The following is a 55,280-nucleotide window of genomic DNA, read 5'->3' on the forward strand; positions in this document are numbered from 1 at the left end:
GTCGCTGTCGAAACCTGCCCGGAAGGCGCGGTGCTGGTCATGGACAGCCGCAAGGACGCGCGCGCGGCGTCCGCCGGTTCCATCCTGATCACGCGCTTGATGAAGCGCGGCGTGGCTGGCGTGGTCACGGACGGGGGCTTTCGCGATTCCCCTGAAATTGCCGAACTGGGCTTTGCCGCCTATCACCAGCGCCCCTCGGCCCCGACCAATCTGACGCTGCATCAGGCGCTGGACATCAACGCGCCCATCGGCTGCGGTGATGTCGCCGTGTGGCCGGGCGACATCGTCGTGGGCGACCGCGAAGGCGTGGTCGTCATCCCCGCGCATCTGGCCGAGGAGATCTCGATCGAAGCGGTGGAGATGACCGCATTCGAAGACTTCGTGACCAGCCAGGTGCAGCAGGGCGCGTCCATCCTGGGCCTGTACCCGCCCACCGATCCGGGCACCAAAGACAAATTCGCCGCCTGGCGCAAAGAACAAGGCCGTTGAGCCTTGCCGTAGGCGGCCGGCCGTCCCGCCGCCTGCGACCCCATACCTATAAAGCAATAAATCAAGGCAGGAGACAACCATGAATACGCAACGACGCAGCGCGTTGGCCGCGCTGCTGGCCAGTGCCGTCCTAGGCACGCTGGCCATGCCGGCCAGCGCCGCCGATTGGCCCGCGCAAAAGCCGATTTCCTATGTGGTGCCGTTCACCGTCGGCGGGTCTACCGACGTCGTTGGCCGCGTGCTCGCCCAGAAGCTGGGTGACCGCCTGCACCAGAACGTCATCGTCGAAAACAAGCCCGGCGCGGCCGGCGGCATCGGCGCCACCTACGTCGCGAAAGCGCCGCCCGATGGCTACACCTTGTTCGGCGGCACGATCAGCACGCACGCCATCAACGCCAGTTTGTACAAGAACCTGAAGTACGACCCGGTCAAAGACTTCGAACCGGTGTCGCTCATCGCCTACCTGCCGAACGTGCTGCTGGTTGACCCCAACCTGGGCGTGAACTCGGTGGCCGACCTGATCGCGCTGCTCAAGCGCGACCCCAACAAGCGCACCTTCGCGTCCTCCGGCGCGGGCACGTCCACGCACCTGGCCGGCGAACTGTTCTCAAGCATGATCGGCGTGCCGCTCACGCACGTGCCTTACAAGGGCACCCCGCCCGCCATGGTGGACGTGTCATCGGGCGCCGTAACCTTCATGTTCGACCAGATGACCGCCGCCTTGCCGCTGCTGCAAACCGGCAAACTGAAGCTGCTGGCCGTCACCACCAAAGACCGAATCTCGCTCGCGCCGGAGGTCCCCACCATGCAGGAAGCCGGCGTGCCGGGTTTCCAAATGGCATCCTGGCAAGCGGTTTACGCTCCGAAGGGCACACCCAAACCCATCCTGGACAAGCTGGCCGCCGAAATCGCGCTGATCTTGAAGGAACCGGATGTGCAGGAAAAACTCGGCAAGACCATGGGCATGGAACTCGTCGGCAGCACGCCGGACGAATTACGCGCCCTGATGGCAACCGAGATTCCGCGCTGGGCGGAAGTGGTGAAGAAGTCGGGGGCGACGGTGGAGTAGTCTTTCCGCCGGCGGAGTGTACCGACAGCAAAACGCCCACGCGCACCAAGGTGCTGCGTGGGCGTTTTTTTAGGGGGGAGTTCTTGGGATCTTGCAGTCAGACTGCATTTTTTAATCCGACCTTCGCCGCAGAAAATGCAGTCTGGTTCCAGCAAAATCCAGTCTGACACCGGGCGATCCAAGGAAGAAAGGAGTGGACCAGTCGTGTTGACTGATCCAACATCCTTTGAATAGAATCCCCAACAGGTTGGTGATGGCTTCCAATGGGCGCAAGCCTAAGACCCATCATGTAAGACCTAGTCCCACCCCGCCCTAGAGGCGGGGCTTTTGTTTTGTGGCCGACCACAATCTTGCTACGGCCCACCGCAAGGGCAGCAAGCATAGAAAAAACCGGAGCATTGCTCCGGTTTTTGTTTGTCCCGCGCGTTGTCATGCCAGGCGCGGCACGGGCATCAGTCCGTTGCCGTGTCTTCGTAGGTCGCCCGTTGCCGTGGTGGCCCAGACGGCGCGCGCCCACGATTGCGGTCCGGAGCCTTCGCTCCGGACTCCCCCTTCGTCATCTTCGTCCAGGCCTTTGGCCTTCCCTTCAGATTCCCTCGGGCGCATCGAGGTTGCGCGCCGTCTGGGCCACCACGGCAACAGGCTGCCGGTGTCTTGGATCGGCGCGCTGCTAGGGCGTGCCTAAGTGACGAGTGCTGCGGGGCCGCCGAATTGCTGCCGCCCGGGCGGCGGCAATCGGCATACGGTGGTGGGGCGTCGGGGCGGTGTGCGCTTGCGCGCCTTTTCGATTGTGCGCTCGTGCATTTACACGTTTACGCTAACTCGTCGGAGAGGTGCAGCGCGCAACGGTCTGGGCAATAGCGGATGTTGGTCGTGCGTGACCGATCACTGCGCCATCATCAATACGTTTCGCGCGATGTCGAAAAGAAGGTTCCGCCTTTTCCATCAGGCGTCAACGTCACTTTGAACGGAATCTGCTGATTGCACAGTTGCACGATCCATCGTTCATCCACGCTTCCATACTGCCGGGACGCGGCGGAATTGCCGGTGCCAATCGGGTTGACCTTGACGACTTCCGTTTGAATTGCGTCGACCTTTTGGCAATTCAGTTGAACTTGGGCCTGCATCGAAATGTTCTGGGCGACGTCGGCTTTCAACGTGGCGCCGGCGTGCGTGTTGCCGGTGATGGGCGCTTTGGTCTGCGGGGCGGCGCAAGCGGCAAGCATAGAGGCGAAAGCGGCAATAGCGATCACGCGCGGATGGCGTTTCATGTTGACTCCCTTGGTGGTCAGTTTGATAAGCAGAATTTGGCCGGATCGAGAATACCGTACATCTATCGCGCGCTGATTGGCAGGCGCGTTTCGACAAGGCGGGGGAAGCTCCTTATTATTTGACTTCATCCCGCCGGCAACCCGCAGCGTCTAAGCCCCTTCATCGCATGACACTCGCCGATACGCTCTTGCACACCATCCGCGCGGCGATGTTTGCGCTGGGGCGTGAGCTTGCCGCGTGGAAGCCATCCCGGGCGCGCGCCACGTTTGCGATCGAGGCGGTGCTGTCCGTCGCGCTATCGGTTGCGCTCGCGAATGCGCTGCATTTGTCGTACACGTGGTGGGCGGCGGTCAGCGGGTTTGCCGTCATGCAGACGAGCTTCAACAGCTCGCTTGAGCGCGCGGCGCATCGGGTGGCCGGCACCTTGCTGGGCGCGGCGCTGGGGGCGCTGGCGGGGCCGTTGATTGGCGACCGTCCTGCGTTGTTCGTGCCGATGCTGGGCGTGATTGGCGGGGTGGCGGCGTATTACGCCAATGGGTCCAAGGCGCCGTATGCCTGGATGCTGGGTGGGGTGACGGCCTTGATGGTGACGTATGAAGCGCACGTGCTGGCGTCATGGGAGGCGACAGCCGTGTTTGCGGCGTTGCGCGCGGCGGAGGTCATTGTGGGGACGCTGGCTTGCGTGTTGGTGGCCAGCGCATTTCATTTCGGGCCGCAGTGGTATCGGCGTGTGCGGCCGCCACCGGTTTCGGCGACACCGCTGGCCATTGGTGAAGGCGCGGACACGGCACAAGCCAGCGCGCCGCCGCCTGACGTGTTGCGGCGAAACCGTTTGCTGCTGGGGGGGCAGGCGGCCTTGGCCATCGTCATTCTTGCCGCGTGCACCTACTGGTTCGATATGCCCGGCTTCGCGCAAGCGATGGTGACGACGATTGCGGTGTTGATCCTGCCGGCGGGCAAGCTGGTGGACAGCACGCGCCAGCCCATCATTGAAAAAATGGTGCAACGCGTGGCGGGCTGCCTGTTGGCCGGGGTGGTGGGCATGGCGCTTTTGCCGCTGATGCACGAGCAACCCGTTTGGCACATGCTGGTGCTGTCCTTGGGCGTGTGGGTCGGATGCCATGTGCAGTCGGGCCAGGAAGGCGCCAGCTATGTCGGCCGTCAGTTCACCATCGCCTTCATCATGGTGTTCGTGCAGGACCACCATTGGGCAAACGATCCGGCGCCAGCGCTGATGCGGCTATCGGGCATTCTGGCGGGCATTTTGGTGCTGGGGGCGGTGATGCTCGTCGTTTCAGCGATCGCGCATCGCAGGGGCTAAGTCGGCGCCCATCATGAATAGTGCAGCTTCGATCTGGCGAGCCGTCCAAGCGGCGGCCGTGGACTGCGCAGCGGCTGCACAGATGATCCAATTGGCTCGCATATTCCAGATCGCATGGCGCTGATGCTCTCGCAACGGTCCCGTAGCGGCGAAGTAGGGGAATAGTGTCTGATTGGGTGAACGCATTTTGAGGTTGGCTTTACTGGTGTTCGCGCGCATGCAGGCAAATCGCAACTGGGCGGGCACCGCGATGCCTTCCTGTTGACTCCACCGCAGCGCCAGCCACGCAAGGGCGGCAGCGACGCGGCTGTCATAGATCACGAAATCAGGCAGCGCCAGGGAGTGAATTTTGGTGGTGCCGGCGTTCGACCTGAGATCAGGTAACGCCTTGTGCGCAGAGCCGCCCGGGTCGGATAGCGCTTGCAGTACGGGGCGCAGGTAGGTTGAGAAGCCCGCTCGCTTACTGTCCAGCCAAGGGCCATTGCCACGCTTGGTGAACACGCCACCCCAGCGCATGATGGCTTCGGCCCAATGCGCGAGCTCTGCATCATTGACCGGCGTCTGATCCAGGCAGCGGCGTAGACCCGCTTGGAGCCTCTGCAGCAGGGCGGCGTTGACTAAAAAGTTGCTATGGGCAGGGATGCTTAGTTGGCCCTCGGGGGTCGGAATGTCGATCCGCTTGTTGGGCCAGCTGTAGCGGTCAAGGGCGTCCTTCAGGCTGGCGTCCACGCCATTCTCATGCCGATAGTCGAGCGGCACCTGTCCCGAGACAATCGAGGCAAGCCAATGGATAAATGGCGCTGAGCGCGCGAGATATTCAGTTTTGGTCATGGGATGTTGGGGTGTCACCTGAGGGGAACTCAGGGTGTTGCAGGGCTGCGCACACGCGCAGGTTCAGCGTCACGAAGTCGTCCCAGGAGAGGTGCTTCGCGTAATGCAGCGTGTATTGCCGGTCCACCCTGCAGAGGTCGGGGCGCTGCTCGTAGATGCCGCATTGCAGGCGGACGGCGTCGAAATGCAGGCACGTGCCGTCGCCGCGGTCCAAATGCCGAGTAAGCGCAGAGCGATCCACCAGCTGGCAGCATCGCCCGCACTGCGAGCAGGGAAACGGCGAGTTCACTTGGCCAATGACGCGAGCCAGCTGCGTGTGCTGTCGGCATTGCCCATTTCATAGGGCAGCGCGATGCCGCGTTCTTTGATCTCCCGCAGGAGCACGGCGCCACGCGCCGTTTCGGTTTTTGCGCTGCTCAAATCCAGGGCGAAGTCTTCAAGTTCGTCGACATCGACATTCAATTCGATACGGGCGATATCTTCCAAATACTCGTCCAACTGCGCGTTCAGAGTTTCGAATTGCCGCAGTGTGAGCGCGTGGCTGCTGCGTTCAATCAGGAGCCAAATGCGTTCCATCATTTTGCTGTGCAGCAGGACGTAGTGCAGACCCAAGGTAACGATGCCGGTCGTCAAGGCGCCGATGAACGCCGCGAGCTCTCCGCCGAACGGAAAGCTCATGATAGGCACCAGTTGCGCGTAGACCAGGCTTCCCACGGCGGTCGCAACGCCTGCGGACAACGCAGCGACGACGGCCTTTGTCAGGTCGACTGTGGACAGGCCGTCGGGGTTGAAGACCAACAGCTTCAAGGCTGCCGTCATTTGCCCCCACATCTCGCGAATGATCTTGATCGCGCTCTTGCCAGTGGTGGCCACGATGTTGAACATCGTGGTGGTCACGCTGCCCAGGATGCCGGCGAACGCGCCGTCTTTGAATGCGGTCAGAAAATCTTTGAATCGCGCCTTCACGCGAGTCCAGATGCTCTGGAGCGTGCGTTCCGCCTCTTGCAGAAATGTTGCTAGCGAGAAATTCACGCGCATTTTCTGCATGAGCGCGGGCAATGCTTCGCGCAACTCGAACCAGATTTCAGCGGCGACCAGACCCAGCATCTGCCGGGCTCCCATGCGTACGCCTGCGTTGCCTGACGCGCTCAGGGTCGAGCCCCAGAATTTGCTGCTGGTGTAGTACTTCTTATTGATGGTGCCGTCGTATTGCTTTCTGGCTGCCAAGTCCTTTTTCCGCATGGCTGCGGGGTCGATCGATTCCAGCTCCTGGAGCTGCGACTCGGTCTTTTCTATTTTTGTTTTTTGTTGATCGGCTCGATGCCGTTGCTCAGGCGTATTTCGTGGCATCGACTCCAAGGTTTTACGATCGGCGGTCAGGGTGGCCCTTTTTTGATTAATCTTGCCAGGCAGCGCAGTCAGAAACTCTTCGACCRGCAAAGCCTGCTTCGATCGATTGATACTCCGATGCGTGGAAACCAGATTGGAACTGTGGTTTGCCAGACTCATTCCGGAAATGTCCGCCAATACGCGACCGGCATCATCATGAATGGTCTTTGCCGCAATCACATGATCCAGGTCGCGAATTCCGTTCTGCACGGACATCCGGCTGGACGTATAACCGTCCTGGAGTTTGCCGGATTGCTGGAGTGCGGCGTCAGACTTTCCCTTGTCTATGTACCTGCGATCGCTATGATAAGCGCCCTTGACGTCCGAATACGCGCCGCGCTGGTCGTACTTGTCATGCTCTGCCTGGGTCGCCCAGACTCCGCTTCGCGCATTATGAATCGTGTCGACTTCGCCGCCATGCTTGTCTTTGAATAACAAGAAATCCAAACCGAAACTCGTGGCGAGGCTTCGAACGACGGTTTTTTCCAACTCTTCTGCCCAGGGATACTGGCTGGCGATAGCGTGCATGGTATTCAGATCGGATTAATGGCGAGGGGGCCACGCAAAAGGCGGCAATAGGGAGAGGGAGTCCTGCTCCCTCCGTGCGAAGTACGAGTGGGCTAGCGGTGTTCGTAGCGCGTGGCGTCCTGCTTGGCGGCGTCGAGCACATCGTCGATCTTGTCACCATTCAGCATCATCGACCCATCTGCGTCCTTGAGCATTTCGGGCAAGCCGTTTTCATCGACGACGATGGCGCCACGAGCTTCCTTAACCTTGAAGAGCGGCGTGGTAATGACTTTGGTCAGAATCGAGGCGAGCGCATAGCCGTTTTCGATGATCTGCGTGACCGACGTGCCCAGTTTGGCGAGCTCGGCGGCGACGTCGACATTGCGGCCCTTCAGGTCATCGACAAGTGCGCTGACGTCTTTGAGATCATCGAAATAGCAATGGAATTCACGATAGATGCGCGTCAAGGCGCGCTTGATCCGGCGTGCATATTCCTCGGTGTCTGCCAGGAACTCATCTGCCTTACCCAGTTTCTTGATGGCGGCATCCGCTTCGTCGGATGCCTTATGGGCGTTTTTAAGGGCTTCTTCGCCGTGGTTGTCATAGGCCCAACCTGCGATTGCCAAGATCGGTGCAGCCACGGCGGCACCCAGAATGGCGGTGCCGCCAGCCATGCCCAAACCCCCTGCAGCGAGCGAGCCGCCGCCAATGGCGGCCAGGGTGGCGTTGGTGGCCGCAGCGCCCGCCAACGCGGAAATGGCCGTACCCGTTGATGCCGCGCCCAGGGCCATAACCCCACCATACACCGCAAAACCCGCCGCCGCGCCAGCCGCGCCCGCACCGGCAATGCTGCCCAGCACCCCAACGGCGGAATAACTGTAATTCTCAATTTTCTGAAGTTCCCGCTTGGGGAATTTGACCTCCAGCTTGTCTTGAGAATTCGCGTTCAGGTCATTAATCAGCGCATCTGCCAGGGTTTTGAATTCACCGAAGCTCTCGCCGATTTCAAGTTCCAGATTACCCAGGGCCGTCAACGCCACTTCGGTTTTCTTTTCTTGGGCATCAAAGACGGTGCGACGTTCGTCATATGCAGCTTTTGCCCGTTTGACGATGTCGTCGGCTTCGGAATGCTTTTGATAACCGTCATAACCTTTTTTGGCGCCGTAGCTGGCTGCAACTAAGGCTGCGGCACCGATGATCAAGGGAAGGGGCATTACTGTCGTCCTCTCTGTTAGAATGTGTTACACGAAAGTATAACAGTATATTAATAGAAGAAACTGAATATTGCTTAGCCCGTAGAGCCAGATTGGGATTTGGCCTATGAGCTTGATTTGAATTGGGCCCAAGAAAATTGGGGATGGAGGGACGTATGGCAGGCGAAGATTTCACGCCTTTGCATTGGGATGTGCTTGAAATGCTTCAGCGTGACGGGGGATGGGTGTCGTCGCGCATGCTTTATGAATGGTTGCGGCCCCGGTATGGATATTCGGCGTCTTCATCCAAGACCATGCAGAGGGCGTTGCAACGGCTGCTTCAAGACGGCGTTGTTGACTGTCGTGGGCAGGGAAGTGCGCGTAGTTGGCGTGGCATCCCCGAGAAGATGCCGGGCAAAGCCGAGGTCAAAAGTGTGGAACTGGCGGTTGCGCTTTTGCAATTGGAGCAATTCGCCTCAAACCAATTGCCTGCCGAGGCGCTCAGAACATTACGAGAGCACTGCGACCGCAGCCGAGAGCTTCTCGCTAGCCATCCTACGTATCCGCGGTATCTGCAAGGCCGCGCCTGGCGTGGCAAAGCGGCCATCATCGACTCTGGGTTTCCCTTGATTGCTCCCGAGCAGGACGAGGCCATCATGGGCGCATTGACGGACGCGCTGTACCGCAATACGAGCCTGGACCTGGGCTATCAGAATGTGGCGGTATCGACCAACGCTCCGGTTCATTACCGAGTGTCGCCCTTGGCCCTGATCGAGCGTGGCAGTGTGCTGTATCTGGTGTCGTGCCGACGTTCCCGGCGCAGCGGGAAGTTCGTGCGCTACTTGCACCGCATTGACAGGATCACCAGCGCCGTTGCCACCCATGAACCGGCGGATACCGACACGGGCTTTGATCTCGAGCGATTTTTGCGCCAGGAACATACATTGTTGTTCTTTCCCGAAGCCCCTCAGCGAGTCACCTTGAAAGTCCGAGAGCGCGACTTCCGAAGCCGGTTGCGATACTACCGGCTCTCGGAGGATCAGGTCATCAAAGAGACACGAGAGGGCTTTGAAATCGTGGCGACGGTGCGTCCGTCCTTGACGTTCAAGCAGTTCGTGCTTGGATTGGCGCCGGACGTCATGCTGGTCAAACCGGCGTATTTGCGCAAAGAGATTCAGGCGGTGCTTGCCCAGGGGGCGTCGGCTTACTTGACGGGTGACTTTGTTCAAACTGCTGCAGACTGATTCGTACCCTGCCATGGGAAGCCCACCAACGCATCGATACGCAGGACGCCGTCAAGCGTCATGGGGGCAACGGCTGTTTCGTGCAGGTCTTGCATGCCGGCTTCCACCAGCGTGCGTTCAAACGTTGCGGTTGGAACGCCGGCCACTGACAAGGCGGCGGGATGCATGAACGACGCTTCGGATACCTGTCTCATCAAGGCAGGAAAATCGACTTTATCGTCGTCGGATGCTGTAATGGCCAGCAGATTTCGCTGCGTCAGTGGTTGGACGGCCTGCCATCCTGGCAAATCTTGGTAGCCCCGTTGCGGTTGCCATGCCATGGCCGCGAGCGCTCGAATCACCGCCTGCGTTTTGGTTTCCCATGCAAAGCCGGCCGCCGCCACCCATACCCCCAAGCGGTCCACTGGCAACTCGCTGAATTTACCGCGGCAGACCGCTAGGGCCGGTTGGCCTGCCTCGCGCGCCCGCCGCATGGCTTCGACAGGGCCAAAGGTATTCCACACTGCATGTCCCGATTCGCCAGCCAACGCAGCAATATCAACCAGGTGCAACGTCAGCGCTTCGCGGTCAGCGCGCTCTTCTGCAAACCAATCGAGCGCGGGCACTTGACGGTTAAGCGTTGCCGCCAAGGCGATGACCTCGTCAGCCGGCATACCCCATCCTTCGAGTTGCACGGAGGCCTTGTTAGTGCGTTGAATCGATTGATGGTTGGTGGACGTGTGTGACACAAAAGACTCCATTCAGACTCGGAAAATTGAAGTCTGAATGGCGCTCTGGACATTCCTTGTCCAGAGCCAGAACTTTCCATCTGCTGCGGATTTGGCCGGCGCACCGGTTCGCGTGCCACCCTCAAAAACTCACCGCCAGCCCCACCGAAAACCCCGAGACGTTTGTTCCAAACACATACCGCCCCACCAATCGGGTGCGGGTGATGATCATGTCGTAGGCGCTGGAATCCAGCTCCAGGCCGGCGCCAACGGATGTCAGGCGGTCGAATCCCAGCACGCCGCGCTGGTCACCCAGAAACTCGGAATGGGTCAGCTCCAGCACGTAGCGCAGCGGGCGTTGCAGCATCACAAAACCGGTGGGGGCCCGGTAGCGAGCCCACAGGTTTGCGGATTGGGCAATCGCGTTGCCTTGCACCGCGGCCGAGCTGTCGAAGCTCTTTAGCCGGATGTCGGAATAGCGCAATTCCACATCCACTTCGTAGCCGGGCCGGTAGTGTTCGTAGTCCAGCATGATCGAGCCGCCCAGCCCATAGGCGTTCAGCGATCCCTTGTCCAGGAATGTGACGTCCGTGCCGGTCTTTTGGCCGACGTACCAGCTTGCAGCCCGCAGGTCGCTGGTGACGTTGCCCAGCGCAACGTTGAAGATGGGGCGCAGCTTCAGTTCGTCGGTCAGTTTGAAGTCCCAGCCGATGCCGCCGGTTGCCGACACGCTGTTCCATTTGGTGGGGATGTTGCGGGTCTCGGCGCCTTGCGTGGCGATGAAGGTCGGGTCATAGCGGCTGCCGGCCAGCACGCCTTCCAGATAGATGGGGACCGATTTCGAGATCGTGTCGCCGCCACCCAGCTGCGTCATGAAAAATTCCGAGGAGCCTGACGTTGTGCCRCCACCGCCACCGATGGATAAGGAACTCGTCGTGATGTCGGGCACGATAGAGAACGACATCAGCGCAAGCACCCCATTGGCGCGCTTCTGCAAATCGTCCTGGCTCAAGCGCAGGGTGGGTTGGGCCAGGGCGTCAGGCGCCGCCGCGCAGGCCAATGCAGCGATCAGCCATGCGTGTGTCCAACGGGCGTGCCCTCTGGCTTCAGCGTTCTGGTGCACCGTTTTTCCTTGTCCGAAACGCACACGCGCCGCGCGTGGGAGGCTCCCTTGCGCGGCGCGCTATTCACCAGGTTTCCTGGCTTACTTGGGGCCCTTGCCCTGCTTTTTCTGTTCTTCGAAATACTGTTCGATCTTCTTGTCCACGTCGCGCTGTACCTGGTCAGTACTGAAGCTGGGCGGGTTCTGGCTGGGCGGCCATTCGATGAAGGTCTCCAGGAATTCCGATGCCTTGGCCGAGCCTACGAAGGCCAGATACGCGTTCTTCGTCAGCCAGTCGTTGTACTGATCGGAAACGATGTCGGCACGTTCGTACGGGTCCATGCGCAGGTTGAACACCTTGGGCACGCGCAGGCAGACGAAGGGTTCCTTCCAGACCGCGAAGCCTCCTGGCGATTTCTGCTCGCAGAACACCACCTTCCAGTTCTCGTAACGCATGGCGACCAGCAGGCCGTCATCGTTGAAGTAGTAGAAGTCTTCGCGTGCGCTCTTGTCGCTTTTGCCGGTCAGGTAATCGATCTGGTTGTAGCCGTCCAGGTGCACCTTGAAGTCGCGGTTGGCGCCGTTGGGTTTCCAGCCCTTGAGCAGACGTTCCTTCACGCCATCGTCACCGGCGGCGGCAAGCAGCGTCGGGAACCAGTCCATACCGGACACGATGTCGTTTTTGACCGACCCCGGCTGGATGTGGCCCGGCCAACGGATCATCGCCGGCACACGGAACGCGCCTTCCCAGTTCGTGTCCTTCTCACTGCGGAACGGCGTGGATGCGGCGTCCGGCCACGAGAACTGGTTGGGGCCGTTGTCCGTCGTGTAGATCACGATGGTGTCGTTGGCGATGCCCAGGTCGTCGAGCTTTTTCAAGAGCTTGCCCACGTCCTGGTCGTGCTCCCACATGCCGTCGGCGTAATCATTGCCGGGCATGCCGCTCTTGCCCTTGTGTTCAGGCCGGATGTGCGTGAACAAGTGCATGCGCGTGGAGTTCATCCACAGGAAGAASGGCTTGTCGTCCTTGCCGTGCTTGTCCAGATAATCCAGCGCGGCCCCCACGGTTTCGTCGTCGATCGTTTCCATGCGCTTGGTGGTCAAGGCGCCAGTGTCTTCGATCTTGCCGTCAGCCGATGCCTTGATCACGCCGCGCGGCATGTAGGCCTTGATGGCGGGGTCCGTGGAGTTCTTCGGGAAGTAGGGGCGTTCGGGTTCTTCTTCGGCGTTCAAGTGATAAAGGTTGCCGAAAAACACGTCAAAGCCGTGCTTGGTGGGCAGATATTCGTCGCGATCGCCCAGGTGGTTCTTGCCGAATTGGGCGGTGTTGTAGCCCTGGCCCTTGAGCGCCTGGGCGATGGTGATGTCGCGGTCTTGCAGGCCGACGGGCGCGCCCGGAATGCCCACTTTCGACAAGCCGGTGCGGCGGGCGGATTGGCCGGTAATGAACGTTGACCGCCCGGCGGTGCAACTGTTCTCGGCGTAGTAATCCGTGAAGATGGCGCCTTCGTTGGCGATGCGATCAATGTTGGGGGTCCGGTATCCCACCACGCCACGTGTGTAGGCGCTGATGTTCGCCTGCCCGATGTCATCGCCGAAAATAACGAGAATATTTGGTTTCTTGCCAGACGCCTGTCCTGCCGTGCCGGACGCCGCGTCTTTAGTTTGCGCCAGGGCGCCACCCATCACGGAAAATCCGCCGACGGCGATTAACGCCGCTCCCAACCATCGCCTTGCTTTCATGACACCCCTCCTTGCCTTCGCAGGCTGTGTAACTCCTGGGTCTCTCAATAGCTTCAATGCGGTTCGATTCAGGACTGCTGGTCAATGGCGCGGGGGGGCGTTCGCCGCTCGCGCGATACGTGGGCATTCAGGGGTGGGGCAGGAAGCGCGGTGTGCGCGGCAGAGGCGCAGCGGGGGCAAGAAAGCCCGGCGGGGGAACAGAGACATGGTGTTGCCGGCGAGCCAGGCAATGCCTGGTCTGCGGCCAATCAACCTGCAAATGCTGCGTCACGTGCCCTCCAAACTTCCGACTTCAAAAACGGAATGCCGATCAATGATCTAGGGTTACCACGAATTGCTAGTCATGCTGGGATTGAATTAACGCTTGCGAAACGAAGAGCGGGAGTTGTCCCTGGTTAATGTTCGCGAAAATCAGGATACATAACCTTTTTCTGATTTTCTACATTTTCCCTTTCTCACAACACGTTTTTTTTGTGGCCCGCATGTACGTTGTTGGCGGGCTAGGCGTCCCTGTGCTTGCCGTTCCCTGATGGCCGCAGCGCACAGGGAACGGCTACGCAGACGACGTCACTCGGGCTGAATACCCGCTTCCTTCACAACCTTGCCCCACTTGGTCAAATCAGCCTGAATCACTGCCGCGTATTGTTGCGGTGTGCCTCCCTGGACCTCGATCCCGGCGGCTTCCAGTTTTGCGCGCACGGCGGGCTGCTTCAGCGCCGCGTTGATTTCGGTATTGAGCTTGTTGATGATCTCTTTCGGCGTGCCGGCAGGCGCCAGGAAGCCGCCATTGGTGTTGGCGTCGTAGCCAGCCAGCCCTTGCTCTTGCGCGGTCGGCACATCAGGCAGCGCCTGGGCGCGCTTGGCGGTGGAGATCGCCACGGCGCGGACGTTGCCGGCCTTGACCTGTTCCTGCATGGCGCTCAGCGTGTCGATATACAGCACGGTGCGGCCGGCCAGCAGATCGGGGTGCGCCGCTGACGAGCCCTTGTACGGAATCATCAGCATCGGCGCGCCGCTGACCATGCGGAACATTTCGGCGGCCATCTCCTGCGCGCTGCCTCGGCCCGACGTCGCCACCTTGGCCTCGTCGGGGTTCGCCTTCATCCAGCTGACGAGCTCGGGCAAGGTCTTGGCGGGCACCTTCGGGTACACCGCAAACACCAGCGGAATTTCGTGGGTGTAGACGATGGGTTCGAAACTCTTTTGCGGGTCCCAGCCCAGGTTTTTGAATAGGTACTTATTGATGTTGTGGCTGCCGCCCACAATGCCGATGGTGTAGCCGTCGGGCTTGGCGTTGGCCAGCAGCGCGGTGCCCAGGTTGTTGGATGCGCCGGGCCGGTTGTCCACAATGACCGGTTGCCCAAGCGACTGCGACAGTTTCTCGCCGACCACGCGCGCGATGATGTCGATGCCGCCGCCCGGCGGCGCGGGGACGATGATGCTGATGGGGCGCGTGGGGTAGCTCTGCGCGCTGGCCTGCGTGGGCGTGATGGCCACGGCGGCCAGCGACAGGGCCAGGGTTTTAGGTAGGGCCTTGGCAAGAACCTTGGCCAGTGTGGTGATCTGCATGCTTGTCTCCTTCGGGGGTGATGGTCAACTTCAGTCAACTCTGGGTTTGCAGTGCTCTGTGTGCTTGCGGTGCTTGTGTGCCGCGCTAACCGCGCCCGGTAAAGGGCATGGCGCTGGCCATGATGGTCATGGTCAACACGTTGGCGTCCAGCGGCAGGGCGGCCATGTGGCGCACCGCATTGGCGACGTGCGTGGCGTCCATCATGGGTTCCGGCGCTGTCGTGCCGTTGGCTTGCAAGACGCCGCGCGTCATGCGTTCTGACAGCTCGGTCAACGCGTTACCGATGTCGATCTGGCTGGCCACGATGTTGAAGGCGCGGCCGTCCAGCGATAGCGCTTTGGTCAGCCCGGTGACGGCGTGCTTGCTGGCGGTATAGGGTGCGGTGTAGGGGCGCGGCGTATGCGCCGAGATCGACCCGTTGTTGATGATGCGGCCGCCCTGCGGTGTCTGCCGGCGCATCAGCCCGAAGGCGGCGCGCGCGCACAGAAATACGCCGGTCACATTGGTGTTGATGACGCTGAACCACTTGTCCAGCGGCAGCTCATCCATCGGCACGGCGGGCGCGTTGACGCCGGCGTTGTTGAACAGCAGATCCAGCCGGCCAAAGCGTTGTTCGATGGTGTCGAACAGCGCTTGCACACTGGCCGGGTCGGTGACGTCGGCAGGCACCGCCACCGCAGTCTGGCCGCGCGCGGTGGCGTCGGCGGCCAGCGTGTGCAAGGGGTCGGCACGCCGGCCCGCCAGCACGACTGTCCAGCCGTCGTTCAGCAGACCCAGCGCGGTAACGCGGCCGACGCCGCTGCCAGCGCCGGTGACCAGGGCAATTTTTTGGGACGAGCTTGCGTTCAAGGGTGAACTCCTGATGTCAGAAAACGAAGGGAAGACTAGGGGCGTGATGGCTGTTGGGGCCGGTCTGTTGGGCGGCCTGTTGGGGCCGCTCGTGGGGGCAGCTTGTTGGGGTAGCTCGTTGGGGCCGCTTGTTGGGGTAGCTCTTGGGCATTACGCGGCGCATGGGGCGACAGTCATGGACAGCTCGCCAACGCCGGCAATACCGGCGGTGATGACATCACTTGGCACGAGCGGCCCCACGCCCGCAGGCGTGCCGGTGTAGATCAGGTCGCCCGGCATCAGCGCCACTGAACGAGACAGCATCGCCACTAGCGCCGGCACCGGCCACAACAGTTGGGACAGGTCCGTGCGCTGACGCTCAACGCCATTCACTGCCAGCCACATCGCGCCGTGTGTGAGGCGGCCGGCGCGGCTGACGGGAACGATGGGCGTACACGGTGCTGAATAATCAAACGCCTTGGCGGGTTCCCACGGGCCGCCCGCAAGCTTGGCCTGTTGCTGCAAGTCACGCCGCGTCAGGTCAAGACCCGTGGCGTAGCCCCAGATGTGATCCGCTTGCGCCTGTTCCGGCGTCAGGTTCCGGCCGCCTTGGCCGATGGCGACGACGAGTTCCACCTCGTGGCAGAACTCGGCGGTCTCGGGCGGGTAGGGCAGCGGCCCGCTTGCTGGCACGACGGCGCTTGCGGGTTTCATGAACCACGCGGGCATGGCTTGGGGCGCGGGTTCATTGGCATCCCATCGGTAGTTGCGGCCGATGCAGAACACGCGCGCCACGGGAAAACGCAAAGCGCTGCCCGCCACGGCCAACGTGACGGGGGCGGCAGGGGAAAAGACGAAGTCGGACATGGCGGGCGCTTGCGGGTCAGGTGGTCAGGCTCATCGCCGGGCGTTCGCCCGCGAGCGCCTGCGCCACGCTGTCCAGCACCATCTGGCCCATGGCGTGGCGGGTTTCCCACGTGGCGCTGGCGCGGTGTGCTTGCAGCGTTGTGMGGTCGGTGTTGCGCAACGCCTGCGGTACACGTGGTTCGTCAACAAATACATCCAGCCCCGCGCCCGCGATGCGGCCGTCGGCCAGCGCCTGCGTCAGGTCGGCCTCATTGACCAGCCGGCCGCGCGCCACATTCACCAGGAAGCCGCGCGGGCCCAAGGCGTCCAGCACGGCGGCGTTGATGATGCCCTCGGCCTTGTCGGCCGCGGCGCACAACACCAGCGCATCGGAAGCCGCCGCCAGGTCGAGCAACGCAGGCACGAATTCATGCGGCACGTCGTCCATCGCGCGCAGGTCGGTGTAGCGGATCGGGCATCCGAAGGCGGCGGCGCGCACGGCCACGGCGCGGCCGACGCGGCCCATGCCGACAATGCCTACGCGCATGCCGCTGAAGCGGCGCGCAAGCGGAATGGCGCTGGGCTGGGGGTTCAGTTCCCACAGGCCGTCGCGTACAAAACGGTCGCCGGCACACAGGTTGCGGCACGCGGCGATCAGCAAGCCGATGGCCAGATCCGCCACGTCTTCGGTCAGCGCGCCCAGTGTGGCGGTTACGGGCAGGTGGCGGCTGCGGCAATACGCCAGGTCCACCGCATCCGTGCCCACGCCGTTCACGGCCACGACTTTGACGTTGGGCATTTGTTCCAGCATGCCGCGGGATATCCCCGTGTGCCCGCCCGTGATGACGGCGCTGATGGACGCGCCGTGCTCGCGCAGCCAGGCTGGCTGATCGGCAATCTCGAAGAACTTGTGTACCTGGTAAAGCGAGGCCAGCTCGTCATTGATGGCGGGAATCAGGATGGGGTTCAGTTGCAGGACCTGGGGCTTCATAGGGTTCAGCTCAAGTGGGCGGCATGGCGAACATGCGTGCGTGAATGATTGATCCCATCGTATTTAATGATTGATTTGCAAAGCAATATTGATCTATAAAATCAACATATAAACTTGCAACAAGACATCATGGGTTCCTGGATTTCAATGGCCGAGGTGTGCAGCCAATTGGGCGTGCGGCCGCAGACCATCTACGCGTATGTCAGCCGCGGCAAACTGGAAGTGATGCCAGATCCGGCCGACACGCGGCGCAGCCTGTACCGGGCAGAAGATGTGGCGGGCTTGGCCAAGCGCAAGCAGGCTGGGCGCAAGCACGAAACGCTTGCCACCAACACGCTGTTCGGCGCTGAACCCAGCATCCCAACCGCCATTTCGGCCTTCATTCGCCAGCGCTTGGTGTATCGCGGGCAGGATGCGGTGGCCTTCGCGCAGACGGCCAGCCTGGAAGCCGCGGCGCAGTGGTTGTGGAACGCCGAGCACCCGGTTGATTTTTCATCCGCGACGCGTGTGTCGTCACCCGGGCGGGTAGCGGCGTTCACGACGTTGGCGGCGCTGGCCGCCACCGGGCATTCCACGCATGGGCGCATGACGCGCGTGCTGCATAGCGAATGCCAGGCGTTGGTCGGGCAGTTGGCCAATGCGTTTGGCGCGCAGCCGGGCAAGCAGCCGTTGCATCTGCGTTTTGCGCAAGGGTGGAAGCAGCCCGCGCACGTGGCTGAGGGGTTGCGCACCGCCATGGTCTTGCTGGTGGACCACGAACTCACCAGTTCCGCCTTTGCGGCGCGCATCGCGGCGTCGACGGGCGCGTCATTGCCGGCGTGCCTGCTGTCTGGGCTGACGACGTTGTCAGGCCCGCTGCATGGCGATGCCTCGGGGCGCGTCAAGGCGCTGTTCAATGAGGTGGAACGCTTGGGTGAAGACCAGGTGATTGCGCATTACCTGTCTACCGGCCTGCCGCTGCCGGGGTTTGGGCACCACCTGTACCCCGACGGCGATCCGCGCGCAGCGGCGTTGTTGGCGCAGTTCGAGCCGCCCGACGTCATCGCGCGCTTCATCGAAAAGGCCACGCAGCTGACGGGCCTGCCGCCGAATATTGATGTGGCGCTGGCGGCGCTGGTGGCGCATTACCGCTTGCCGGAAGATGCGGCGTTTGGGCTATTCGCCACCGCGCGCAGCATTGGCTTGCTGGCGCACAGCCTGGAGCAACTTAGCGTGGCGCAGGTGATCCGGCCACGTGGAAGATATGTTGGGGTGATGCCGGAAGCGGGCTAACGGCAGCTGCACGGTGCGGCGTGGGCAGCGGCACGGCGCGACGGGGGCAACGCGCCACGATGCCGCGCTAGGTGGGACGCGGCTTGTGAGCCATCCAGGGCCTGCCATGGAACAGCAGGGTGCAGACTGCGGCGGCGGCCAAGCCCGGTGCGGCGCCCGCGCGAAAGGCCTCGCCGGCAAAGCGCAGGCTGTCGCTGTTGACAATCGCCAAGACCAGCGCAAAGCCGTACACGGCGCCGGCGGCGCAGGCCAGTGCAAACGCGGGCCAGGTAGATTCTGCGGACCATGAAGATGAGGATCGTGCGGGCTTTAGCGCCCCGGCGGTCACGCCGCACATCACTGCCGGTAAACCGCCCACCAGATAGGCCACCTGCAACCCCTCCAGGTCGCGCATCAATTGCGGAATCGACATCGTGAGCGTCACGACGAGCAAGCCGACAGGCGGGCCGATCACGCCGTAAAGCAGCGCGCCCGTGATAAGGGTTCGGGTGATGGACCCAGGCGTGTCATCCGGCCGGCGGTGCAGGCAGCGATAGATGACGGCCGCGGCCGCAAGCAGAACGATAACGCCAACCAGGTAGAGGTTCATGGCGCGATTTTGCCATGATCTTCACGCCCGGCGGGCGCACGATTCGCGTGTAGGGTCAGGCGGCGATAGACATCGGTGACGGCCCGGGAAATTCCGGCAGCACGATGTCGCAATGGCCTGGCCGCACCCAACGCACCCGCTCGCGCGTGGCGTCAATGCAGCCGCCTTCCGCGTAGACGCCTTGCGGGTCGCGGATGCGCGCCATGCGTTCAAGAATGGCGGCGGTGGCATCCGCGTCGGCCAGTGTCTGCTGCACKCGTTCGTGAACGATTTGCTCGTCCATGAACAGCTTGCCGGATGCGTCTTTGCGCAGGCCATGACGCCAATGGAATATCTCCACGCACTTTGACGTCAACGTATAGGGGCTGCCGTGTTCCCAGAAATTATTGAACTGGCCATTGCCCAGATAAAACACCCACGACCCTTCGTAGCCTTCCACATCGGAGGACGCAGCGTCCGGGTTGCGGAACCAGAGCCGGTCACCCGGCACGTAAAAGCGTTGCGGCAAAGGCGCGTCCAGCGATCCGTATTCGTGCAGGAAGGCGTCATGGAAACGCCCGGACATGACCGCACGCGTTTCCCATTGGCGCTGCAAACGGCGCGCGAGTTCCGGGTTGGCCTGCTGCAATTCCTGAGCAAGGCCCAGCACCGTCACGTATTCCGTCGCCCGGTAGCAAGAGAACGCATACAACTGGCCCGACGCGTCAGGCTGCGTGGCGCGGCGCAAGCCCTCGATCAGCGAGCGTCCTGGCAGCACGGTAAAGCCGCTGTCTTCGTGATACGTCCAGAAGTCCTCGGGACGCTCGGCGTGTTCGGTGTCGAACGCCAGGGCCGTCTTGCGCGCGGCTTGGACGATATAGCGGCGGATGCGTACCGCCGATTTCAATTCCGCGACATCGGGAAACGTGAAGGCGATGGGGCTGGCCAACATCGCCAGCAGAATCTCGCGGTCGAGATCGCCGTCATCAACGTCGGTCCGCAACCCCAGCCGCTGCGCGATGCCAGTAGTGTCGTAGCCGGGGGCGATGACATCGGCCACGGCCGTACGCAACCAGGCATGCGCGCCCGGTGACGCGCCGGTCAGGCCTGCGCCGGTGGCCGCATCATGCAGCCCGGATTCCGATAGAAATCGGTCCAGGTCTTGCCGCGCGATGTTTGCCTGACGGGAATCTGAAGACTCGATACGAATGCCGCCCACGGGCGGAGGAGTCGTGACCTGCTGAAGAAGCCGCATGGAATTCGAACCGCGAATGCGGTAGAGATGCTATGCGGAAATTGTAGGCAGGCGGCCTTAATTGCACCTGTACGCAAGCTGTATTGCAGCTGTATTGCGGTGGCGTGTGGCGCGTTTTGGCCGCCTGCTTTTGAGCGGTTGCTTACTTGCTGACGTAGGCCTTTTTCGCCGGGTCGAAAACATAAGTCGTGATGTCGGCGGCGCCCAGATGGCGGGTCTTGTTGGGGCCAGAAATCGTCGTGCCCTTGGGCGTGATCTTCAACGCCGGCATGTCGGTCTTGCCGTCGGGCATAAACTCCAATTCGCCGGAGCTGCCCGTGCAGGGCATGACTTCCCCATCGGCGCACGCCGCGCTGTTGTCTTCTCCGGTCAACACGCCGCCCACGTACGTCCAGACATGGTCGTTACCGTCGCGCTTGAGGCGGTCCGGATTGAAGACCAGCAAGTCGTAGCCGTCGCTGGTGATGCCGTTGTCAAAGCTGGTGGTTGGCACCGCCAACAGCAGCTTGCCGCCGGGCGTGCGGTGTTCGATCGCTTTGCGTTTGGGGTCCACGTCGGTACCCCGTTCGTACGCGCCGAACGTGCCGATGGTGGGTTCCATGCCACGGAATTTCCACGGCTTGTCGGAGGCCGGGTCCGTCAGCGTGAACGTGACTTCCGTAAGGTTGACCTGCGTGCCGGGGCCGACCTGATCTTCGCCCGGTTTGCCATAGCGATCCGCCGTGTCCCACGCGAAGCCGGTGTAATAGTGCGTGCCTTCGGATTCAAAGGCATGACCGAACCAATACGTGGCGACGCTGCCGTTCGTGACCTCATACGTGGTCTCGCCCTTGCCGTCCACGTCATAAATGGCGTACATCACCGTGGGCGCATCGGGAGGAGTGACCGCCGCAGCGGCTTCCTTGGAGATGGGGGCGGGCGCAGCGGGGGCAGCAGCGGCCGGCGCCGACAGCGCCGCAAACGCGGCCACAAGCAATCCGGCCAAGGTACTGCGCAGCGTCGGGCTGGCCTTCAGGGTCTGGGTCATGGAGTAGGCGCTTTCCTGTTGATTTTTTTGGAACGCAAGGGTGCTGGTTTTTATATTGCAGGCTGATTATCTGTCACGCGCCAAGGCGGGTTAAAACGCCGCAAGATGGGGTGCCACGCCGTGCGGAGGCGAGTATAAGGGCGCATGATTGCCATTGGGCTTCATGATATTTCAGGTATTGCTGGGCGGTTACATGTTGGAAGGATGCTGCTGTGCTTGTTGGCAATTCCGCCAACATCGAGTATGTTGGCGGAATTGCCAACGCAGCTGCATTTCTTTTTATATGCCTCATGAAAGCTCAACTCATCATCAGCGACAAGAGTGTTGGCGAAGACGGCGGGACCCTGCAGATCGTCATCTGGAAGGTTCCCGAGCCGGTTCCGCCGACCACCCACGGTTTCAAATATCGCTTGGCCTACATCCGTAACGGCAGGCGAGTTGTCGGTTTCGATAACGAACGGGGCAAAGGGGACCACAAGCATGTCGGAAACGGCGAGTATCCCTATGAGTTTTCGACCGTCCGGCAACTGTTGGAAGATTTCTCAAGTGAAGTCGAGAAATGGAAGGAGTGAAAATGAATCGGACGTTAACCATCACGATTAATCAGGACTGGCGCGCGTTCCTGTCCGATGCGAGCCGCCGTGCGGAGCGTGGCGTCGCAGACGGTTCCTACCAAGGCGAACGGCTCAATTTCGAATCGCCAGCCGCATTCTTTGGCCAGCTCACGGAGTTGCGCTGGAACATTGTCCGCATAATGCTGGGGGCGGGTGAGGTCGGAATTCGTGAGCTTGCGCGTCGCTTGGATCGTGACGTGCGCCGGGTACACCAAGACACGCAAGCGTTGGTCGAATTGGGGATACTGGAAAAATCAGAGGACGGTTCGGTGAACTGCCCGTTTACTGATATTCATATCGACATGCACTTGACCAAATCGCTGCCCGAAGCGGCCTGAAATCAGTCCCCACCCGGCGCAGGCACCGGATTCGGCGCTGCCGAAAGCACCGGTTCCGCGGCTTCCGCGCCCGGCACGACGTTCGTCAGGTCTTCGGTCATTTCGTGATCCAGCGCGCCTTGCACCAGGTCTTCCGTTACGCGCATCTCGACGCCGGCTGGCGACATTTGCGCGGCGGCGGCGAAGGGGGCCACCGGTGCGGGGGCCGGGCGCTCGCCGCGCCGCCAGATGAAGAAGACCATCAAGCTCAGGTTCAGCACTGCAAAACACCAGAAAAACCCGGCGGCGCCGAACGTCGACATGACGGGTGAAATGGCTAGCGGGCTTAGCGCCGAGCCTAGCGAATTGATCAGCAGCAGCCCCTGAATCATGCGGATCAACGCATCGGCCGGCGCGCGGTCGGCCGCGTGGCTGACGGCCACCGGATAGATGGCGAACACACCGCCGCCCAATAGAAACAGCAATACGATCAGCAACGGAGAGCCCGCGGGCAGCAGCAGAATCAGCAGGCTCAACACGGTGCAGAACACGGCCAGCGCAATCAGCACCACTTGGCGGTCGCGCAGGTCAGACCAACGGCCCACGGGATACTGCAATACCATCGCGCCCAGAATCACGGCGCTCATCATCTTGCCGACGTCGGCCACGTCCAGGCCGATGCGCTGCAAGTACAGCGGCAGCAAGGTGTACACGGCGGCAATCGCCACCCCAGACCCGAAACAGCCCATCACGCCCGTGGGCGTCATGCGGATCAGGTGTTGTGGCATTAGCGGTTCAACGCGTTCAACCAGCGGTGAGATGCGCGGAATGATGACCATCGGCATCACCGACAACGAGGCCAGCAGCCCCGCCACCATGAAGGGCGCCATGTCGCCCAGTTGTGTGAGGACGCCCAGCTGAAGCTGGCCCAGCACGCCCGAGCCGTAGAGCGCAATCATGTACAGCGCCAGCAAGCGCCCGCGCATCTTCGGGTCGCCTGCGAGCAGCAGCCAGCTTTCCACCACCAGAAACACGCCCACGCAGGCCCAGCCATTGATCAGGCGAAGCACGAACCACGCGGTCGGCCCGTAGATCAGGCCTTGCAGCAAGACGGTGACGGCGATCAGCGACGCAAAGCTGCTGTAGGCGCGGATGTGGCCGATGCGCGCAATCAGCCGGTCATTGAAGATGGCGCCCAGCGTCAGGCCGATGAAGTACGACGACGAAATGATCCCGATGACGGTGGCCGATTCGCCCGCAGCGTCCAGACGCAGCGTAGTCAGAGAGGAGATGAATGCGTTGCCGATGCAGACAACGAACAAACCTAGAAGCGGCCCAAGGACTAAGGCCAACAACTGCCGAAACATGAAATTCTCGAAGGCGGGAGGGGGTGATGACGCATCCGGGCACGCCGGAATGAGGCGGGGAGGGGGGAAGCCGGCGGGATTGTAGCGCTGAATACGGAGGCGGCTTTTTTGCGGGCGGCGGGGTGTCAGGAACGAAAGTTGCTGCGTGCGTCGGCCGCGTGGCATCACGGAAGCCGCAAGCCGCAAGCCGCAAGCTGCGACCCGCAACCCGCAACCCGCAACCCGCGATACGCGATACGCGATACGCAGGCCGCGATAGGCAAGCCGCGACCCGCCAGCCGAGATACGCAAACCCCAGGAGACAACCATGACCGAATCCAAACCCGCGCCCGCGCCCAATCCGCCGCCATCACCCCACGTAGATCGCAGCGACACGGGCGGGACGGGCCAGCCCGTGGCCGATGGCCCGCCGCAGGGTGACGTCAATACCGATCCCAATACCAATTCCGGCTATCCGGCGGGCGGCTCCCAAGCGCAAGAAGGCAAGGACGCGTTTGGCCGGCCGACTCCTCCGGACGCGCGCGACAAGCCGGCGTCGTAGCACCCGTTGTTGCCTCCAAGAGCTTGGTGCCCGCCGATAAATAAAGGAATCCGATGTCTATTCCCGCGCTCACTGGTGAGCTGAAGAAAATGCTCGCAGGCGAACTCTATGACCCCTCGGCCGCTGAGATTCAGCAAGCGCAGGCGGCCACGCTGTCGTGGCTTGCCCGCTATAACGCAAGCCTGTCGCAACCCTTGCCGCAGCGCCGTGGGCTTCTGTGTGAGCGGCTGGGCGCGGTGGGCCAGGGCGCGGTGATCCGGCCGCCGTTCCATTGCGACTACGGTTTCAATATCAGTTTGGGCGCCGACGTTTTTCTGAACTTCAATTGCGTCATTCTGGACGTGGTGCCGATTGTTATTGGCGACCGCACGCAAATCGGCCCTGGCGTGCAGATTCTGGCGGCAGACCACCCCCGCGATGCCGCAACGCGCGACGCGGGCTTGGAATATGGCCGGCCCATTCAGATCGGCAAAAGTGTCTGGATCGGGGCAGGGGCGATAATCTTGCCCGGCATCACAGTGGGTGATGGCGCAATCATTGGGGCGGGCAGCGTCGTCACGCGCGACGTGCCAAGGGGCGCTACCGTGGCGGGCAATCCCGCGCGCGCACTGGGCAGTCATGCAAAATAGCGGTTTCGTGCCGATACAAATGCTTTACACCTATACGGCTTGCTTGCCCTACCATCGCGGGTTCTTCAGGCCGGCCAGAACCAGAACACTAATGCCGCCTCACGCGGACTGAATAAGTATGATGAAAATTCTTTTGGTCGATGATCAGCCGATGCTGATCGACATGTTGAGCGAGTTCCTGCGCAGTGAAGGCTACAACGTCACGACGCATACCGATGGGTTGACGGCGCTGCAGCAGATGCTGGATCTGCGCCCGGACCTCGTGATCACCGACTTTTCCATGCCCGGCATGAACGGCGCCGCGTTGTTGACCGCCATGCGCGAAAACGCTTATCTGAGCGACACGCCAGTGCTGGTATTAAGCGGCCGTCCCGAGCATGAAATTGATGCAGCCTGTGAAGGCTACGCGGCCTACCTGTCCAAGCCGGCTGATCCGGCGGAAGTGCTGCGAACCATCTGCCGCGTGACGCGCGCGTCTGCGTAGCGTTGCACCCAACCCGCCATGCGCCCCATCGCAGGGCGTTTTAATCCGCGGAAGGCTCGCCACCCTCATACGGACTCAAGTCCACACCGGCATCCTGAAACCGCCGCACCACCGCACGCAGCGCTTGCGAGCGTGAGGCGGACGCGGTGGCCGCTTCTATGTGCTGCCGGCATTGCGCCATCTCATCGGGGCAACCGTGGTCAGCGGGCAGCTGACTTGCGTAGAACGCCACATTGATGGCCATCCGCGACACGCTGGCCTCGGTCGGCTTGCCTTCATAGAAGTTGGCCACATCGGCTTTCAGCGCAGCCACCGCCTGGCGCCCGACGACGGCGGCGTCCTGGCAATCCGAGAAGGTGGGGGAGCTATCCACTACGCGCATCTTGCCGCACACGAGCGTCAGGCTTGCTGCCGGCGACATCCCCAGGGGAAGTTCGGCGCGCACCATTACTGGCTGTGGGGTCGCGAAGACGGCCATATGCTTGCCGCGTGCATCGCGCTCGATGGACGCGACGGCGCCAGAGACCAGCAGGGCGTTGTCCATTGAGGCCGGGTAGGGAAAACTGGCGCCGCGGGCGTAGGCCATCGCAACCGCTACGGCCGGCGCTCGGGCCAGCCCCAGGCGGCTTCCGATGACCGTCTCGCCACCTTCAAGAAAGGCGTTGAACTCATCGCGCAAGACGGCCTCGAACACGGCGGTTTCAGTCGGGGTAGGGGAATATGCTGCGCTGCTTAGCGCGGGAAACACTGCGCAGAACAGGGCGATGAAGCGGTTCATGGATACGGCGTGATCATTCAATGAAGGCGCAAGATTAACCCGAGCTTTCTGAGGGGCCGCGATCCGCTTTAGGTCCCGGATGGCAAGGGGTCATTCGAACGGATGAGGACAGGATTACACCCAGACTCATGCTTTTGGGTGACGCGGCGCGCACGAATCTCGTGCTGGCGGGCAGTACTATTTTCGGGCCAGCCGGATTCGCACAGTGCCTGAGAGGGATGCATGAGCGACAGCGACGCCACCCGAAAAAAGCCCCCCGGAACGCCACCCGCCGATCCGCACAAAGCCGCGCTTGAACTGCGCAAGCTTGAACTCGAGATCAAGGCGCTGACGTTCAAGCAATCACGGCTGGGAAGGCTGACCGAAATCTTGCAGGGCGTGGTGCCGATCCTGGCGATCTTGAGCCTGGTGTGGACGGTGGTGGTCGGGCTGAACCAGCAAGAGGCGCAACGTAAGGACGCGGAAAGTGCGCGATTTGAACGCGCATTCGCCAAGCTGGGCAGCAGCGTGCCCAGCGAACGGGTCACGGGTGTGGCGCAGGCGTCGGCCCTGTTGCATGCGGCGGGGGGCGAGCGCGACAGGGATATTTTGATCGCGCTGGCAAATCAGCTTGCTCTGGATGGAAACGCGGCGGTTCGAAGTGCGATAGTGAATGTGCTGTTGAATCTGGATCACACGACGGACGCGGCGACATTGAATGCCACGTTGAAGACTATCGTGGACTTGCATCGGGTAATTGTGCAATCGGCGGGCCTGACGCCGTTTGAGCTGTCAGCGGCAATAAAGAGCGACCGAGGCATCTACTTCATTCCGGGTCTTAGCGATGCGACAGAGGCTGATGAGCAAATGATTGATGAGACGTTTGCGCGGTTGGAAAGCATGCGTGGGGTGTTGATGGCGTTGCTGAAAGCGGGCGGCCGCACGCGGCAGATGGACTATATCTACTGCCCTGATTGCCCCTTCGACGAGTTGGGGGTGGATTTTTCTGAGGTCAGTTTTCAGAACGCCATCTTGCCCAGCACGCAATGGAGTCTGGTTCGCCTTGCACGCAGCAGCTTTAAGGACGCCGTCTTGACGGGAGCCAACTTCACAGGTGCCATGCTAGAAGGTGCGGATTTCAGCGCTGACGAATACAACACCCAACATGCGGAATATGTCGCAGCGGACGCGATTCGCCGCAGGTCCCGGGCTGAATTGCCGCGCGTGCTGGATGAGTTCAGTACGCATGCGCCCACCTTTATCTGCGCCAATCTGAAGCATGCAAATTTTTCGGGCCGCTTACTGTTCTGGCGGATTGACGATAGCCCTGCCGATCAACCAAACGACAGCTTCTTGCGCGCCTTCCTCAGGGCGAACATTGCCGGCGCGGATTTCAGAGAGGCGCAAGAGATGGTCATACGCCGCGTGGAAGCGGGTCGGGAGAAAGACCCGTATGTGAGGTCGCATCGGGTGGTGGCATCTGAGAGCAACCCGAATACCTACTACTACACCACGATCATGCTGACCTACCTGGATATTTCCCATCGGGCGCGCAGCGCAGTGCTGGCTCGGGAACAAGATCTTACTTTGCAGTCCATGGCGGAATCATTCCTCATGGCTGATGACGTCGAAGAAGCGCGGTTCCCGGAAGGCGTGCAAGCCGCGATCAAGGCTCTACGTGCAAAGCCGAATTCTTTCAAATTCCCGACCTGCGACGTCTACCTGAAGGATCTTCGTGACGCCCAGCGTTAATGCGTGCGTTTATGCATGCCCGCATTCGCTGGCGGCTGCGTAAGCGTATCCCTACTTCACCACGTAGTTATTCGCCTCGTTTTCCCCGGCCCACTTACGCAGCGCTGCAATGAATTCTGGGCACACGTTGCCGTCGACGCTGGCGTTGGTGATGACGCTGTTTTGCATGCGCATCAGCACCGTGCATTCGTACACGCGCGAACGGTTCTGGTAGTGGCCGGTGGTGTTCGTCTGGAACACCGGTGTCGCGGCGGTGGTGTTGGTGGCGGGGATCATGCCCACGACCTGCTGGCTGGAGCCCGTCGTTACCCACTCCGTGTAGGGGGCCGTCTGATAGTCAGACCACTCCAATTCCATCGTGTTGCCGACGGCGCGCTTTTTCGACGGCTCGCCCAACGCGGCAATCGCGTCGTTGATGGACCGGCCTTCCATGTTCTTGGCCACGTTCACGCTTGGCGAGAATGACAGGCCTGACTTGAAGACATTGCCCAGCGACGGCAGGGTCGAGCTTCCGCCGGTGGGCATCGGGGCGCAGCCGGCAAGCGTTGCCGCAGCGGCAATCAAGCTGGCCGACAGCAACAGGGGCCGGCGATTCAAGGTGTGCGATGGCGACTTCATGGCTTGCGGTCGATGCTCCGTGGCGGGTCTGGCCTTCGCGTTGGCCTTGCCGCAGGGCAAGACATGGGCGTGGCGTAACGCGTTTTGTTTCTCTTCGTGACAGGTGCCGTGCGATGCAAGATGGCTCGGCTGAAGGGGCATACCCCGCAGGCTGACGGCGCGCTTAAGAAAAGTTCGACATTTTTACCGGAAAACGGGGGCAGCATCCCTTTCGCGAGATGTGAAATTTGTTACGTAATATGCCCGCGCGGGCTTTCGCAGGGGGACGGAACCGGCTGGGCTTCTTGCTAAGATCGGTCCCGCTCTCCACTCCACCTTCTACCGACGACGATGATGCCTGCCCGCTTTCTACCCCTGATCCGCGCCGCATTCGCCGCTCTTGCTTTGATGGCTGGCCTGGCGTCTCCCGCCGCGCAAGCCGACGTGATGTACGGCGGCATTGCCACCGATGGCAAGCACGACAAGACTTACTGGGCTTTGCCCGAGACGTCGCAAAAGGACGCGGAAGCCGCCGCCTTGGCCGAGTGCCGGCGCCAGGGCGGCAAGGACTGCAAGAAGCTGTCCTGGTTCTCGGACAGTTGCATGGCCTATGCGCGCAACACCAACCACGATCTGTTCCCGGGCAACAGCGTGTCGCCCGAACTGGCCGCCAAGAAGGCCATGCGCCGCTGCACGGCGGGCAGCCCGGACGGCAAGTGCCGCTTGATGACGATGCCGCAGTGCGCGGGCCCTGGTTATAGCGCCGAAGACATGCAGGCCGCCAAGCGCGCCCGTCCGGCCGACGTGGAAGCGCTGTCCGCCAAGATGAATGACCGCGCCTATTGGGGCGCGGTGATGGAGAACGCTGACGGCGGCCTGATCTACGCTGACGGCTACCCGAAGGAAGACGACGCAGTCGGCGCGCTGAGCAAATGGGAAGACTGCAAGGACTGCCGCAAGGTCCTGACCTATCAGGAAACCTGCGCCGGGATGGCGTGGGTGAAGGGCAGCGAAGGCCGGGGCACGCGCTTCACAGCGCTGAACCCCGACCCGGTGTCAGCCCGCGAGGAATCGCGCGCGACGTGCACCGCCAAGACCGGCGCGCCGTCGTGCGTGGCCATGGTGCGCTGCTCGGGCCGCGCCTACATCGACGGTTACGCGGGCGAAGACGTCAAACCGAAGTAATTCGGGCAGGCCTTCCCAGGCGGGCGGGCCTATCCAATACCCACCCCGGCGCACGCCCGGAAGCAATACCCACCCCGGCGCACGCCCGGAAGCGCGTGTCACTTATCCAGCCAGGGCGCGTCTTTCCACAACTGCTGGAATTCCGCTTCGCCTGCCTCCAGCTCCTTTGCGTAAGCGGCGGGCGGCAGATAGCGCAGCGGGGCGTACATGTCGCGGGCCTTGGCCTGGAATTCCGGGTCGTCTACCGTGCGCTTCACGGCATCCACCAGTTTCTCGCGCACCGCGTCCGGCAAGCCTTTGGGCGCGGCCAGCCCGCGCAGCGACGCCAATTCAAAGTCGTAACCCTGTTCCTTGAACGTGGGCACATCAGGCAAGGCCGCCGAACGCGTCTTGCCCATCTGCCCCAAAAAGCGCAGCGGCGTTCCGCCTTTCTGGTACTGCAATGCTTCACCCACATTGATCGCGCCGATGGCGATTTCACCGCCCGCCAGCGCGCCGCGCACTTCGCCCGCGCCCTTGTACGGGATGTGGCTGAGCTTGGTGTTTGACGTGCGCTCAAAGCGCAACATGGCCAGATGGTCGTCGGACCCCGTGCCAGTGGTGCCCACCGTGACCTTGCCCGGATTCTTCTTGGCATAGGCCGACAGGTCGGCCAGCGTCTTCAATTCATTGTCGTTACGCACCGTGAACGCGCCCGGATCATCGATCAGGTTGCCCAGCAGGTCGTAGCTTTTCCATGTGAAGTTGGATTTGCGTTCGATGGGAATGGTCAGCAGGTTGGGCGTGTTGATGAAGCCGATCGTGTAGCCGTCGGGCTGCGCGCGCGCCAGCTCCGTGAAGCCGATGGCGCCGCCCGCGCCAGGGCGGTTCAGCACCACGATGCGGGCGTCGTTGCCCAAGTACTTTTGCAGGAACGGCGCCATCATGCGCGCCACCAGATCGGTGCCGCCGCCCGGGCCGTAGGACACGATCAGGTTGATCGGGTGTTCGGGGTAACCGGCAGCCTGGGCGCCGCTTGCGAACGCGGCAGCGCCAGACAGCAGGGCCACGGACGCGGCCAGCGCGCGCAGCGTGCGGCGCTTGTTGGGATGTTGCATGTTGTCTCCTCGTGGGGATGTCGGCGGCTTCATGCCGCACTGTGTGTGCCGGTGCGGGCACCGGGGTATTGCTTCAGGTTCAGGGCTTCAATTCCGTTGCTTCACGTCCCGGCTTCCAGCCCCTTACTTCAATTTGGCGATGCGCGCGGCGGCGACAGGCCAGACTTCAGGGTTGACCAACTGCGGCGGCCGTTCGCCGCGCAGCATCATCACCAATTGATTGGCGGACGACTGCGCCACGTTGCGGCGGGCTTCGTGCGTGACACCCGCCGTGTGAAAGGTGGCGACCACATTGGGCAGCGCCAGCAGCGGCGCGTCGCGCGGGGGCGGTTCTTGTTGCCAGACGTCCAACCCGGCGCCACGCAGATGGCCGCCACGCAGCGCGTCATGCAACGCCGCTTCGTCATGAATGCCGCCACGCGCCGTCGATACGAACACCGCGTCCGGCTTCATCGCCGCAAAGGCCCGCGCGTCAATCAGGCCACGGGTGGATGCATCCAGCGGGCAGTGCAGCGACACCACATCAGCCTGGGCCAGCAAGTCGGGTAACGGGACCGGTTCGGCGCCACGGCGGCGGATGGTGTCGGCGTCCAGCAGCGGGTCATGCGCAATGACGCGCATGCCAAAGCCCTGCGCAATGCGGGCCACGCGCGAACCGATCTGCCCAATGCCAACCAGGCCGATTGTCGTGCCGTGGATTTCATGGCCCATCAGGTCTTCACGCGTGAAACCCGTGTCGTGGCGCAAACGGTTGTGCGATTCGACCACGCGGCGCTGCACGGCCAGCAGCAACGCGAACGTGTGCTCGGCCACCGACGCAGCGTTGCCCCCCGCCTGGTTGACGACCGCKATGCCGGCCGCCGTGCAGGCGGCCACATCCACCGTGTCATACCCCGCGCCGCCAGACGACACGCAAACCAGATCCGGGCATTGCGCGATCAGCTCGGCGCTGACGAACCAGGGGCGCGGCAGCTCGTCTTTCGCGGCGGACACGTGGTAGGCATGGGCCGTCTTCAAGCCGGCCAAGGTGCGGGCATCATCCCCACGCGCCGGCAGCACCGACAAGGCAATATCCGCCTCTTTGCCGATGATCTGGTCGAACGCCGGGTTCAGCCACAGGTCCAGGCGGCACAGGCGCTTGGGGAAATCGTGTTGGGGGTAACCGGAATCCGGCATGTTGCGTTGTCTCCGTATCTGGGATGGTCTGCTTTTGAGGCGACTCTACCCGTGCCGAAACCGGAGATAAAGCGAATAATTTTCTGAGCGAAGCGCGACTTTTTAGAAACTGTCAGGCGATCACACCATGCCGGAGGGCGCGTCGAAGTCCAGCGTGTCTTGCGCCAGCACGCGCAAGCTTTCCAACATGGGCCGGGTGTCGTCGCGCCGCCACTGGAAGGTGTAGGGCAGGGGGCGCAAGGCAGGCAGGCCGGGCAAGGCGTGCAAGTCGCCGCGTTGAATCAGAATTTGCGCCCACGCGGTGGGCAGGAAACCCAGGCCCAGCCCCTGGCGCAGCATGCCGGCAATGGCGCCCCAGCTGTTGCAGCACTGCATGCGGCCCGGTGAAATGCGTTGCTCGGTCAGCCAGTCGTCCAGCATGCGGATGACGCCGGAGCTTTGTGGTTGCGTGATCAGCGTCAGGCCGGGCAGGTCGGCGGGTGTCAGCGTGGCGGGGTTGGGCACGGCGCGCGGCGAAGCCACCCATTCGAACGCCGCGCTGCCGATCAGGTGCGACGCGATCGACGCGCGCGACGACGGGCCTGCGATAACGGCAAAGTCCAGGTCGCCTTCCTCTAGCCCGCGCTCCACCAATTCCCCCACGCCCACATAGGGTTCCACCAACAGGTTGGGGTGCGCGCGCTGAATTTCTTCGATCAGCCTTGGCATCCACGTTATCGACGTCAACTCGCCCGCGCCGAAGCGGCAGCGGCCGGAGTAGGTCAGATTGTTGCTGGCCTGCTGCATGAACTGGTCGGCGTTGCGCAACAGGTCTTTCGCGTGCGGCACCAACTGTTCGCCCAATGCCGTCAGCGTGGCGCTGCGCGCGCTGCGGCTGAACAGGTCGGCGCCAATGGACGCTTCCAATTCGCCGATGCGTTTGGATAGCGACGACACCGAGATATTCAGCCGGCCGGCGGCGATGGCGAAATTCTTGCAGGTTGCGGCCCAGTAAAAGGCTTCGAGTTGTTTGAGCGTCATGGCGTTGGGGTTGGCGTGTGCAAAGGGCGAGGGCGAATAAAAGTGTAATAACCAATATCGATAAAGTCACTTTATTCAAAGTGGCCGCCCGCCTATAGTCATCCGCCATTACCCCATACCCCTATGACAACAGCGCGGCGGCCCCCTGTGCGGGCCGACTGCGGCGAGGAGCCCGGATGTTTGACCCCCTGCGCCACCTGCTCAGCCTGCACGATTTCGAGGCGGCCGCGAAGAAGCGCTTGCCTAAACCCATCTATGCCTATGTGTCGGGCGCGGTGGAAGACGGGCAGTCGGAACGCGGCAACCGGCAGGCGTTTGCCGAATACGGTTTTCGGCCCAAGGTGCTGGTTGATGTGTCCCGCCGCAGCACACGCGCAACCGTGTTGGGCCGCGACTACGCCGCGCCGGTTGGCGTGGCGCCCATGGGCATTTCGGCGCTGTCCAGCTACCGCGGCGACATCGTGCTGGCGCGCGCGGCGGCCGAGGCGAACGTGCCGTGCATCATGAGCGGGTCGTCGCTGATCCGGCTGGAAACGGTGATGCAGGAGGCGCCCGGCACCTGGTTCCAGGCGTATCTGCCGGGGGACGATGCGCAGATCGCCGCCTTGATTGACCGCGTGGCGGCGGCTGGCGTGACCACGCTGGTGCTGACGGTGGACACGCCCGTTGCCGCCAATCGCGAGAACAATGTGCGCGCAGGCTTTTCCACCCCGCTGCGGCCCAGCGCCAGCCTGGCATGGCAAGGGATCACACATCCGCGCTGGTTGTTCGGCACCTTTCTGCGCACGTTGTGGCGTCATGGCATGCCGCACTTCGAGAACAACTACGCCACGCGCGGCGCGCCGATCCTGTCGGCCAACGTGCTGCGGGATTTTTCGGATCGGGGCCATTTGAACTGGCAGCACGTGGCGGCCATTCGCCGCCGCTGGAAAGGGCAGATGGTGATCAAGGGCATCCTGCATCCCGACGATGCGCGCACGGCGCGCGCGCAAGGCATGGACGGCGTGATCGTGTCCAACCACGGCGGCCGGCAACTGGATGGCAGCGTGTCGCCGTTGCAGGTGCTGCCTGCCGTGGTGGACGCGGCCGGCGGCATGGACGTGATGCTGGACAGCGGCGTGCGGCGCGGCACGGACGTGTTGAAAGCCCTGGCCTTGGGCGCGCGCTGCGTCTTCGTGGGCCGGCCGTTCAACTACGCGGCAACGGTGGCGGGGCAACGCGGCGTGGCGCATGCCATCAGCCTGATCGTCGAAGAGGTGCGCCGCAATATGGGCTTGCTGGGCGTGGTGGACTTGAACGGCGTCAACGGGGACTGCGTGCTAAGACTGTCATAGAATGCGGGCACCTTACGCACGGGACGCCGTCCGCTGAAATCACCTTGCCTCATTCTTCGAACGCCCCTCGTTTTTCCCTTCGCCTGATCTGGCGATGCGCCGCGCTGGCGTTGGCGCTGTGGATGGCCGGCCCCGCGCAGGCGCAACCGGCCCCACCCGCCAAGGATTACCTGAAGGTCACCGAACCCATCGGCGGCGACTTCGCGCTGCGCGGCTATCCGAAATCGCATCTGCGCGAGATTCTCTTTCGTGAAAAAACCTATCGGCCCCTGAATGCGGTTGAATTCATACACGTCAAGGCACTTGGCCCCAAGCAAGATGGGCAGCCGATCTTGATGGCGGTGTCCAACGATTTCATGGGTGTCGGCACCATCCTGATCGCCGTGCAAAACGGCACGCCGCTTGCCCGCGTGCTGAGTCCTACGGTGGATATCCGAGACCCGGACATGGGGCTGGCGCAGCCGGGCCGCCAGGACTTGCTGCTGTTCACCGCCGGGTCGCGGGCGCTGGTCACATCGACCGGGCAGGTGTTGTGGTTCGAACATGCGCGGCCGAAAGAATATGTGCATGGCACCCCTTTGCTGGTGTCCGTGTCACCCGACAACCGAACCGGCGCGCTGCTGCTGGACAACGAGATCCGGCTTAGCCGGGCGGGCGCAGGTCCGTACGCGACGGTGCCGTTTACGAAGCCAATGCAGAGCGACGCTTTCAAATCCTTGTGGGACGAGAGTTCGCAGGCCGCCAAGAAGGCGCTGGACGCCGGCCAGCGCATTGACCAGCGCCGCCTGTACGCCAATCTGAAGGCGGCCTGGATCAACCGGAATTTCAGTTGGCAAGAAGGCAAAGACGGATGGCGGCTGCAAGGGCGGGGCTTGACGTCCGCAGCGCTGCCCGCGCTGTCGTCCACGACGTCCCGCAAGGAGCAATAACGTGATGTCGCCTTTTACGTTCTCGTTCGTCCCGCGTATCGCGGCGTACGCCGCCATGGTATTGCTGGCCGGATGCGCCGGCAGCGCCGACGTCTATGAAAAGCACGTCCGCACCGAAGACGCGAACCCCGCCGATGTGGTGCTGACGCTGGATGTCGCCTTTGCGCAGGCGCCCGACTACGACCCTAAGACGAATGTGTTCGGCGGCCCGGCCAAGCCGGGTTCGTCCCGGCAGGCCACGCCCGAGCGCGTGGAGTATTCCGGCTACCCCAGCATTGATGTGCCGTTTTATCAAAAAGGAATCGGGTTCGACCTGGGCGTGGTGGGCGATCCGCGCGCGTTGCTCGCCTTGCCGTACCCATCGCCCGCCACGCGAACCACGTCGGCGCATTTGCAGATCTTTGGGGTACGCCAGGACGCCACGCATTACCGCTTCGTCGTGCTGCCCAGACAGGGCTGGAACAGCTACCAGAGTTTCCAGGTGTCGTTCGCCGTCAACGGCCGCCGCGAGGGCATGACGTTTGCCTACAGCGACAAGCTGGTCTGCGACAGCGCCTTCGACGTCACTACGCCGACCTACGGGTTTGGCATGTCGGTCGCGGCAAGCTTTCCGGGCGGCAAGCCAGGGTGCCTGAAGGCGTGCGACGCACGGCCGGGGTACCCGGGATACTGCGCGTTCGGTGCGGATGTGGCGTCGGTGCTGGCGAAATAGCGCGGCATTGACGCCGCATCGACGCCGTATTGGCGCCGCATTGACGCCGCATTGACGCCGAATCGACGGCGCATCGACGCCGCATCGACGCCGTCTTGGCGTCGCACTCAGCGCGCCATGTCCTTCACGGCCTGCTCGATCAGCCCCTGTAGCCACGTCTGCGCCGCATCGCCCGATGTTCGGCGGCTGCTGATCATGTCGACGGCGAATGGCCCCGGGTCCACCTCCGTTGGCAAGGCGCGCAGGCTCAATTCAGGCCCCGCCAAGCGTAGCGCCGCACGGCGCGCCAGCGTGGCGATCAGGTCCGTGCCCGCCACGGCATGGGGCAGGGCGACGATGTGCGCAAACGTGCAGGCCACGCGGCGCTTGCGCCCCAGACGCGCCAGGCTGACATCAACCACCCCGCGCGCCGAGCCGTCGTCGCTAGGCACGAACAAGGCGTGCGGCAGCGCCACATAGCGGTCCAGCGTTAGCTTGCGTCCACGCAAACCCGGGTGCTGCTTGTCGGCGATACAGACAAAGGTCTCGTCGTACAAAGGCGTCACGCGCATGCGTTTGGGGGGCGTCAGATGCCCGCCGATGGCGACGTCGACCGTGCCGTTGTCCAACTGTTCGTAAAGGGTGGCGCGGTCCAGGCGGGCGACGCGCAGGTCGGCGCCAGGCGCTTCGCGGCGCAGCCGGGCCACGATGTGCGGCACCAGCACAATGTCGGCGTAGTCGCTGGCGGCCAGCGTAAAGCGCCGCCCCTGCGCCGCGCCCGGGTCGAATACCGTGCCTTGCGCCAAGGCGCCGCGAATCTGGTCCAGTGCGCTGCTGATGGCGGGCATCAATGCGACGGCGTGTTCGGTGGGCTGCATGCCATCGGAGGTGCGCACGAACAATTCATCATTGAACACGCGCCGCAAACGGTTCAGCGCGCTGCTCACGGAAGGTTGGGCGCGATGAATGCGTTGGCCGGCCAGCGTCACATTGCGCGTTTCGAACAGCGCTTCGAAGGCGACCAGCAGGTTCAGGTCTACGGCAGATAGATTCATATGATCAATAGTACGAATAGTCATTATCGATTTCAAGAATCATGCTTGCCGCTTCTACCATGACCCGCATGGATACCAACAAGGAAGTGGCCGTGCCTACCGTACTGATTACTGGAATCGAACCTTTTGATGGCGAAACGCTGAACCCGTCCTGGGAGGCCGCCCGCCAGCTGGACGGCAGCATCATCGCTGGCGCTCGCGTGGTGGCGCGCCAGTTGCCTTGTGTGATTGGCAAAGTGGTGGGCGTGTTGCGCCACGCCATCAACGAGGTGGAACCGGACCTGGTGATTTGCCTGGGGCAGGCGGGCGGGCGCAGCGATGTGTCGGTGGAACGCGTGGCGATCAATGTGGTGGATGCGCGCATCCCGGATAACGAAGGCCATCAGCCCATTGACGAACCCATCGTGGAAGGCGGGCCGGCTGCGTACTTTTCGACGCTGCCCATCAAAGCCATCGTGCGTGATTTGCGCGCGGCGGGCGTGCCGGCGTCCGTATCGTCCACGGCCGGCACCTATAACTGCAACACCATCTTCTACGGGCTGGCGCATCTGATCGCAACGGAGCGCCCAAGATTGCGTGGCGGCTTCGTCCACGTGCCGTATCTGCCCGAGATGGCCACCCGGCATCCTGGCGCGCCCAGTCTGGCGCTGGACGTGCTGGTGCGCGGCGTGAAGACCATGGTGGCGACGGCGCTTGCCGTGAACCAAGACATCAAACTGGGCGCGGGCGCGCTGCATTGATCGGGGCATAACGATGAACACGACATTGAACACCGCTGACGCGTTCGCCCTGGATGGCGTGGCGTTTCAGCATCGCAGGGTAATGGTGGACGGCCTGGGGTATCACGTCGTAGCGGGCGGCGCAGGCCCCGCGCTGATTCTGTTGGCCGGTTTTCCGCAAAGCTGGTACGCGTGGCGGCGCGTGATGCCGTTGCTGGCGCCGCACTATCGCGTGTTCGCCATCGACCTGCCCGGGCAGGGGGATTCCGATAAGCCGCTGGATGGCTACGACACGCGCAAGGCCGGTGAGCGCCTGCGCTCCCTGTTTCACACGATGGGGCTGACGCGCTATGCGCTGGCCGGCCACGACATCGGCGCGTGGATCGCGTATCCCTATGCGGCGCGCTACGCCGACGAAGTGGAACGCGTGGTGTTGCTGGACGCGAACATTCCCGGCGTGACGCTCAAACCCGCCATTGAATTGGGGCCTGACAACTGGAAAAGCTGGCACTTCCTGTTCAACAGCGTGCCGGATCTGCCCGAAGCCTTGCTGGCGGGGCGCGAGCGCATCCTGATCGAATGGTTTTTCTCACGCAAGACGGCGAACAAGCCGGGCGTGTTCAGCCGCGCGGATATCGACGAGTACGAACGCGTGTATCAAACCTTGGGCGGTTTGCGTGGCATGTTGGGCTACTACCGGGCCGCGCAGGAAAGCGCCGCGCAAAACCGCGTCTTGCGCGATTCGCCCTTGACCGTGCCGGTGCTGGCGCTGGGTGGCGCGCAAGGCAGCGCGCCCGATCTGCACGACGCCTTGAAGCCGCTGGCGCTGCACCTGCAAGGCGGGGTGCTGGAGGCGTGCGGCCACTATTTGCCAGAGGAACAGCCGCGCGAATTGGCTCGGCGCATGCTGGCCTTTCTGTCAGAAAAGCGCTAACGATATACGCGAAAAACACAGTATTTTCACATTGCGTATCGGTATTTGTTGAGCGAGTACGCGGCCCCTATGCTGTTTTTACCGAACAGATAGGGGCGGCACATGAGCACACTGGTACACACGCGGCTGGACGTCCGGCCGCTTTCCGTTTTTACCGGCGCCGAGATTCACGGCGTGGATCTGACGCAGCCGTTGACGCAGGACGAGGTCGACGAGATCAAGGCGGCGCTGCTGCGCTGGAAGGTCATCTTCTTTCGCGATCAGCATATCGACCACGCGCAGCATCTGGCCTTTGCGCGGCGTTTCGGGCGGCCGACATCCGCGCATCCTTACGACGCCAACCCGCCGGAAGGCTATCCGCAGATCCGCACCATTTCTTCCGCGTCCACCACGGGGCGTCGTGGCGAACGCTGGCACACCGATGTGACCGGCGTGGTGAACCCGCCCGCGGGCTCCATCCTGCGCGCCGGCCGGCAAGTGCCGGCCTTTGGCGGCGACACCTTGTTCACGAATCTGGTGGCCGCGTATGAACACTTGTCGCCCGCGCTGCGCGCCTTGGCTGACGGCTTGTGGGCGCGCCATCAATTTGGCGGATTCAACGGCGACTTCGATAACCAAACCGTCTACGCGCAACGGGTGCAGGCCAGCCCCTTGGTGTCTGAGCATCCGGTGGTGCGCGTGCTGCCTGAAACGGGCGAGCGCGCACTCTTCGTGAACCCGGGCTTCACCCGCCGCATCAAGGACGTGAACGAGGAAGAAAGCCGCCATCTGTTGAACCTGTTCTTCGAGGAAATCACGCGGCCGGAATACACCGTGCGCTTCCGCTGGCAACCCGGCAGCATCGCTTTCTGGGACAACCGCGCCACCGCGCATCAAGGGCCGGGCGACTTCGCCTACCTGGACGTGGAGCGGGTGCTGTACCGCATCACGCTTGAGGGCGACGTGCCGGTGGGCGTGGATGGCCGCCATTCCAACGCCGTGTTGGGCAAACCGTTCAGCGCCTTCGGCGTGGACACGGGAGCCGTGGCATGAGCATCAAACGCAAATCCGCATGGCGTGCCGGCTTGGGGTTGTTGGGCGGCGTGGTGTTAGGCGCCGGGCTGCTCAGCAATTTTGCGGGCTCCGCACCCGTGCCGGGCGAAGACGCCAACCGCTATCCGAACCGGCCGGTCAAGATCGTGGTGCCGGTGTCGGCAGGCGGCAGCGCCGACAAGCTGGCGCGCACCGTCGCCCAGAAGCTGGGCGAGAAATGGCATCAGAGCGTCGTCGTAGAAAACCAGCCGGGCGCCAGCAGCGCCATCGGTAACGCTGCGGTCGCGCATGCGCGCGGCGACGGCTACACCTTGCTGCTGGCGGGCGACGCCTTGTCCTTGAACGCCTTGCAGCCGGGCAAGCTTCCGTATGACCCGGTCAAGGACTTGCAGGGCGTGACGAAGGCCGTTGTGAACCCGCAATTGCTGGTGGTGCGCCCTGGCCTGGGGGTGAAGACCTTCCAGGAATTCGTGGCGTTGGTGAAGCAGAAGCCAGGCGAAATTTCGCTGGCGCTGCCGGGCGGCACAGGCAGCTTGCAGCACTTGGCGGTTGAACTGCTGAACGAGCGCATGGGCGCCAAGACCAATCAGATTCCGTATCCGGGCGGGGGGCCGGCCACGCTGGACGTGCTGGGCGGCCACGTCGACGCCATGCTGATCACCCTGGCCGCCGCCACGGAAAACGTGCGCAACGGCAAGCTGGTGKCGCTGGCGGTGACCACACCGTACCGGTCGAAGGCACTGCCCGATGTGCCGACTATTCAGGAGGCCGGGCTGGCGGACTATGTGGTGGAAAGCTGGCAAGGCTTCTCGGTGCCGGCCTCCACGCCGCGCGCCGTGGTGGACCGCATCAACCGCGATGTGGTGGCCGTGCTACGCGAACCCGAAACGGCCGCATTGCTGGAAAACCTGGGTTTCACGATTGCCGCCACATCGCCCGATGCGGTGGACCAGACCGTGCGTGATGACATCGCGACCTATCAGCGCGTCATCGCGTCGGCAGACGTGAAGTTGAAGTAGGCGCGCGCAGCGGCCGCACACCGCAGGCGCACGCAGTCCGCGCATGAAGTCGGGCGCATGCAGGCGCGCGCATGCAGGCGCGCGCGGCGGCCCCCGCATATTGATATCTGAAAGTCTTCTTTGTCTTGCCGGGACGGCGCAAGCAGCATGGACATCCGTTCAATGCAAATGACAAGAACCCTCATGGCAATTCATAAGAAGACAACAGGCCCGGCCCGCGCCGCACACGCCCTGGCGCTGGCGCTGACCTTCGCAGCAGGCGCGGCCCACGCCGACGCCACGCTCGACAAGATCAAGCAGCGTGGCACCGTCACCATCGGCGTGCTGGCCAACGGCGGTGTGTTCGGATCGCTGGACCCCGCCACGCAGCAGCTGGTGGGCTGGAACCCGGAACTGGCGCGGGAACTGGCCAAGGGATTGGGCGTGAAGGCGGAACTCGTGCAAGTGCAGACGGCCACGCGCACGCAGTTTCTGATCTCGGGCAAGGTGGACTTGCTGATCGCGTCCATGGAACTGAACCCCGAGCGCGCCGAGATTCTGGGCTACGCGCCCACGCCGTTCTTCCGGGTGGGTGGCGCGGCCGCTACCTTGAAGACCAGCGGCATCACAACGTGGGAAGACCTGCGCGGCAAGCCCGTGTGCGTGTCGCAAGGCAGCAGCTTCGCCAAACCCTTGTCGACCGACTACGGCGCAGTGGTCAAGGGCTACAAGAGCTCGTCGGATTCGTTGTTGGCGCTGCGGGGCGGCCAGTGCGTGGCCGCTGTGCACGACTCCACGCTCATCCACCCCTTGCTGCGCAACAACCCGGAATGGGCGGACTACCACGCGCCCATCAAGACCGAAGTGCTGCCCGCGAACTCGGTGGTCTGGACCCGCAAGGGTGAAGCCGACACCATCGCCGCTGTCGATCGCGTGGTGCAGGACTGGCACCGCAGCGGCTGGCTGATCGCCACGGAAAAGCGCTTGGGGCTCGAACCGGCGCAACCGCTGCTGCAAGAACTGAACGCGAAATTCAAGCAGGGCAGCTAAGCGCTTGCCCGACCAGAACGGAAGAACAAGATGAAGCACCTTGGCAACAAGATGGGCGCCGTGTTGGCGTTGGCGGGTATGGCCGCGTTGGCCGTGTCCGGCGCCGCGCATGCGGACGCGACCCTGGACAAGATCAAGCAGCGCGGCAAGATCGTGATCGGCGTGGACGGCGCCAGCCCGCCGTTTGGCATTCTGGACCCGGCCACCGGCAAGGTGGGCGGCTTTCAGACGGACCTGGGCGCGGACATCGCCAAGCGCCTGGGCGTCAGCCTGGAAACCGTGCCCGTCACCGCATCCACGCGCGTGCAGTTCCTGCAGGCGGGCAAGGTGGATCTGCTGATCGCCAACATTCAGTGGACGCAGGAACGCAGCGAAATCCTGAGCTACGCACCCACGCCCTACAACCTGGTGGGCGGCGCGGCGATGGTGTCCAAGCAAAGCGGCATCAAGCGTTGGGAAGACCTGAAGGGCAAGGTCGCGTGCGTGTCGCAAGGCAGCAACTTCGCCAAGCCCTTGCAGGACACGTACGGCGCGGTGGTCAAGGGCTTGCGCAATATTCCCGAGTCGTTGCTGGCGTTGAAGGGCGGCAGTTGCGACGCGTCGGTACACATCCAGCCCGCGCTGTATGAAACGCTGCACGGTCCCAATGGCGGGGAATGGAAGGACTTTGAACTGGCGACATCCGACCAGCTGATTCCGTCGCCAACGGTGATCTGGACGCGGCGCAACGAAGCCGACACGCGCGCCTTTGTTGACGGCGTCATTCGCGACTGGCTGAAGACGGGCCTGCTGGTAAAGGAAGCCGACCGCTACGGCGTGCCGGCCGACTACCTGAAACAAGCCACCGCCCAGGCGCAGACGGGCAAGTTCGACAGCGCGCCGCCCGAGGCGCAGGCCAAACCATGACGGCGGCCGTTGCCGATTCCCTCTTGGCCGCGTTGCGCGCCCGCCTGGGCCACGACTGGGTCTGGACAGGCGCGGACGCCGCGCCGTACCTGACCGACCAGCGCGGCCGCCTGCACGGACAGGCGCTGGCGGTGGCGCGTCCGGCAGACGCCGAAGAAGTGGCTGCCGTGTTGCGCCTGTGCCGCGCGGCCGGCGTGCCCGTCGTGCCGCAGGGTGGCAACACGGGCTTGATGGGCGGCGCCACGCCCGATGCGGGCGGGCAGGCGGTGCTGTTGTCGCTGGGCCGCTTGAACCGCGTGCTGGCGCTGGACACGGACAACGACACCATCACCGTGCAGGCCGGCTGTGTGCTGGCCGCCGTTCAAGATGCGGCGCGCCAGGCGAACCGGCTGTTTCCCTTGAGCCTGGGCTCAGAGGGCAGTTGCACCATTGGCGGCAACTTGTCGACGAACGCCGGCGGCACACAGGTGCTGCGCTACGGCAACACACGCGAACTGACGCTGGGCCTGGAAGTGGTGACGGCCGAAGGCGGCATCTGGAACGGCTTGCGCGGGCTGCGCAAGGACAACACCGGCTATTCGCTTCGGGACTTGTACATCGGCAGTGAAGGCACGCTGGGTGTCATCACCGCTGCCACGCTCAAGCTATATCCCTTGCCGGCCGGGCAGGGCAGCGCCTTCGTGGCCTTTCCGTCCATCGACGCAGCGCTGTCGTTTCTATCGCTGGCGCGGCAGCGGCTGGGCGCGTCGTTGACTGGGTTCGAACTGATCAGCCAGCCGGTACTGGACCTGGTGGCGCTGCACGTGCCGGAGCAGCCGCAGCCCTTGCCCGGCTTGGGCCAGCCCTGGTATGCCTTGCTGGAAGCCGCGTCGGAAAGCCCGGAAGGCGCGGGTGCGGCATTGCTGCGGCTGGGGCAGGAAGCGCTGGAAGCCGGCCTGCTGGCCGACGCGGTGATCGCGCACAACTTGCAGCAATCGGCCGCCTTCTGGCGCTTGCGTGACGAAGCCATTGGTGTCGCGCAGGCGCGCGACGGCGGCAACGTCAAGCACGATATCTCGGTGCCAATCTCTCGCGTGCCGGCCTTTCTGCGGGCCACGGCCGAGGCGCTGCACACGCTGGACGCCGGCCTGCGCCCTATGGCGTTTGGCCATCTGGGCGACGGCAACCTGCACTACAACGTGTCGCACAACCTGGCGCGCCCCGTGCGCCATCTGTTCGACCTTGAAGACCGCATCCATGACGTGGTGCATGCCCAGGCGCATGCGCAGGGCGGGTCGATCAGCGCCGAGCATGGCATCGGCCAGGTCAAGCGTGATGCGCTGCCGCTTTACAAGAGCCCGCTGGAACTGGCGCTGATGCGCCGTATCAAGCAGGCGCTGGACCCTTTGAACCTGATGAATCCCGGAAAGGTGCTGACATGACCGCAACCCTGTTTCCCGGCGCCTTATCGCGCCGCGCCCGCAGCGCCGAGCTGTCTCCCATTGCCGCCGCCGGCGCCCGCGCGGCGCGGCTGGCCGCCGAAGGCCGATCCATCATCGTGTTGACGTCTGGCGAACCCGACTTTGACACACCGGCGCCCATCAAGGACGCCGCGCGCGCAGCGCTGGAACAAGGCCAGACCAAGTACACGCCCACGGCGGGCACGGCGGCGCTGCGCCGCGCGGTGGCGGACGGCTATCGCAACCGGCACGGGCTGGACGTCAACGCGTCCAACGTCATCATCTCCAACGGCGGCAAGCAGGTGATCTACCTGGCGCTCAACGCCACGCTGGACGACGGCGACGAAGTCATCGTGCCCGCCCCGTATTGGCCCACGTTTCCGGATGCCGTCCGCATCAATGGCGGCGTGCCGGTGGTGGTGAATACCTTGGCCGAAGACGGCTTCAAACTGACGCCGCAGGCCCTGCGCGACGCCATCACGCCGCGCACCAAGTGGCTGATCCTGAACTCGCCGGGCAATCCGTCTGGCGCGGTGTATTCGGCGGCCGAGCTGCAAGCCCTGTCCGGCGTGCTGCGCACCGCGCCGCATGTGCTGGTGTTGTGGGACGAGATGTACGAAGAAATCTGGTTTGGCCAGCCGCCCGCGCAGCTGCTGCGCGTGGCGCCCGATCTGGCCGGCCGTACGCTGGTCGTCAACGGGGTATCCAAGGCGTACGCGATGACGGGGTGGCGCATCGGCTGGGGCACGGGGCCGCAAGCCTTGATTCATGCGCTGGAGGCGGTGCAGTCGCAGGTGTCGTCCGGCCCAAGTTCACTGGGCCAGGCCGCGGCGCTGGCGGCGTTGCAAGGCGTGGCGGATGACTTCGTTGATACCGCAAGACAGGCTTACGAGCGGCGCGCGCAGCGGGTAGTTCAAGGCTTAAGCAGCGTGCCGGGCTTGCAGGTGCATGCGCCGCAGGGCTCGTTCTTTGCATGGATTGGGGTGGCGGGCCTGATCGGCGCCGCGCGCCCCGATGGAAAACGCATCGAACATGATGGGGATGTCGTCGATTGGTTGCTGGAAGCCGAAGGCGTGGCGGTGGTGCGGGGTGCGGCCTATGGCTTGTCGCCGTATTTGCGACTGTCGTTCGCCGCATCGGACGCGAACATCGATGCCGCCATCACACGCATTGCGCGCGCGGTGGCGGCCCTGGCGCCGCCTGACGTGCTGGAGGCCGCCGCATGATCGAATCGGTCTTGCAGGCCTGGGTTGGCTTCTTCAAGCCGCTGGGCCTTAACTACAGCTTCGTGCAGGACCCGGCTGAATTGTCCGCGTTCGGCCATGGGCTGTGGGTGACGCTGCAACTGTGCGCATGGACCATCCCGGTCAGCCTGTTGTTCGGTGTGTTGATCGCAGCCGCCTTGACCAGCGGCCGCCCGTGGCTGGCGCGGCCCTTGCAGGCGTTTGTGGAAGTCACGCGCAACACGCCGACGCTGGTGCAGCTGTATTGCGCGTTTCTGGTGCTGAACATGCTGATCACGCAGAAGCTGGGCGGCGGCAATCCCATCACCCCGTTTGCCTGGGTGGTGATCGTGGTGGCGCTGCACAAAGGCGTGTTCCACGCCGAAGCGCTGCGCGCCGGCATCGAAGCCGTGCCGTCGGTAACGATGGAAGCGGCGCGTTCGCTGGCGTTTTCGCGCCGCCAGATCCTGACGCAGGTGCAGCTGCCACTGGCGGTGCGCTTCGCCTTGCCCGCGCTGGTGAACAACCTGGTGGACCTGGTGAAGATGACGGCCATTGCCTCGGCCATTGCGGTGGGCGACGTCACGTATGAATCCATCATGATCTGGTCGCACCGCGACAACGTGCTTGAGCTTCTGCTGCTGATCCTGCTGTATTTCGGCTTGCTGACGTGGCTGGTCAGCGTGGCGGGCCGGTGGCTGGAAGACCGTTTGAGGATGCCCGGCTATGGCCAATGAACTTGCCTTGAACGCCAACCGTGGCCGCACGTCTGGCGGATTCCTGCCCGCCTTGGTGCGCGACCCCTGGTTCGTGCTGCTGCTGGCGTTTGCCGCGCTGGGCCTGACGTGGGCCGCCACCGGCACCACGCCCGCCGCCGTGCAGGCGCTGTGGCATTGGTCACCCGCCTTGTTGCGCGGGCTGGGCATGAACATCCAGATCAGCATGTTGGCGATGGCGTTGGGCACGGTGGCGGGGCTGGTGGTGGGCGCGTTGTCGCTATCACCGTCCGCCGTGCTGCGCCGACTGACGCGAGCCTATGTGCTGCTGTTTCGCAATGCGCCCATTCTGGTGCTGGTCTATTTCACAACGTATGTGTTCCCGTTTGAAGTGAACCTGGCGGGCTGGTATTTGCCGTTTCCGGATTGGATCAAGGTGGTGATCGGGCTGGGCTTGCCCGCCAGCGCCAACGTGGCCGAGATCTTTCGCGGGGCGATTCAATCGATACCCAGCGCGCAGTGGGAAGCCGCGCAGTCGCTGGCGTTTCGCCGGACGCAGATCTTTCGCATGATCGTGTTGCCCCAATGCGTGCGGCGCATGCTGCCGTCGTGGATGAACCTGATGGCCAGCATCACGATGAGCACGTCGCTGGCCTCGCTGGTGGGCGTGCACGATCTGGTCGACACGGCCACCGTGGCCAGCAACACCGTCGCGCGCAGCGACTTCACCATCCTGGTCTATTTCACGCTATTGGCGCTTTTTTTCGCCTATTGCTACCCCATCGCGCGTTGGACGCGGTATCTGGAACGACGCCATGAACATCATTGAACTTAATCCGCTGGTCAGCCTGCGCGACGTGCATCTGGCCTTTGGCGACACCGAAGTCTTGAAAGGCATCGACGTCGAGGTCAAGCAGGGCCAGGCGGTGTCGATCATCGGCCCGTCGGGCTCGGGCAAATCCACCATCTTGCGTTGCATCACGGGACTGCTGCGTCCGCAGCGCGGCGCCATCCAAGTGGGCGGCGTGCAAGTCGATGCCCTGAAAACGGAATCCGACTTCATCGCGCTGCGCAAACGCGTGGGCTTTGTGTTCCAGCAGTACAACCTGTTTCCGCACCTGAGCGTGCTGGAAAACCTGGTGATCTCGCCCATCAAAGTCGGCGGCCAGCCGCGTGCGCAGGCCGAGGCGCGGGCGCGCGAGCTATTGGCCAAAGTCAGGATGGAACACAAGGAACGCGCGTATCCCGGTGAACTCTCGGGCGGCCAGCAACAGCGCGTGGCGATTGCGCGCGCGCTGACGATGCAACCTGAACTGATCCTGTTCGACGAGGTGACGTCCGCGCTGGACCCTGAAATGGTCGGCGAAGTGCTGACCGTGATTCGCGACTTGGTGCAAGACGGCCTGACCTGCATGCTCGTCACCCACGAAATGCGCTTTGCCGAAGAGGTCAGCGACACCGTGTACTTCACCGAAGCCGGCCGCATCGTCGAGCACGGCCCGCCGTCGCGCATCTTTGGCGCGCCACAAAGCGAGCGCACGCGGGCGTTCCTGCAACGTTCATCCGGCGCGGCTGCCGCGCGCAAACCGGCGCCGGACCCCATCGCCAACTATCTGACGTTCGACCCGCTGCGTCTGGCGGTATGACCCCTTTGGAGCGATCTTCATCATGACCACCGAATCCGCAATTTCCTCGCGCCGCCGCCAGCAGGTGCAAACGGCGCTGTCTGACATCCGCCAACTGCTGAAGTCCGACATCGTGACCCGCGAACAACTGGCAGCGGTTACCACGCGCCTGGAGCAACTGGCGCAACATCGCGAGCTGTTTCCCGCGTCTGACTTCCCGCCKCCCGCAGCCGGGCAGGGCGTGGGCGCGTCCACGCGCTACCGGCTGAACCCCGACGACGCGCCGGGCGTGCCGGCGCTGTATCTGAATTCCATCAACCCGGGCAAGACCACCTTGCCGCATAACCACACGACCTGGGCGGTGATCGTGGCCTTGTCCGGGCAAGAGCTGAACCGCGTCTACCGCCGCAGCGACGACGGTTCGCAGGCGGGCCGGGCGACGTTGGAACAGGTGCGCGAAGTGGTGGTGCAGCCAGGGCAGTCATTGTCGTTTCTGCCTGATGACATTCACAGCATCCACGTCACGGGCGAATCGCCTACGCTGCATTTCCATCTGTACGGCCAGCCTTTAGAGACCCTGTCAGGCCGGATTGGTATCGACCTGGCTACCGGCCAGATCCTGAACTACAACGCCACCCAGATGAAACCGGGTCAAGAGGTGCGCGCATGAGCCAAGAGCAAATCCAAGCCCAAGGCCAAGGCCAAGGCCAAGGCCAAGCCCAAGCCCAAGCCCAGGGCCAAGTGCACGGCCAAGCCCAAGCCCATGGCAAAGCGCACGATCAACCACAAGCCCACGTCCAGACGCGGCTCGTGCATGCCGGCGCGCCTGAATTGAAGAACGGCGCCGGGCCGGTCAACGTGCCCGTCGTGCGCACCAGCACGGTACGTTTTGCCGACACCGCCGCGCAGGCCGCCTTGAACAAGCTGCGTGCCGCCGGCGATCGCGTGGCCACCTATGGCCGCCATGGCCTGGACACGCATCAGGCGCTGGAGGAAGCCGTGGCCTCGCTGGAAGGCGGGCATCGCACGGTGCTGGCGCCGTCGGGCCTGTCGGCGATTACGTTGGTGTTGCTGGCCACGCTTGCGCCCGGCGACCATGCGCTGGTGGCCGACAGCGTGTATTCGCCAGTGCGCAAGGTGGATAAATCGCTGCTGCAACGCTACGGCGTCCAGGTGGAATACTTTTCGCCCTCGCAAGACACGCTGGAGTCCCTGATACGCCCGAACACGCGTCTGCTGTATCTGGAATCCCCCAGCTCGCTGTTGTTCGAAGTGCTGGACCTGCCCGCGCTTGCCGCCACCGCGCGCCGGCATGGCGTGCTGGTGGCCGCTGACAACACCTGGAGCGGCGGCCTGTACTACCAGCCGCTGGCGCTGGGCGCGAACATCTCCATTCAGGCCGCCACCAAATACCTGGCCGGGCATTCGGATGTGATGATGGGCGTGGTCACCGTCGACAGCGCCGAACTCGCGCGCAAGATCGGCGTTACCTACGACGCATTGGGCCTGTCGGTGGGCGCCGACGACGCCTATCTGACCTTGCGCGGCCTGCGCACGCTGGATGTGCGCCTGGCGCGGCATCAGACCAATGCGCTGGCCGTGGCGGAGTACCTGGCGGGTCATGGGGATGTCGCCCAAGTCTTCTACCCGGCGTTGCGGGAAGACCCCGGCCATGCCTTGTGGCGGCGCGACTTCAGCGGCGCAAGCGGCTTGGTGTCGTTTGCGTTCGGCAACGCAGACCCAGCGGCGGCCTCTCGCTTCATCGATGCGCTGCGCTACTTCTCGATCGGCGCATCCTGGGGCGGCTACGAAAGCCTGGCGCTTGAAGCTGCGCCCGAACGGCTGGCCGAACACAGCGTCTGGCAACAAGGGGCGGGCAAGCCATCCGTCGTGCGCCTGCACATCGGACTGGAGCACCCGCAGGACCTGATCGGCGACCTGGAACGCGCCTTCAGCGTCACCCGTGACGCCTTGCGCCGTAGCGCATAACGCATATGCAAATAAGCCTCGCGCTTTAGGGTTTCTGGCTATGTAGAAGCAATTACAACCTCTTTGTCCGGTTGTACCTTCGGGTACTAGAATTTGCCCTGTTCCATGGCTGGCAGCAGGGCATGACACCTTCTATTTCGATCGAATCCGTACAGCTTCCGTTCTTGTCGCATCGGGAGCAAGCCGTGCGGGATTTCTATCATCGCGTCATCGGCCTGGACGAAATGGCAAGCGCTGGTGACCAGCGCCTGCTCTTTGCGCTGGGCGACGCCACCTTGTCGCTGTCTCCGGTTGACGAGGTCAGCCGCAGCGTCAAACCCGATTACCTCGCCATCAAGACCCACGCCTACGACGAGATCCTGGCGCGCCTGCGCCAGGCGGGCCACTACCCGGTCTGTTCGCTGCCCGACGCGCTGCCGCGCGTCATGTATGTGAAAGATCCGTCCGGCAATCAACTGGCCTTTCTGGGCTGAAGGCGCGCGATGAACTTCCAGCAACTGCGTTCGGTGCGCGAAGCCGTGCGCCAGGACTTCAACTTGACCGACGTCTCGGAAAGCCTGCACACGTCTCAACCCGGCGTCAGCCGGCAGATCCGTGAGCTGGAAGAAGAGGTGGGCGTGGACATCTTCGTGCGCTCAGGCAAACGCCTGATCGGCCTGACCCCGCCCGGCGAACTGATTCTGCCGCTGGTCGAGCAGATTCTGCAATGCGCGGACAACATCCGTCACGCGGGCGCGGAGTACGCCGACAGCCGCAAGGGCGTGCTGTCGATTGCGGCCACGCACTCGCAAGCGCGCTACGCCTTGCCTCCCGTCATCAAGGAATTCCGCCAGCGTTACCCCGATGTGGTGCTGCATCTGCACCAAGGCTCGCCCAAGCAAGTCTCGGAAATGCTACTGGAAGGCGAGGCCGACATCGGCGTGGCAACCGAAGCCGTGGCCGACTATCCCGGCCTGGTGAACCTGCCGTGCTATCGCTGGAGCCACAGCATCATCGTGCCGCGCGGCCATCCGCTGGAACACCAGCACGACGGCATCAGCCTGTCGCAGCTGTCGCGCTACCCCATCATCACCTACGGCCGCGGCTACACCGGCCGCGCCCACATCGACGAAGCCTTCGCGCGCGCCGGCATCACGCCGGATATCGTCATGACCGCCATGGACGCGGACGTCATCAAGACCTACGTCGAACTGGAGTTGGGCGTGGGTATCGTGGCCGCGGTAGCCTGGGACGCCGAACGCGACACCCGCCTGTGCGCCATCGACGCCCGCCATCTATTCGAGATCAACCTGACCCGCCTGGCAATCCGCCGCGGCGCGTGGCTGCGCGGGTATGCGTTTCATTTCATTGAAATGTTCGTGCCTACGCTGACGCGGGAGGTGGTGGATAGGGAGTTGAAGGGGGAAGGGTAATGCCGCGCGATCAGGGGAAAGTAGAAGGTCAGAATTTTCTCCGTCTTTATTGATTCTTTCGGCAGCAGGTTCGATTAGTAGGGGTAGATGCGTATGCGGGGCTCAAAACGCTTTGACGAGCCGCCACGACACGATCTGGCCGTTGACCCTGGGCAGCATCTCGCCGTGCATGAAGGTTTGATCCGGCCCTTGCGCCGCGCCATCGCATCTCCAGACGCCGGGCCACGGGCAAGGCGTTCCGGAAGCCGCCACTAGCCCGGAATTTGAGCCGTCCGCTTTCGACGACACGCCCGCCGCGCCGGGACGCAAGCGGATGGATTCCACAATGGCGTCCCATAGCGCCAACGCATCGGCGTCTGTGGGAAAGGCCGGTGGCGGCGGGTTGCTTTGGCCGTCGGGGTTGCGTTCCAGCACGCCCAGCTGCGCAGCCAGATTCGGCTCGGTAATGGAGTCGTCCTTACCTTGCGATTCCCAGGTAAAGGAATAGAGCCGCTGGCCGTCCTGGCTGCCGGCGGTGGCGAATTCCTCGGCCTGGATCGGGCCGACATTGCGCACGCCTTTGCGCAAGGTGGTGATGCCTGCGGCCAGTTTGGCAACCCCCATCAGGAAGCCTCCCATTCTTTCCAGCAAACGGTTTTCTTCAGCGCCGGTGCTGGAACGGAAAAGGAATTGCGCGCCGGGGTGATTGGGGAACGTCACGCCGATTCGGAAGCTCTCGACTTGGAAGGCACTGCCGGCGATGAAGCCGCCGTTGATGCAGAAGCCTGACTCGGTTGGGATTTCGAGTGGGTCGCGTGAGCGGAGATGGCTGGTCCAGGTTTTTGTGCGGAGCATCGCGCGTTCTTCTCGATCGTCGGATATCTCGGGACTCCAGCGAAATACTTGCCCTGCGGGCTGAGCCACGGCATACGCTTCCAGACGATAGATTCGGGAGTTGATGCTTGAGGACCAGGAATAGATCCCCCTTGAGTCCGGACCAAATTCGATGCGGCGTACGAACATGCTGCCGTTGGTTTTGCGATGAGGCTGGGCCTTGAGCTCACGCTCTCGCGCGTCGAGGATGCCTGCGATTGCGGAGGCGGGATCTTGCCGTGTCTCCAGGCCTACGCCCCACAATCGATAGCTTGGCCTGATGACGGCATCCGGGGGCAGGTCAATGACAAAGCGGCCAAAACAATGCGTGATCCATCCATCTTTGTTCACATCAGAACTCCGGGATTGAGGTGAGAGTGAAGAGCAGCCGGAAAGCGCCATGGAGGTCGCGACTCCAATCGCAATTAACGCGTGCGTCAGGCGGCTCATGTTCTGGCCTTGTCGGAGGGATGCCAGTCCGCGAGTTGGGCAATCTTGATCACGCCGAATATCGCCGCCCATTGCGCGCGTTCGTCGACGTAGCTGTCTGCGTGTTCGTAGCCTTTGGCTTGGTTGTATTGACCGTAGCTTTTGCCACCATGACGAAAGCTGGCTTTGACCCCGCGCCGTCCAGGCATCCGCCCAGAATCGGTGGACACGGTGCCGTCGCCGCCACTGCCATGTGTGTCTTGGCCTTGGGCAGTCCAGGGAGGCGTCGTAGGAATCAGGGCAGGCCGCTGCCGATCGAACAGGCCCCGGTAGCTTCCATTGCCGTCATCCTGAGGCCTTGCGCCAAACATTTCCAATGAGGACGGATCTCCTTGCCAAATGATCTCGCGCCAACTATGCAGGCCATCATCAGCGCCGTAGTGGGCATAGGTTTGAGGGTGATAGCCTGCTTTTGTCAAAGCGCTTTGGAATTCTGTTACGTGGTCTACCAGCTTGTAGAAATCCGACCTTGAATCCAAATTGGCATCCGATCGTGCTGATTTCTCCAACATATTCAAGTACTTCGTATTCTGGTCCGGCACCAGTCCATACCAGGCCGCGCTCTTGTAGATCTCCTCATACGGATCGCCCCGTTGCGGATATGCCCGTGGTCTCCCTTCAGCGTCTTTCAAAACTGGCCCTTCGGCATGCCGCAGGAACAGCCACGGTCTGCCGCCGCGATATTCCGTCGTCGGCATCAGTTCCAGCCCACCGGGTGAGCGGCCCACGACGGCGGTGACTTCTCCAGCATTCGACCCCAGGATGACTTGGACCATGCCTTCGTACCCGCAACGCATGTGGTGATAAATGGCGGGCGCGCCGGTGGCGGGTTGCACGCCGTGCACGACGCCCAGCACGCGGTCATATCCCTGTAGTTCGGTCAGCGCGCGGCTGACGATGCCGCCCATCGAGTGCGTGACCAATATCACCTTCATGGTGTCGGCTTGCTTGGCGCTGATACCGCCTTCTTTGCGGTAATGGGCAAGCACGGTTTTTTCGATGTAGTCGCGTATGTCAGCCGCCGAATCTGCATTCGATTGCAGCCAGTTGTAGCCGCCACACCAGACATCAAACTGATATTTGCCGGCGTGGATCAACTCGTCTTCGGTTAGCGGGGTGACCTGGCCGCGCTCCTCCCCGTATTCTTCCGGCTCACGCAAGCCTTCTTCGTTCCACCATGTCTGAATTTTTCGGCCACGATAGATGTTGTCCAGCCGTTGCTCCATGCGGGCCAGGAATGGGTGGTAGTACATTTTGTGTGCGCTGCCCCAACCGCGTAGCCGTGCGGCGTCGGCGCTCAGGCCTGAGTCGCCCAGGCTGATGGGGCCGCTGTCATCAACTTCGACAGCGTTTGGGCCGAGCAGCTCTTGACGCTCTTTGGGTCCCCGGCTCCACCACGTAAAAATCGCGGCGATCAATCCGAAAATATCGCCAAGGGAAAAGCCCGTGTTTGGCGGGCGCCAGACGGTTTCCTTAGATTCCCTATTGCGCAAATTCGTGCCCATGATTCCAGGCAGGAACACCACGGGTATCGGTGCTGGCAGGGAGCAAAGCAACACCTTTTCTCGTTTATCTTCGGTCGGGGTCAGCCGCGTGGAATACACGCGCCGGCCCAGCTTGTCTCGGGTGCACGGAACCAGCACTTCATCATCGGAAAGGGGAGAGTTCACGAGCTTGCCTCCGGGTCAGATTCAGCGGCCGGGTCGGACGACATGATTCGCATGTTGACCAGATCCATCAACAGGTCCTGCTGCATGGGCAGACGGCCTTTTGCGTCGGTGATCAGGCGAACAAGCGCGCCGTCACCGCGGCGCAGCTCTACCGCCGTATTCGCCAACGGTTCATCAGTTGAGGAGTCTCGAATGATGTAAGCGTCATCAAACGGCGTCGCATCCCATGTGTTGAACTCGATCGACGCGCTTTGCGGCCCCGAAAAGTTGTGCTGTGCCGCCTTGACCGAAAAAGTGCCCGGCATGCCCAATTCAACATTCCCATCGGCCATCTTGATATAAGCCCCGCCGCAAAGCAGCGTGATGTGTTTGTCGGCGGCGATTAGCACGTGTTGTTTGCTGGACGTGAGCTCTGCGCTTTGGTCTGCCTGAATGCGGATGGCGTTGTGCTGCGCTTGCAGGATCATTTCGCCTTGGTGGGCGATGTGGCGCATTGAGCCGCCTTGAGAGAACAGGCCCATGTCGCCGCCTGCGTTGACAACGACATTCTCGCCTGCGCTGATCTGCTGATTGCGCTGGGCGATGCTGTCGAGGTGGTCGCCTGCGCTTAAGGTCAGGCTGGCGGGTGTGGCGGCGGCGATGCCGCCAGGGGCGCTGAGCGCCAGCGCGGCGTGGTCGCCTTGGCCTGCGCCGGTTGATTGATCATTTGCGCCGTGGCCTAGATCGCGCACGGCGTTGGTTAGCGACTGTTGGGGCTGAACGTCGTGTGCCACGCCTTCATGTTTGCCTGCGTAGTCGCCCAAGTTCCGAGCCAGCTCCAGCGCGGCTTCCAGTACCCCGACGATCTCCGAACGATCCAGCTGGCCACCCTTGGCACGCAGTTGCGCCTCGGTCGTCAGCAGCAACCCCTTCGCCGCGCGCAACGCCCCGTAATCATCCGTCCGCAACTCAAACCCCTCACCGCGAGGTTCACCGCCCGCTGGCCTTGGGTGCGTCAGATAGCCCAGATGCAGTTCAGACGCCCCGTGCTCACTCATCAACGCCGCGCTGATCTGCGCTGACGTGTCGTCCAGGCGCAGTTCATTCGCCCGGTTGCCCTTGTGTTCCTTGCTCTTGATGGTGTGCAGGATGTTGTGACGGGGCAGTTCATACGGCGGAAGGTTGGTCGCGCGGTATGCCCGCGAGGTGATCAGCGGCTGGTCTGGGTCGCCATTCAGGAATTGCACGACGACTTCTTGGCCGATCCGCGGGATCGCCATATGCCCCCACAGCGCGCCCGCCCAGTTCTGCGACACGCGTATCCAGCAGGAGCTGTGTTCGTCGTTCTGCCCCAGCCGGTCCCACGGAAACTGCACCTTGACCCGGCCCCACTCGTCGCAAAAGATCTCTTCGTTTGGCGGGCCGACGACGGTGGCCATTTGCGGGCCGTCAATGCGGGGTTTAGGGCAGGGCTCGGG

At 63.0% G+C, this 55,280-nt stretch carries 54 protein-coding genes (1 of these 54 only partly in view); 30 read left to right on the plus strand and 24 right to left on the minus strand.

The window, feature by feature from the left end:
* Positions 1–489, plus strand: partial view of a ribonuclease activity regulator RraA gene (locus AC1DB0_RS25875; RefSeq protein WP_476758279.1) — the 3' portion only. The gene continues 222 nt to the left of window position 1, outside the view; 489 of the gene's 711 nt are visible here — the last part of the coding sequence; its start codon lies beyond the left edge, outside the window; the stop codon is at positions 487–489.
* Positions 490–568: 79 nt separating this feature from the next.
* Positions 569–1,558, plus strand: coding sequence for a Bug family tripartite tricarboxylate transporter substrate binding protein (locus tag AC1DB0_RS25880; protein WP_175168583.1), 990 nt, complete (start codon positions 569–571; stop codon positions 1,556–1,558).
* A gap of 899 nt (positions 1,559–2,457) precedes the next feature.
* Here AC1DB0_RS25880 and AC1DB0_RS25885 read toward each other — a convergent pair.
* Positions 2,458–2,958 (minus strand): hypothetical protein, encoded by a 501-nt coding sequence (locus AC1DB0_RS25885; RefSeq protein ID WP_476758252.1) that lies wholly within the window; start codon positions 2,956–2,958, stop codon positions 2,458–2,460.
* A gap of 38 nt (positions 2,959–2,996) precedes the next feature.
* Between AC1DB0_RS25885 and AC1DB0_RS25890 the strand changes: the two genes are divergently transcribed.
* Positions 2,997–4,151, plus strand: a complete 1,155-nt coding sequence (locus AC1DB0_RS25890) for an FUSC family protein (RefSeq protein ID WP_476758253.1) — start codon at positions 2,997–2,999, stop codon at positions 4,149–4,151.
* Here the strand turns inward: AC1DB0_RS25890 and AC1DB0_RS25895 are convergent.
* The 3 genes from AC1DB0_RS25895 to AC1DB0_RS25905 all read right to left on the minus strand — a co-directional run bounded on the left by AC1DB0_RS25895 (position 4,125) and on the right by AC1DB0_RS25905 (position 8,092).
* The gene (locus tag AC1DB0_RS25895; RefSeq protein WP_476758254.1) at positions 4,125–4,982 is read right to left on the minus strand and encodes a hypothetical protein; all 858 of its coding nucleotides are present in this window, start codon (positions 4,980–4,982) and stop codon (positions 4,125–4,127) included. The two genes, AC1DB0_RS25890 and AC1DB0_RS25895, sit on opposite strands and share 27 nt — an antisense overlap.
* A 285-nt stretch (positions 4,983–5,267) precedes the next feature.
* Positions 5,268–6,899 carry a hypothetical protein gene (locus AC1DB0_RS25900; protein WP_476758775.1) on the minus strand — a complete coding sequence of 544 codons (1,632 nt, stop codon included), beginning with the start codon at positions 6,897–6,899 and terminating at the stop codon, positions 5,268–5,270.
* Between the two features lie 92 nt (positions 6,900–6,991).
* Entirely contained in the window at positions 6,992–8,092 is a 1,101-nt protein-coding gene (locus AC1DB0_RS25905) for a chemotaxis protein (protein WP_476758256.1), read from the minus strand.
* Between the two features lie 155 nt (positions 8,093–8,247).
* Between AC1DB0_RS25905 and AC1DB0_RS25910 the strand changes: the two genes are divergently transcribed.
* The gene (locus tag AC1DB0_RS25910) at positions 8,248–9,315 is read left to right on the plus strand and encodes a helix-turn-helix transcriptional regulator (protein ID WP_175168590.1); all 1,068 of its coding nucleotides are present in this window, start codon (positions 8,248–8,250) and stop codon (positions 9,313–9,315) included.
* On the opposite strand, the gene AC1DB0_RS25915 is transcribed toward AC1DB0_RS25910, so the two are convergent.
* The 7 genes from AC1DB0_RS25915 to AC1DB0_RS25945 form a co-directional block, all read right to left on the minus strand.
* Positions 9,297–10,043 carry a hypothetical protein gene (locus tag AC1DB0_RS25915; RefSeq protein ID WP_342065652.1) on the minus strand — a complete coding sequence of 249 codons (747 nt, stop codon included), beginning with the start codon at positions 10,041–10,043 and terminating at the stop codon, positions 9,297–9,299. The two genes, AC1DB0_RS25910 and AC1DB0_RS25915, sit on opposite strands and share 19 nt — an antisense overlap.
* Positions 10,044–10,164: 121 nt before the next feature.
* On the minus strand, positions 10,165–11,094 hold the full coding sequence (locus tag AC1DB0_RS25920; protein WP_454670058.1) for a hypothetical protein: 930 nt from the start codon (positions 11,092–11,094) through the stop codon (positions 10,165–10,167).
* A 132-nt stretch (positions 11,095–11,226) separates the two neighbouring features.
* Complete coding sequence (locus AC1DB0_RS25925) at positions 11,227–12,867, minus strand: arylsulfatase (protein ID WP_346551908.1); 1,641 nt, start codon at positions 12,865–12,867, stop codon at positions 11,227–11,229.
* Positions 12,868–13,434: 567 nt separating this feature from the next.
* Positions 13,435–14,436, minus strand: coding sequence for a Bug family tripartite tricarboxylate transporter substrate binding protein (locus AC1DB0_RS25930; RefSeq protein WP_054427670.1), 1,002 nt, complete (start codon positions 14,434–14,436; stop codon positions 13,435–13,437).
* An 85-nt stretch (positions 14,437–14,521) separates the two neighbouring features.
* On the minus strand, positions 14,522–15,286 hold the full coding sequence (locus AC1DB0_RS25935; protein ID WP_175168593.1) for an SDR family oxidoreductase: 765 nt from the start codon (positions 15,284–15,286) through the stop codon (positions 14,522–14,524).
* A gap of 150 nt (positions 15,287–15,436) precedes the next feature.
* A complete protein-coding gene (locus tag AC1DB0_RS25940) occupies positions 15,437–16,132 on the minus strand; it encodes a fumarylacetoacetate hydrolase family protein (RefSeq protein WP_476758259.1) in 696 nt (231 codons plus the stop codon).
* Positions 16,133–16,148: 16 nt separating this feature from the next.
* Complete coding sequence (locus AC1DB0_RS25945) at positions 16,149–17,102, minus strand: 2-hydroxyacid dehydrogenase (protein ID WP_476758776.1); 954 nt, start codon at positions 17,100–17,102, stop codon at positions 16,149–16,151.
* A gap of 129 nt (positions 17,103–17,231) precedes the next feature.
* On the opposite strand from AC1DB0_RS25945, the gene AC1DB0_RS25950 reads away from it, so the two are divergent.
* Positions 17,232–18,374 carry a citrate/2-methylcitrate synthase gene (locus AC1DB0_RS25950; protein WP_441372081.1) on the plus strand — a complete coding sequence of 381 codons (1,143 nt, stop codon included), beginning with the start codon at positions 17,232–17,234 and terminating at the stop codon, positions 18,372–18,374.
* A 67-nt stretch (positions 18,375–18,441) separates the two neighbouring features.
* On the opposite strand, the gene AC1DB0_RS25955 is transcribed toward AC1DB0_RS25950, so the two are convergent.
* The 3 genes from AC1DB0_RS25955 to AC1DB0_RS25965 form a co-directional block, all read right to left on the minus strand.
* Positions 18,442–18,963 (minus strand): hypothetical protein, encoded by a 522-nt coding sequence (locus AC1DB0_RS25955; protein WP_476758260.1) that lies wholly within the window; start codon positions 18,961–18,963, stop codon positions 18,442–18,444.
* Between the two features lie 55 nt (positions 18,964–19,018).
* Positions 19,019–20,197, minus strand: a complete 1,179-nt coding sequence (locus AC1DB0_RS25960; protein WP_346551902.1) for a hypothetical protein — start codon at positions 20,195–20,197, stop codon at positions 19,019–19,021.
* A 142-nt stretch (positions 20,198–20,339) separates the two neighbouring features.
* Positions 20,340–21,224 (minus strand): hypothetical protein, encoded by an 885-nt coding sequence (locus tag AC1DB0_RS25965; RefSeq protein ID WP_082387296.1) that lies wholly within the window; start codon positions 21,222–21,224, stop codon positions 20,340–20,342.
* A 212-nt stretch (positions 21,225–21,436) separates the two neighbouring features.
* Here AC1DB0_RS25965 and AC1DB0_RS25970 point away from each other — a divergent pair, with 212 nt between their 5' ends.
* Positions 21,437–21,796: a toxin-antitoxin system TumE family protein gene (locus AC1DB0_RS25970; protein ID WP_245636495.1), complete on the plus strand. Its 360-nt coding sequence runs from the start codon at positions 21,437–21,439 to the stop codon at positions 21,794–21,796.
* A gap of 2 nt (positions 21,797–21,798) precedes the next feature.
* Positions 21,799–22,176, plus strand: coding sequence for an HVO_A0114 family putative DNA-binding protein (locus AC1DB0_RS25975; RefSeq protein WP_054427652.1), 378 nt, complete (start codon positions 21,799–21,801; stop codon positions 22,174–22,176).
* Positions 22,177–22,178: 2 nt separating this feature from the next.
* Here AC1DB0_RS25975 and AC1DB0_RS25980 read toward each other — a convergent pair whose 3' ends face one another.
* The gene (locus tag AC1DB0_RS25980; protein ID WP_346551899.1) at positions 22,179–23,522 is read right to left on the minus strand and encodes an MFS transporter; all 1,344 of its coding nucleotides are present in this window, start codon (positions 23,520–23,522) and stop codon (positions 22,179–22,181) included.
* A 307-nt stretch (positions 23,523–23,829) separates the two neighbouring features.
* Here AC1DB0_RS25980 and AC1DB0_RS25985 point away from each other — a divergent pair, with 307 nt between their 5' ends.
* The 3 genes from AC1DB0_RS25985 to AC1DB0_RS25995 all read left to right on the plus strand — a co-directional run bounded on the left by AC1DB0_RS25985 (position 23,830) and on the right by AC1DB0_RS25995 (position 25,176).
* Positions 23,830–24,063: a hypothetical protein gene (locus tag AC1DB0_RS25985; RefSeq protein WP_054427648.1), complete on the plus strand. Its 234-nt coding sequence runs from the start codon at positions 23,830–23,832 to the stop codon at positions 24,061–24,063.
* A gap of 53 nt (positions 24,064–24,116) precedes the next feature.
* Positions 24,117–24,692 carry a sugar O-acetyltransferase gene (locus AC1DB0_RS25990; RefSeq protein WP_476758261.1) on the plus strand — a complete coding sequence of 192 codons (576 nt, stop codon included), beginning with the start codon at positions 24,117–24,119 and terminating at the stop codon, positions 24,690–24,692.
* Between the two features lie 118 nt (positions 24,693–24,810).
* On the plus strand, positions 24,811–25,176 hold the full coding sequence (locus AC1DB0_RS25995; protein ID WP_245636493.1) for a response regulator: 366 nt from the start codon (positions 24,811–24,813) through the stop codon (positions 25,174–25,176).
* A gap of 40 nt (positions 25,177–25,216) precedes the next feature.
* On the opposite strand, the gene AC1DB0_RS26000 is transcribed toward AC1DB0_RS25995, so the two are convergent.
* Positions 25,217–25,954 carry a hypothetical protein gene (locus AC1DB0_RS26000; protein ID WP_476758262.1) on the minus strand — a complete coding sequence of 246 codons (738 nt, stop codon included), beginning with the start codon at positions 25,952–25,954 and terminating at the stop codon, positions 25,217–25,219.
* A 222-nt stretch (positions 25,955–26,176) separates the two neighbouring features.
* Between AC1DB0_RS26000 and AC1DB0_RS26005 the strand changes: the two genes are divergently transcribed.
* Positions 26,177–27,685 carry a pentapeptide repeat-containing protein gene (locus AC1DB0_RS26005; protein WP_476758263.1) on the plus strand — a complete coding sequence of 503 codons (1,509 nt, stop codon included), beginning with the start codon at positions 26,177–26,179 and terminating at the stop codon, positions 27,683–27,685.
* A gap of 51 nt (positions 27,686–27,736) precedes the next feature.
* Here the strand turns inward: AC1DB0_RS26005 and AC1DB0_RS26010 are convergent, their stop codons facing one another.
* Positions 27,737–28,303, minus strand: a complete 567-nt coding sequence (locus AC1DB0_RS26010; protein WP_054427638.1) for a hypothetical protein — start codon at positions 28,301–28,303, stop codon at positions 27,737–27,739.
* A 330-nt stretch (positions 28,304–28,633) separates the two neighbouring features.
* On the opposite strand from AC1DB0_RS26010, the gene AC1DB0_RS26015 reads away from it, so the two are divergent.
* Positions 28,634–29,467, plus strand: a complete 834-nt coding sequence (locus AC1DB0_RS26015; RefSeq protein ID WP_054427635.1) for a DUF4189 domain-containing protein — start codon at positions 28,634–28,636, stop codon at positions 29,465–29,467.
* 98 nt (positions 29,468–29,565) lie between these two features.
* Here AC1DB0_RS26015 and AC1DB0_RS26020 read toward each other — a convergent pair whose 3' ends face one another.
* The 3 genes from AC1DB0_RS26020 to AC1DB0_RS26030 form a co-directional block, all read right to left on the minus strand.
* Positions 29,566–30,564 carry a tripartite tricarboxylate transporter substrate binding protein gene (locus AC1DB0_RS26020; RefSeq protein WP_346551895.1) on the minus strand — a complete coding sequence of 333 codons (999 nt, stop codon included), beginning with the start codon at positions 30,562–30,564 and terminating at the stop codon, positions 29,566–29,568.
* A 123-nt stretch (positions 30,565–30,687) separates the two neighbouring features.
* Complete coding sequence (locus AC1DB0_RS26025; protein ID WP_476758264.1) at positions 30,688–31,740, minus strand: hydroxyacid dehydrogenase; 1,053 nt, start codon at positions 31,738–31,740, stop codon at positions 30,688–30,690.
* A 120-nt stretch (positions 31,741–31,860) separates the two neighbouring features.
* The gene (locus AC1DB0_RS26030; RefSeq protein WP_175168601.1) at positions 31,861–32,760 is read right to left on the minus strand and encodes a LysR family transcriptional regulator; all 900 of its coding nucleotides are present in this window, start codon (positions 32,758–32,760) and stop codon (positions 31,861–31,863) included.
* 176 nt (positions 32,761–32,936) lie between these two features.
* Here AC1DB0_RS26030 and AC1DB0_RS26035 point away from each other — a divergent pair, with 176 nt between their 5' ends.
* From AC1DB0_RS26035 to AC1DB0_RS26045, 3 genes are read left to right on the plus strand one after another with little or no spacing between them, the layout of a single operon-like run.
* A complete protein-coding gene (locus AC1DB0_RS26035; RefSeq protein WP_476758265.1) occupies positions 32,937–34,094 on the plus strand; it encodes an alpha-hydroxy acid oxidase in 1,158 nt (385 codons plus the stop codon).
* 44 nt (positions 34,095–34,138) lie between these two features.
* On the plus strand, positions 34,139–35,023 hold the full coding sequence (locus AC1DB0_RS26040; protein ID WP_476758266.1) for a hypothetical protein: 885 nt from the start codon (positions 34,139–34,141) through the stop codon (positions 35,021–35,023).
* A 4-nt stretch (positions 35,024–35,027) separates the two neighbouring features.
* Complete coding sequence (locus tag AC1DB0_RS26045) at positions 35,028–35,735, plus strand: hypothetical protein (RefSeq protein ID WP_476758280.1); 708 nt, start codon at positions 35,028–35,030, stop codon at positions 35,733–35,735.
* 107 nt (positions 35,736–35,842) lie between these two features.
* Here the strand turns inward: AC1DB0_RS26045 and AC1DB0_RS26050 are convergent, their stop codons facing one another.
* The gene (locus AC1DB0_RS26050) at positions 35,843–36,769 is read right to left on the minus strand and encodes a LysR family transcriptional regulator (RefSeq protein WP_476758267.1); all 927 of its coding nucleotides are present in this window, start codon (positions 36,767–36,769) and stop codon (positions 35,843–35,845) included.
* A 92-nt stretch (positions 36,770–36,861) separates the two neighbouring features.
* Between AC1DB0_RS26050 and pcp the strand changes: the two genes are divergently transcribed.
* The 15 genes from pcp to AC1DB0_RS26125 all read left to right on the plus strand — a co-directional run bounded on the left by pcp (position 36,862) and on the right by AC1DB0_RS26125 (position 50,812).
* Positions 36,862–37,509, plus strand: a complete 648-nt coding sequence (gene pcp / locus AC1DB0_RS26055; protein ID WP_175169468.1) for a pyroglutamyl-peptidase I — start codon at positions 36,862–36,864, stop codon at positions 37,507–37,509.
* A 13-nt stretch (positions 37,510–37,522) separates the two neighbouring features.
* Entirely contained in the window at positions 37,523–38,422 is a 900-nt protein-coding gene (locus AC1DB0_RS26060; RefSeq protein ID WP_476758268.1) for an alpha/beta fold hydrolase, read from the plus strand.
* A 102-nt stretch (positions 38,423–38,524) separates the two neighbouring features.
* Complete coding sequence (locus AC1DB0_RS26065) at positions 38,525–39,454, plus strand: TauD/TfdA dioxygenase family protein (protein ID WP_054427619.1); 930 nt, start codon at positions 38,525–38,527, stop codon at positions 39,452–39,454.
* Entirely contained in the window at positions 39,451–40,473 is a 1,023-nt protein-coding gene (locus AC1DB0_RS26070; RefSeq protein WP_476758777.1) for a Bug family tripartite tricarboxylate transporter substrate binding protein, read from the plus strand. The genes AC1DB0_RS26065 and AC1DB0_RS26070 overlap by 4 nt, the downstream gene beginning before the upstream one ends.
* Positions 40,474–40,656: 183 nt before the next feature.
* Positions 40,657–41,502, plus strand: a complete 846-nt coding sequence (locus AC1DB0_RS26075) for a transporter substrate-binding domain-containing protein (protein WP_054427617.1) — start codon at positions 40,657–40,659, stop codon at positions 41,500–41,502.
* Between the two features lie 30 nt (positions 41,503–41,532).
* Positions 41,533–42,408 (plus strand): transporter substrate-binding domain-containing protein, encoded by an 876-nt coding sequence (locus tag AC1DB0_RS26080; protein WP_254600404.1) that lies wholly within the window; start codon positions 41,533–41,535, stop codon positions 42,406–42,408.
* A complete protein-coding gene (locus AC1DB0_RS26085; RefSeq protein ID WP_476758270.1) occupies positions 42,405–43,829 on the plus strand; it encodes an FAD-binding oxidoreductase in 1,425 nt (474 codons plus the stop codon). The genes AC1DB0_RS26080 and AC1DB0_RS26085 overlap by 4 nt, the downstream gene beginning before the upstream one ends.
* Positions 43,826–45,073, plus strand: a complete 1,248-nt coding sequence (locus AC1DB0_RS26090) for an aminotransferase class I/II-fold pyridoxal phosphate-dependent enzyme (RefSeq protein WP_476758271.1) — start codon at positions 43,826–43,828, stop codon at positions 45,071–45,073. The genes AC1DB0_RS26085 and AC1DB0_RS26090 overlap by 4 nt, the downstream gene beginning before the upstream one ends.
* Complete coding sequence (locus AC1DB0_RS26095; protein WP_054427610.1) at positions 45,070–45,807, plus strand: amino acid ABC transporter permease; 738 nt, start codon at positions 45,070–45,072, stop codon at positions 45,805–45,807. Before AC1DB0_RS26090 ends, AC1DB0_RS26095 begins: the two co-directional genes overlap by 4 nt.
* A complete protein-coding gene (locus tag AC1DB0_RS26100; RefSeq protein ID WP_175168608.1) occupies positions 45,797–46,615 on the plus strand; it encodes an amino acid ABC transporter permease in 819 nt (272 codons plus the stop codon). The genes AC1DB0_RS26095 and AC1DB0_RS26100 overlap by 11 nt, the downstream gene beginning before the upstream one ends.
* The gene (locus AC1DB0_RS26105) at positions 46,602–47,432 is read left to right on the plus strand and encodes an amino acid ABC transporter ATP-binding protein (protein ID WP_054427607.1); all 831 of its coding nucleotides are present in this window, start codon (positions 46,602–46,604) and stop codon (positions 47,430–47,432) included. Before AC1DB0_RS26100 ends, AC1DB0_RS26105 begins: the two co-directional genes overlap by 14 nt.
* Positions 47,433–47,454: 22 nt before the next feature.
* Positions 47,455–48,081, plus strand: coding sequence for a cysteine dioxygenase family protein (locus tag AC1DB0_RS26110; protein WP_054427606.1), 627 nt, complete (start codon positions 47,455–47,457; stop codon positions 48,079–48,081).
* Positions 48,078–49,400, plus strand: a complete 1,323-nt coding sequence (gene metC / locus AC1DB0_RS26115) for a cystathionine beta-lyase (RefSeq protein ID WP_476758272.1) — start codon at positions 48,078–48,080, stop codon at positions 49,398–49,400. The genes AC1DB0_RS26110 and metC overlap by 4 nt, the downstream gene beginning before the upstream one ends.
* A gap of 122 nt (positions 49,401–49,522) precedes the next feature.
* The gene (locus AC1DB0_RS26120) at positions 49,523–49,873 is read left to right on the plus strand and encodes a glyoxalase/bleomycin resistance/dioxygenase family protein (protein ID WP_054427605.1); all 351 of its coding nucleotides are present in this window, start codon (positions 49,523–49,525) and stop codon (positions 49,871–49,873) included.
* 9 nt (positions 49,874–49,882) lie between these two features.
* On the plus strand, positions 49,883–50,812 hold the full coding sequence (locus tag AC1DB0_RS26125) for a CysB family HTH-type transcriptional regulator (protein ID WP_447981605.1): 930 nt from the start codon (positions 49,883–49,885) through the stop codon (positions 50,810–50,812).
* A 102-nt stretch (positions 50,813–50,914) separates the two neighbouring features.
* On the opposite strand, the gene AC1DB0_RS26130 is transcribed toward AC1DB0_RS26125, so the two are convergent.
* From AC1DB0_RS26130 to AC1DB0_RS26140, 3 genes are all read right to left on the minus strand, one after another.
* Complete coding sequence (locus AC1DB0_RS26130; protein ID WP_476758273.1) at positions 50,915–52,114, minus strand: T6SS immunity protein Tli4 family protein; 1,200 nt, start codon at positions 52,112–52,114, stop codon at positions 50,915–50,917.
* Positions 52,111–53,823, minus strand: a complete 1,713-nt coding sequence (locus tag AC1DB0_RS26135; protein ID WP_476758274.1) for an esterase/lipase family protein — start codon at positions 53,821–53,823, stop codon at positions 52,111–52,113. The genes AC1DB0_RS26130 and AC1DB0_RS26135 overlap by 4 nt, the downstream gene beginning before the upstream one ends.
* A partial coding sequence (locus tag AC1DB0_RS26140) for a DUF2345 domain-containing protein (RefSeq protein WP_476758778.1) occupies positions 53,820–55,280 on the minus strand: 1,461 nt, incomplete at its 5' end. The genes AC1DB0_RS26140 and AC1DB0_RS26135, both read right to left, overlap by 4 nt.

The organism is Achromobacter sp. 10T422, assembly GCF_056394065.1.

What these genes read in the sequence shown, in the direction of transcription:
- AC1DB0_RS25880 (WP_175168583.1), top strand. Translation starts at nt 569, where the DNA reads ATGAATACGCAACGACGCAGCGCGTTGGCCGCGCTGCTGGCCAGTGCC.
- AC1DB0_RS25885 (WP_476758252.1), bottom strand. Translation starts at nt 2,958, where the DNA reads ATGAAGTCAAATAATAAGGAGCTTCCCCCGCCTTGTCGAAACGCGCCT.
- AC1DB0_RS25890 (WP_476758253.1), top strand. Translation starts at nt 2,997, where the DNA reads ATGACACTCGCCGATACGCTCTTGCACACCATCCGCGCGGCGATGTTT.
- AC1DB0_RS25895 (WP_476758254.1), bottom strand. Translation starts at nt 4,982, where the DNA reads ATGACCAAAACTGAATATCTCGCGCGCTCAGCGCCATTTATCCATTGG.
- AC1DB0_RS25905 (WP_476758256.1), bottom strand. Translation starts at nt 8,092, where the DNA reads ATGCCCCTTCCCTTGATCATCGGTGCCGCAGCCTTAGTTGCAGCCAGC.
- AC1DB0_RS25910 (WP_175168590.1), top strand. Translation starts at nt 8,248, where the DNA reads ATGGCAGGCGAAGATTTCACGCCTTTGCATTGGGATGTGCTTGAAATG.
- AC1DB0_RS25930 (WP_054427670.1), bottom strand. Translation starts at nt 14,436, where the DNA reads ATGCAGATCACCACACTGGCCAAGGTTCTTGCCAAGGCCCTACCTAAA.
- AC1DB0_RS25940 (WP_476758259.1), bottom strand. Translation starts at nt 16,132, where the DNA reads ATGTCCGACTTCGTCTTTTCCCCTGCCGCCCCCGTCACGTTGGCCGTG.
- AC1DB0_RS25950 (WP_441372081.1), top strand. Translation starts at nt 17,232, where the DNA reads ATGGGTTCCTGGATTTCAATGGCCGAGGTGTGCAGCCAATTGGGCGTG.
- AC1DB0_RS25955 (WP_476758260.1), bottom strand. Translation starts at nt 18,963, where the DNA reads ATGAACCTCTACCTGGTTGGCGTTATCGTTCTGCTTGCGGCCGCGGCC.
- AC1DB0_RS25965 (WP_082387296.1), bottom strand. Translation starts at nt 21,224, where the DNA reads ATGACCCAGACCCTGAAGGCCAGCCCGACGCTGCGCAGTACCTTGGCC.
- AC1DB0_RS25975 (WP_054427652.1), top strand. Translation starts at nt 21,799, where the DNA reads ATGAATCGGACGTTAACCATCACGATTAATCAGGACTGGCGCGCGTTC.
- AC1DB0_RS25980 (WP_346551899.1), bottom strand. Translation starts at nt 23,522, where the DNA reads ATGTTTCGGCAGTTGTTGGCCTTAGTCCTTGGGCCGCTTCTAGGTTTG.
- AC1DB0_RS25985 (WP_054427648.1), top strand. Translation starts at nt 23,830, where the DNA reads ATGACCGAATCCAAACCCGCGCCCGCGCCCAATCCGCCGCCATCACCC.
- AC1DB0_RS25990 (WP_476758261.1), top strand. Translation starts at nt 24,117, where the DNA reads ATGTCTATTCCCGCGCTCACTGGTGAGCTGAAGAAAATGCTCGCAGGC.
- AC1DB0_RS25995 (WP_245636493.1), top strand. Translation starts at nt 24,811, where the DNA reads ATGATGAAAATTCTTTTGGTCGATGATCAGCCGATGCTGATCGACATG.
- AC1DB0_RS26000 (WP_476758262.1), bottom strand. Translation starts at nt 25,954, where the DNA reads ATGAACCGCTTCATCGCCCTGTTCTGCGCAGTGTTTCCCGCGCTAAGC.
- AC1DB0_RS26005 (WP_476758263.1), top strand. Translation starts at nt 26,177, where the DNA reads ATGAGCGACAGCGACGCCACCCGAAAAAAGCCCCCCGGAACGCCACCC.
- AC1DB0_RS26010 (WP_054427638.1), bottom strand. Translation starts at nt 28,303, where the DNA reads ATGAAGTCGCCATCGCACACCTTGAATCGCCGGCCCCTGTTGCTGTCG.
- AC1DB0_RS26015 (WP_054427635.1), top strand. Translation starts at nt 28,634, where the DNA reads ATGATGCCTGCCCGCTTTCTACCCCTGATCCGCGCCGCATTCGCCGCT.
- AC1DB0_RS26020 (WP_346551895.1), bottom strand. Translation starts at nt 30,564, where the DNA reads ATGCAACATCCCAACAAGCGCCGCACGCTGCGCGCGCTGGCCGCGTCC.
- AC1DB0_RS26030 (WP_175168601.1), bottom strand. Translation starts at nt 32,760, where the DNA reads ATGACGCTCAAACAACTCGAAGCCTTTTACTGGGCCGCAACCTGCAAG.
- AC1DB0_RS26035 (WP_476758265.1), top strand. Translation starts at nt 32,937, where the DNA reads ATGTTTGACCCCCTGCGCCACCTGCTCAGCCTGCACGATTTCGAGGCG.
- AC1DB0_RS26045 (WP_476758280.1), top strand. Translation starts at nt 35,028, where the DNA reads ATGTCGCCTTTTACGTTCTCGTTCGTCCCGCGTATCGCGGCGTACGCC.
- AC1DB0_RS26050 (WP_476758267.1), bottom strand. Translation starts at nt 36,769, where the DNA reads ATGAATCTATCTGCCGTAGACCTGAACCTGCTGGTCGCCTTCGAAGCG.
- AC1DB0_RS26060 (WP_476758268.1), top strand. Translation starts at nt 37,523, where the DNA reads ATGAACACGACATTGAACACCGCTGACGCGTTCGCCCTGGATGGCGTG.
- AC1DB0_RS26065 (WP_054427619.1), top strand. Translation starts at nt 38,525, where the DNA reads ATGAGCACACTGGTACACACGCGGCTGGACGTCCGGCCGCTTTCCGTT.
- AC1DB0_RS26075 (WP_054427617.1), top strand. Translation starts at nt 40,657, where the DNA reads ATGGCAATTCATAAGAAGACAACAGGCCCGGCCCGCGCCGCACACGCC.
- AC1DB0_RS26080 (WP_254600404.1), top strand. Translation starts at nt 41,533, where the DNA reads ATGAAGCACCTTGGCAACAAGATGGGCGCCGTGTTGGCGTTGGCGGGT.
- AC1DB0_RS26085 (WP_476758270.1), top strand. Translation starts at nt 42,405, where the DNA reads ATGACGGCGGCCGTTGCCGATTCCCTCTTGGCCGCGTTGCGCGCCCGC.
- AC1DB0_RS26090 (WP_476758271.1), top strand. Translation starts at nt 43,826, where the DNA reads ATGACCGCAACCCTGTTTCCCGGCGCCTTATCGCGCCGCGCCCGCAGC.
- AC1DB0_RS26095 (WP_054427610.1), top strand. Translation starts at nt 45,070, where the DNA reads ATGATCGAATCGGTCTTGCAGGCCTGGGTTGGCTTCTTCAAGCCGCTG.
- AC1DB0_RS26100 (WP_175168608.1), top strand. Translation starts at nt 45,797, where the DNA reads ATGGCCAATGAACTTGCCTTGAACGCCAACCGTGGCCGCACGTCTGGC.
- AC1DB0_RS26105 (WP_054427607.1), top strand. Translation starts at nt 46,602, where the DNA reads ATGAACATCATTGAACTTAATCCGCTGGTCAGCCTGCGCGACGTGCAT.
- metC (WP_476758272.1), top strand. Translation starts at nt 48,078, where the DNA reads ATGAGCCAAGAGCAAATCCAAGCCCAAGGCCAAGGCCAAGGCCAAGGC.
- AC1DB0_RS26120 (WP_054427605.1), top strand. Translation starts at nt 49,523, where the DNA reads ATGACACCTTCTATTTCGATCGAATCCGTACAGCTTCCGTTCTTGTCG.
- AC1DB0_RS26125 (WP_447981605.1), top strand. Translation starts at nt 49,883, where the DNA reads ATGAACTTCCAGCAACTGCGTTCGGTGCGCGAAGCCGTGCGCCAGGAC.
- AC1DB0_RS26130 (WP_476758273.1), bottom strand. Translation starts at nt 52,114, where the DNA reads ATGAGCCGCCTGACGCACGCGTTAATTGCGATTGGAGTCGCGACCTCC.